At 34.6% G+C, this 57,671-nt stretch carries 55 protein-coding genes and 2 pseudogenes (2 of these 57 cut by a window edge); 33 read left to right on the forward strand and 24 right to left on the reverse strand.

The window, feature by feature from the left end:
• Positions 1 to 50: the final stretch of a class III lanthipeptide gene (locus tag LC087_RS18300; RefSeq protein WP_226543179.1), read on the forward strand. It extends 64 nt beyond the left edge of the window; only the last 50 of its 114 coding nucleotides appear in the window; the start codon falls outside the window, past its left edge; the stop codon is at positions 48 to 50.
• 354 nt (positions 51 to 404) lie between these two features.
• Here the strand turns inward: LC087_RS18300 and tnpC are convergent.
• Positions 405 to 1,022: pseudogene (gene tnpC / locus LC087_RS18305) on the reverse strand (IS66 family transposase); the annotation flags it as partial.
• Between the two features lie 356 nt (positions 1,023 to 1,378).
• Between tnpC and LC087_RS18310 the strand changes: the two are divergent.
• A complete protein-coding gene (locus tag LC087_RS18310; protein ID WP_226543177.1) occupies positions 1,379 to 2,953 on the forward strand; it encodes a YncE family protein in 1,575 nt (524 codons plus the stop codon).
• A gap of 451 nt (positions 2,954 to 3,404) precedes the next feature.
• On the opposite strand, the pseudogene LC087_RS18315 reads toward LC087_RS18310, so the two are convergent.
• Positions 3,405 to 5,522, reverse strand: a pseudogene (locus tag LC087_RS18315) (HelD family protein).
• 351 nt (positions 5,523 to 5,873) lie between these two features.
• Between LC087_RS18315 and LC087_RS18320 the strand changes: the two are divergent.
• Together LC087_RS18320 and LC087_RS18325 are read left to right on the forward strand one after the other, a co-directional pair.
• Complete coding sequence (locus tag LC087_RS18320) at positions 5,874 to 6,194, forward strand: hypothetical protein (RefSeq protein WP_226543175.1); 321 nt, start codon at positions 5,874 to 5,876, stop codon at positions 6,192 to 6,194.
• An 87-nt stretch (positions 6,195 to 6,281) separates the two neighbouring features.
• Positions 6,282 to 6,500, forward strand: coding sequence for a hypothetical protein (locus tag LC087_RS18325; protein WP_226543173.1), 219 nt, complete (start codon positions 6,282 to 6,284; stop codon positions 6,498 to 6,500).
• A 171-nt stretch (positions 6,501 to 6,671) separates the two neighbouring features.
• On the opposite strand, the gene LC087_RS18330 is transcribed toward LC087_RS18325, so the two are convergent.
• The 4 genes from LC087_RS18330 to LC087_RS18345 form a co-directional block, all read right to left on the reverse strand.
• Positions 6,672 to 6,797, reverse strand: coding sequence for a hypothetical protein (locus LC087_RS18330; RefSeq protein ID WP_264190030.1), 126 nt, complete (start codon positions 6,795 to 6,797; stop codon positions 6,672 to 6,674).
• The gene (locus tag LC087_RS18335) at positions 6,794 to 7,963 is read right to left on the reverse strand and encodes an AimR family lysis-lysogeny pheromone receptor (protein ID WP_226543171.1); all 1,170 of its coding nucleotides are present in this window, start codon (positions 7,961 to 7,963) and stop codon (positions 6,794 to 6,796) included. The genes LC087_RS18330 and LC087_RS18335 overlap by 4 nt, the downstream gene beginning before the upstream one ends.
• A gap of 152 nt (positions 7,964 to 8,115) precedes the next feature.
• Entirely contained in the window at positions 8,116 to 8,568 is a 453-nt protein-coding gene (locus tag LC087_RS18340) for a transposase (RefSeq protein ID WP_306019708.1), read from the reverse strand.
• Entirely contained in the window at positions 8,565 to 9,299 is a 735-nt protein-coding gene (locus tag LC087_RS18345) for a transposase (protein ID WP_306019776.1), read from the reverse strand. Before LC087_RS18345 ends, LC087_RS18340 begins: the two co-directional genes overlap by 4 nt.
• Positions 9,300 to 9,443: 144 nt before the next feature.
• Here LC087_RS18345 and LC087_RS18350 point away from each other — a divergent pair, with 144 nt between their 5' ends.
• The 5 genes from LC087_RS18350 (at position 9,444) to LC087_RS18370 (ending at position 19,154) form a co-directional block, all read left to right on the forward strand.
• Positions 9,444 to 9,638: a hypothetical protein gene (locus LC087_RS18350; protein WP_226542320.1), complete on the forward strand. Its 195-nt coding sequence runs from the start codon at positions 9,444 to 9,446 to the stop codon at positions 9,636 to 9,638.
• Between the two features lie 1,439 nt (positions 9,639 to 11,077).
• On the forward strand, positions 11,078 to 12,844 hold the full coding sequence (gene dptF, locus LC087_RS18355; protein ID WP_226542322.1) for a DNA phosphorothioation-dependent restriction protein DptF: 1,767 nt from the start codon (positions 11,078 to 11,080) through the stop codon (positions 12,842 to 12,844).
• A gap of 2 nt (positions 12,845 to 12,846) precedes the next feature.
• Positions 12,847 to 14,250, forward strand: coding sequence for a DNA phosphorothioation-dependent restriction protein DptG (gene dptG, locus LC087_RS18360; protein WP_226542324.1), 1,404 nt, complete (start codon positions 12,847 to 12,849; stop codon positions 14,248 to 14,250).
• Positions 14,231 to 18,778: a DNA phosphorothioation-dependent restriction protein DptH gene (gene dptH / locus LC087_RS18365; RefSeq protein WP_306019777.1), complete on the forward strand. Its 4,548-nt coding sequence runs from the start codon at positions 14,231 to 14,233 to the stop codon at positions 18,776 to 18,778. Before dptG ends, dptH begins: the two co-directional genes overlap by 20 nt.
• Entirely contained in the window at positions 18,741 to 19,154 is a 414-nt protein-coding gene (locus tag LC087_RS18370; protein ID WP_306019778.1) for a hypothetical protein, read from the forward strand. Before dptH ends, LC087_RS18370 begins: the two co-directional genes overlap by 38 nt.
• Positions 19,155 to 19,482: 328 nt before the next feature.
• Here the strand turns inward: LC087_RS18370 and LC087_RS18375 are convergent, their stop codons facing one another.
• The 5 genes from LC087_RS18375 to dndB are packed head-to-tail and all read right to left on the reverse strand — an operon-like array spanning position 19,483 to position 25,680.
• Positions 19,483 to 20,604: a cysteine desulfurase family protein gene (locus tag LC087_RS18375; protein WP_306019779.1), complete on the reverse strand. Its 1,122-nt coding sequence runs from the start codon at positions 20,602 to 20,604 to the stop codon at positions 19,483 to 19,485.
• Between the two features lie 13 nt (positions 20,605 to 20,617).
• Complete coding sequence (dndE, locus tag LC087_RS18380) at positions 20,618 to 20,989, reverse strand: DNA sulfur modification protein DndE (RefSeq protein WP_226542330.1); 372 nt, start codon at positions 20,987 to 20,989, stop codon at positions 20,618 to 20,620.
• The gene (gene dndD, locus LC087_RS18385) at positions 20,986 to 22,992 is read right to left on the reverse strand and encodes a DNA sulfur modification protein DndD (RefSeq protein ID WP_226542332.1); all 2,007 of its coding nucleotides are present in this window, start codon (positions 22,990 to 22,992) and stop codon (positions 20,986 to 20,988) included. Before dndD ends, dndE begins: the two co-directional genes overlap by 4 nt.
• Before the next feature lie 17 nt (positions 22,993 to 23,009).
• Complete coding sequence (gene dndC, locus LC087_RS18390; RefSeq protein ID WP_226542334.1) at positions 23,010 to 24,584, reverse strand: DNA phosphorothioation system sulfurtransferase DndC; 1,575 nt, start codon at positions 24,582 to 24,584, stop codon at positions 23,010 to 23,012.
• A 1-nt stretch (position 24,585) separates the two neighbouring features.
• Positions 24,586 to 25,680, reverse strand: coding sequence for a DNA sulfur modification protein DndB (gene dndB, locus LC087_RS18395; protein ID WP_226542336.1), 1,095 nt, complete (start codon positions 25,678 to 25,680; stop codon positions 24,586 to 24,588).
• Positions 25,681 to 25,841: 161 nt separating this feature from the next.
• Here dndB and LC087_RS18400 point away from each other — a divergent pair, with 161 nt between their 5' ends.
• Positions 25,842 to 26,003: a hypothetical protein gene (locus LC087_RS18400; RefSeq protein WP_226542338.1), complete on the forward strand. Its 162-nt coding sequence runs from the start codon at positions 25,842 to 25,844 to the stop codon at positions 26,001 to 26,003.
• A gap of 442 nt (positions 26,004 to 26,445) precedes the next feature.
• Here the strand turns inward: LC087_RS18400 and LC087_RS18405 are convergent, their stop codons facing one another.
• The 9 genes from LC087_RS18405 to LC087_RS18445 form a co-directional block, all read right to left on the reverse strand.
• A complete protein-coding gene (locus LC087_RS18405) occupies positions 26,446 to 26,640 on the reverse strand; it encodes a hypothetical protein (protein ID WP_226542339.1) in 195 nt (64 codons plus the stop codon).
• A gap of 287 nt (positions 26,641 to 26,927) precedes the next feature.
• Positions 26,928 to 27,392: an immunity protein YezG family protein gene (locus tag LC087_RS18410; protein WP_226542340.1), complete on the reverse strand. Its 465-nt coding sequence runs from the start codon at positions 27,390 to 27,392 to the stop codon at positions 26,928 to 26,930.
• Positions 27,393 to 27,414: 22 nt separating this feature from the next.
• Positions 27,415 to 28,023 (reverse strand): DNA/RNA non-specific endonuclease, encoded by a 609-nt coding sequence (locus LC087_RS18415; RefSeq protein WP_226542341.1) that lies wholly within the window; start codon positions 28,021 to 28,023, stop codon positions 27,415 to 27,417.
• A 622-nt stretch (positions 28,024 to 28,645) separates the two neighbouring features.
• Entirely contained in the window at positions 28,646 to 29,074 is a 429-nt protein-coding gene (locus LC087_RS18420) for a YrhA family protein (RefSeq protein WP_226542342.1), read from the reverse strand.
• A 13-nt stretch (positions 29,075 to 29,087) separates the two neighbouring features.
• Entirely contained in the window at positions 29,088 to 29,909 is an 822-nt protein-coding gene (locus tag LC087_RS18425; protein ID WP_226542343.1) for an HNH endonuclease signature motif containing protein, read from the reverse strand.
• Between the two features lie 148 nt (positions 29,910 to 30,057).
• On the reverse strand, positions 30,058 to 30,525 hold the full coding sequence (locus LC087_RS18430) for a DUF600 domain-containing protein (protein ID WP_226542344.1): 468 nt from the start codon (positions 30,523 to 30,525) through the stop codon (positions 30,058 to 30,060).
• Positions 30,526 to 30,537: 12 nt separating this feature from the next.
• Complete coding sequence (locus LC087_RS18435; protein ID WP_226542346.1) at positions 30,538 to 32,472, reverse strand: T7SS effector LXG polymorphic toxin; 1,935 nt, start codon at positions 32,470 to 32,472, stop codon at positions 30,538 to 30,540.
• A 32-nt stretch (positions 32,473 to 32,504) separates the two neighbouring features.
• Positions 32,505 to 32,768 (reverse strand): DUF5344 family protein, encoded by a 264-nt coding sequence (locus LC087_RS18440; protein ID WP_226542349.1) that lies wholly within the window; start codon positions 32,766 to 32,768, stop codon positions 32,505 to 32,507.
• Entirely contained in the window at positions 32,768 to 33,196 is a 429-nt protein-coding gene (locus LC087_RS18445; protein WP_226542351.1) for a YwqH-like family protein, read from the reverse strand. Before LC087_RS18445 ends, LC087_RS18440 begins: the two co-directional genes overlap by 1 nt.
• 305 nt (positions 33,197 to 33,501) lie before the next feature.
• Here LC087_RS18445 and LC087_RS18450 point away from each other — a divergent pair, with 305 nt between their 5' ends.
• Positions 33,502 to 34,539, forward strand: coding sequence for an SWIM zinc finger family protein (locus LC087_RS18450; RefSeq protein WP_306019780.1), 1,038 nt, complete (start codon positions 33,502 to 33,504; stop codon positions 34,537 to 34,539).
• 200 nt (positions 34,540 to 34,739) lie between these two features.
• Positions 34,740 to 35,186: a hypothetical protein gene (locus tag LC087_RS18455; RefSeq protein ID WP_306019781.1), complete on the forward strand. Its 447-nt coding sequence runs from the start codon at positions 34,740 to 34,742 to the stop codon at positions 35,184 to 35,186.
• A 14-nt stretch (positions 35,187 to 35,200) separates the two neighbouring features.
• Here the strand turns inward: LC087_RS18455 and LC087_RS18460 are convergent, their stop codons facing one another.
• On the reverse strand, positions 35,201 to 35,614 hold the full coding sequence (locus LC087_RS18460) for a hypothetical protein (protein ID WP_226542355.1): 414 nt from the start codon (positions 35,612 to 35,614) through the stop codon (positions 35,201 to 35,203).
• A 387-nt stretch (positions 35,615 to 36,001) separates the two neighbouring features.
• On the opposite strand from LC087_RS18460, the gene LC087_RS18465 reads away from it, so the two are divergent.
• From LC087_RS18465 to LC087_RS18505, 11 genes are all read left to right on the forward strand, one after another.
• Positions 36,002 to 36,523, forward strand: coding sequence for a tropomyosin (locus LC087_RS18465; protein ID WP_371932626.1), 522 nt, complete (start codon positions 36,002 to 36,004; stop codon positions 36,521 to 36,523).
• Positions 36,524 to 36,806: 283 nt separating this feature from the next.
• The gene (locus LC087_RS18470) at positions 36,807 to 37,334 is read left to right on the forward strand and encodes a DUF2397 family protein (RefSeq protein ID WP_306019782.1); all 528 of its coding nucleotides are present in this window, start codon (positions 36,807 to 36,809) and stop codon (positions 37,332 to 37,334) included.
• A complete protein-coding gene (locus LC087_RS18475; protein ID WP_306019783.1) occupies positions 37,276 to 38,310 on the forward strand; it encodes a TIGR02677 family protein in 1,035 nt (344 codons plus the stop codon). Before LC087_RS18470 ends, LC087_RS18475 begins: the two co-directional genes overlap by 59 nt.
• A gap of 2 nt (positions 38,311 to 38,312) precedes the next feature.
• The gene (locus LC087_RS18480) at positions 38,313 to 39,470 is read left to right on the forward strand and encodes a TIGR02678 family protein (RefSeq protein ID WP_226542393.1); all 1,158 of its coding nucleotides are present in this window, start codon (positions 38,313 to 38,315) and stop codon (positions 39,468 to 39,470) included.
• On the forward strand, positions 39,467 to 42,442 hold the full coding sequence (locus LC087_RS18485; protein WP_371932627.1) for a TIGR02680 family protein: 2,976 nt from the start codon (positions 39,467 to 39,469) through the stop codon (positions 42,440 to 42,442). Before LC087_RS18480 ends, LC087_RS18485 begins: the two co-directional genes overlap by 4 nt.
• The gene (locus LC087_RS19865; RefSeq protein ID WP_371932628.1) at positions 42,414 to 42,644 is read left to right on the forward strand and encodes a hypothetical protein; all 231 of its coding nucleotides are present in this window, start codon (positions 42,414 to 42,416) and stop codon (positions 42,642 to 42,644) included. Before LC087_RS18485 ends, LC087_RS19865 begins: the two co-directional genes overlap by 29 nt.
• 61 nt (positions 42,645 to 42,705) lie before the next feature.
• A complete protein-coding gene (locus LC087_RS19870) occupies positions 42,706 to 43,584 on the forward strand; it encodes an SbcC/MukB-like Walker B domain-containing protein (RefSeq protein ID WP_371932629.1) in 879 nt (292 codons plus the stop codon).
• Positions 43,574 to 44,857 carry a TIGR02679 family protein gene (locus tag LC087_RS18490; protein ID WP_226542364.1) on the forward strand — a complete coding sequence of 428 codons (1,284 nt, stop codon included), beginning with the start codon at positions 43,574 to 43,576 and terminating at the stop codon, positions 44,855 to 44,857. Before LC087_RS19870 ends, LC087_RS18490 begins: the two co-directional genes overlap by 11 nt.
• A 7-nt stretch (positions 44,858 to 44,864) precedes the next feature.
• Positions 44,865 to 45,563, forward strand: coding sequence for a hypothetical protein (locus tag LC087_RS18495; protein ID WP_226542366.1), 699 nt, complete (start codon positions 44,865 to 44,867; stop codon positions 45,561 to 45,563).
• A complete protein-coding gene (locus LC087_RS18500; RefSeq protein WP_226542368.1) occupies positions 45,553 to 46,311 on the forward strand; it encodes a hypothetical protein in 759 nt (252 codons plus the stop codon). Before LC087_RS18495 ends, LC087_RS18500 begins: the two co-directional genes overlap by 11 nt.
• Positions 46,312 to 46,484: 173 nt before the next feature.
• Positions 46,485 to 46,829 (forward strand): rhodanese-like domain-containing protein, encoded by a 345-nt coding sequence (locus LC087_RS18505; protein ID WP_306019784.1) that lies wholly within the window; start codon positions 46,485 to 46,487, stop codon positions 46,827 to 46,829.
• 76 nt (positions 46,830 to 46,905) lie between these two features.
• On the opposite strand, the gene LC087_RS18510 is transcribed toward LC087_RS18505, so the two are convergent.
• From LC087_RS18510 to LC087_RS18520, 3 genes are read right to left on the reverse strand one after another with little or no spacing between them, the layout of a single operon-like run.
• The gene (locus tag LC087_RS18510) at positions 46,906 to 47,679 is read right to left on the reverse strand and encodes an NADH dehydrogenase subunit (RefSeq protein ID WP_226542372.1); all 774 of its coding nucleotides are present in this window, start codon (positions 47,677 to 47,679) and stop codon (positions 46,906 to 46,908) included.
• A gap of 42 nt (positions 47,680 to 47,721) precedes the next feature.
• On the reverse strand, positions 47,722 to 48,492 hold the full coding sequence (locus tag LC087_RS18515; protein ID WP_226542374.1) for an NADH dehydrogenase subunit: 771 nt from the start codon (positions 48,490 to 48,492) through the stop codon (positions 47,722 to 47,724).
• Position 48,493: 1 nt separating this feature from the next.
• The gene (locus tag LC087_RS18520) at positions 48,494 to 48,823 is read right to left on the reverse strand and encodes a PadR family transcriptional regulator (protein WP_226542376.1); all 330 of its coding nucleotides are present in this window, start codon (positions 48,821 to 48,823) and stop codon (positions 48,494 to 48,496) included.
• A gap of 194 nt (positions 48,824 to 49,017) precedes the next feature.
• Between LC087_RS18520 and LC087_RS18525 the strand changes: the two genes are divergently transcribed.
• The 10 genes from LC087_RS18525 to LC087_RS18570 all read left to right on the forward strand — a co-directional run.
• On the forward strand, positions 49,018 to 49,353 hold the full coding sequence (locus tag LC087_RS18525; protein WP_226542378.1) for a rhodanese-like domain-containing protein: 336 nt from the start codon (positions 49,018 to 49,020) through the stop codon (positions 49,351 to 49,353).
• A 64-nt stretch (positions 49,354 to 49,417) separates the two neighbouring features.
• A complete protein-coding gene (locus LC087_RS18530) occupies positions 49,418 to 49,645 on the forward strand; it encodes a sulfurtransferase TusA family protein (RefSeq protein ID WP_226542380.1) in 228 nt (75 codons plus the stop codon).
• Between the two features lie 52 nt (positions 49,646 to 49,697).
• Entirely contained in the window at positions 49,698 to 50,177 is a 480-nt protein-coding gene (locus LC087_RS18535) for a DsrE/DsrF/DrsH-like family protein (protein WP_226542382.1), read from the forward strand.
• A 17-nt stretch (positions 50,178 to 50,194) separates the two neighbouring features.
• Complete coding sequence (locus LC087_RS18540) at positions 50,195 to 50,767, forward strand: sulfurtransferase TusA family protein (RefSeq protein ID WP_226542385.1); 573 nt, start codon at positions 50,195 to 50,197, stop codon at positions 50,765 to 50,767.
• Between the two features lie 52 nt (positions 50,768 to 50,819).
• Positions 50,820 to 51,932, forward strand: a complete 1,113-nt coding sequence (locus tag LC087_RS18545) for an MBL fold metallo-hydrolase (protein ID WP_264189999.1) — start codon at positions 50,820 to 50,822, stop codon at positions 51,930 to 51,932.
• Positions 51,933 to 52,001: 69 nt separating this feature from the next.
• A complete protein-coding gene (locus LC087_RS18550; RefSeq protein ID WP_306019785.1) occupies positions 52,002 to 52,784 on the forward strand; it encodes a sulfite exporter TauE/SafE family protein in 783 nt (260 codons plus the stop codon).
• 118 nt (positions 52,785 to 52,902) lie between these two features.
• Complete coding sequence (locus LC087_RS18555) at positions 52,903 to 54,279, forward strand: cell wall-binding repeat-containing protein (protein WP_226542391.1); 1,377 nt, start codon at positions 52,903 to 52,905, stop codon at positions 54,277 to 54,279.
• A 417-nt stretch (positions 54,280 to 54,696) separates the two neighbouring features.
• Entirely contained in the window at positions 54,697 to 55,809 is a 1,113-nt protein-coding gene (locus LC087_RS18560; protein WP_306019786.1) for an RNA-guided endonuclease TnpB family protein, read from the forward strand.
• A 243-nt stretch (positions 55,810 to 56,052) separates the two neighbouring features.
• Entirely contained in the window at positions 56,053 to 56,463 is a 411-nt protein-coding gene (locus tag LC087_RS18565; RefSeq protein ID WP_226542318.1) for a hypothetical protein, read from the forward strand.
• Positions 56,456 to 57,671 carry the 5' portion of a hypothetical protein gene (locus LC087_RS18570; protein ID WP_226542316.1) on the forward strand. 44 nt of this gene lie beyond the right edge of the window, so 1,216 of the gene's 1,260 nt are visible here — the first part of the coding sequence; its start codon is at positions 56,456 to 56,458; its stop codon lies off the right edge, out of view. The genes LC087_RS18565 and LC087_RS18570 overlap by 8 nt, the downstream gene beginning before the upstream one ends.

Consider the following 57,671-nt stretch of genomic DNA (forward strand, 5'->3'; position numbering starts at 1 on the left):
ATATACTCAAAACAATATTAACGAGATTAATAACGAAGGATTCTGAATGACATTCATTCGGTACTCTTAACTGAACCATTGTCGTAACGATGTGGATTACGGAATATAAAAAGAGATAAAATTAATTGATTTTTCTGAAGTATACACATCCAATACTTACTCGTTCTAGGATATCTAGTTTGAGAAAACGATAGTTGGAATTGGCGAAATAGTAACTGAAAGTCAGTTGCAGCCAGCAATTTAACACAGGGGAAACTCCTTGTGTTTTTTTTTTTATTTAGTATTCAACTAAACATAAGCCTTTTTGATGTGAGAGGAATCATGCAATTTGTCAAAGATGTTAAGTGCGGGGGAAACGTAAAAAGACCCCCCACCTTTTAAGAAGATGAGAGTTGCATTATGATTTAAGTAAGCTTTTTAAAGACACGGCAATGGATTGGGAGTGAAGATGACCAAGGCATGACCTTGTCCATTTCATTCGGATCTTGTGTGTTGATATTTGGTAGTGTTTCAAAGAGATACGTGAGGGAAGCGAAAGGATTTAATTGATTCTCTTTAGCGGTCTCAACTATACTATAAATAATGGCACTCGCCTCAGCTCATCTTGGGATGTTAGAGAATAACCAGTTCTTTCTTCCGATCACAAACGGTTTGATGGAACGCTCCGCTCGGTTATTATCGATTTCTAATCAACCATCTTTTAAAAAGCACGTGAGCTCATCCCATTGGTTTAAACAATAGAAAAGGGCTTGTCCAAGTTTACTTTTTGGCAAGACTTGTTTTTCTTTTTTTTTGAGCCATGCTGAAAAAGCCTCTATAATGGGCTGACTTTTTTCTAGGCGCTTTTTGTATCGTTCTTTCGGACTTACCTCCTTCAGCTTACCTTCAATCACATAAAGTTGCTGAATAAGCTGAAGTCCTTCTTTGGTCGCGACCATTTTTGAAGAAGCGGATGACGGTAAGGCTTTAAGTGCCTCGTCGAATTTTCGGCGCGAATGAGCCCAGCACCCTATAAGCGTCACTTCTTTCTTATTTAAACGACCACCTACTAAAGTCGTTTCTTACGACTGGAGTCATATGAAAGTCCATTGCTTACGCAAACTGAACTTAGAGTGAACTCATTCTTCAATCCTAAATATTTCATCCTTTCCTTCATTTACTTTTTAAACATGCACTTAAACAATTTTATTCTCCTATCACACCCACTAATTCATTTTCATTACACTTATTATTTTAAGGGATTCAATCTATTCAAAAAAATCTCCTTCTTATTGAACAATTTTTATATTATTCTGTGACAACCGTACAATCAACCTTCAGATTCTTACATAATATAAAAAGAATCTTTAAAATCAATTATTTAAAAAGGAGTATGAAAATGACAATTTCGTTTTCTAGTGGCCCCATTAATAATGCCAGCTCTTTATTCAATTCTGTTGAAGTAAGAATCAGAAACACTGATGCGATAAGTCAAGCAAATGTAACGGTTAGATTTTTTAATGAAAGTACTTCCCCTGAGACGTTGATTAGTTCGAATTCAATTCTTATTAATGCTTTAAGTACTGAAAGTGTCTCATTTAATCCAGTGGGATTTTCTTCATTTTTAATCGAGATTGAAGTAAGCCTTGTCAATCGTAGTGATGTAATAACTGCTACAGCTGTTCAACCAACGGCAAGCCTATTTATAGGGTCTACTTTTGTTGAATATGAACGATTCCTCGTTGTTAATCCGAAGCAACTACAAACTATCGAGTATCCTGAATCACCCCAATTGAATTTATTTGTTCCTGATACAATCAATTGTAAAGGAGTCGTGACTGGAGATGTAACATTAGATGGTGTACCCCAATGTGGGATTAGTGTATCTCTTTCATCAAATACAACCGATGTTTCTTTTTCGCCGAATCCTGCGATTACTGATTTAAGTGGGAGTTTTACTACTAACATCATTATAGATTCTTCTAGGCCTACAGCGACAGCATTAATTCAAGCTTCAGCACAAGTAGGGAATCAACCCATTCAAACAGTGGCTGTGACGAACCTTTTTTGTGGGTTTATTATATACACAGCAAATTCTCAGATTCCATTTGGTAATAATATTTCTGTTGTTGATGGATTAACCAATACTGTCATAGAGACGGTTACAGCAGGGTTAATTCCAAATGGAATAGCAACCGATCCATTTACAAAAAGAGTTTATGTTTCCAACTCAAACTCTTTAGATATTTCTGTACTGGACGGAAACACAAATACAATTATTGATACCATTAGTATAGGTGAATCTCCTGGTTATCTAACTCTGTCAACAAACACCACCCCGACAAAACTATATGCACCCCTGTTTGGTTCAGAAGAAGTATCAATTATTGATACAAATACAAATGAAATTGTTACCACACTATCAATTGGATCTGGACCAAGGATCCCTTCAACAAATCAACAAACGAATCGCGTCTATATTCCTAATATTAATGATAATAATATAACCATTATTGATGGGGATACGAATACGTTAGTTGGTACGATAACGGTAGGGAACTCTCCGTTTGGGGTAACTGTATTAGAGACGACCAGCCCACCTAAACTGTATGTTACAAACAGTAGTGATAACAATGTCTCCGTTGTGGATTTGAATACGAATATGATTATTACTACTATAGAGGTTGGTATGAATCCTCAATCTGTTCGAGCTAATCAAACAACAGAATTTGTTTATGTAGGCAATTTTGATGATGATACACTGTCTATCATTGATGCAAATTCCGATACGGTTATTTCAACATCAACCCTTGGCTTTAATCCCGTTTTTATAGACATAAATGAACAAACCAATGAGTTGTTTATATCTTTTATTCCAAATTTACTCGGGGTATTTGACGCAGACATTAACCAATTAAAGGACTTGATTATAGTAGGTCAAGGAGTCAATTCCGTAGCAATATTAATGTGTTAAAAAAACTTCAACAAAGGAACCGCTGTTTATTCACACAAAAAACCATTTAATGTAAACTAGAAACCATTACCCGTTATTGTGGATCTTAATATCTATTCTTGTCAGTCAAAAGTTTTCATTATTAAAAAGCTTTCAGATCTTCGTCAAAAAAGATTCTATTTGTGCGTGTTCAAAAAGTAAAGAAAAGGACGCTGCATAGAAAAGCTGAAACCCTTTGTAAGTCTCTCATCTAAGTACAGTGACAATAATAAGCCACTATTGCTTCCGATTAAACTGGATCGCTTTTTTTGAAATCTAACAGGACTCTCTTAGAAAGTTATAGAGATAATGAAAATGAATTACTAGAAGAACTACACATAGCAGAAAGGTTATAAGAAAAAATCACAAATAATGAAAGCTGAAAACGAAATCACTTCTCTTAAAAGTGATTTCGTCTTACTGTATTAGTCCTTTACAACAATGGCGATTTCGTTCCTGAATAAAGCAAACAAAGGTTGTGCAGTGCCCGTGTGCAGCCTATATAGAGAAGTTTTGCATCTTCTTCTGTTAAGGTGTAGTGATCATGATCTACGTCGGTTATTAAGACAGCATCAAATTCCAACCCTTTCGTTAAATAGATGGGGATGATGGAAATGCCACCTTCATAATTGGATTGATCGGCTGTAATTATTGTTGCATCAACACCTGCTTCATGAAGACCTTGATGCAAAAGTTCGCATTCTTCTTCTGTTCTTCCCACAATCGCGATCGTGTTAGCTTTGTCCTTCTGAAAATCTTCAATTATATTAAGCACCGTTTGTATACGATTAGTTGTAGTTGTTTTAAGTACGTTAACTTCGTCTCCGCTACGGAATACGGGTACAGCTAAATGTATAGGATTTATTTTAGAAATAATGCTATTGGCAAATTCGATAATTTCCATCGTGGATCGATAACTTTTGTTTAGTTCAAAATATCCTTGTTTACTTTCTTCGCCAAAAAGTTCAAGGATTTCGGACCAGTCTTGAATTCCTTGATAACTGTGAATCCCTTGTGATAAATCGCCTAAAATCGTAAAGGAATTTTTTCTCGTCATTTCTTGTAAAACGGCTACTTGAAAAGGCGAAAAATCTTGCGCTTCATCAAGGACCACATGGTGGAATCGGTTCTTTTTTTCAATTCCATTTAAATAATTGTGAATATAGACGAGAGGTGCAAGGTCTTCAACGTCTATCAGTTTCTTTTTCAACAGTGAATTCGTCTTTTTTCGAATCGTTTCTGGTATTCTTTTATACACTTCTGCTGGAATAAAATCTTGTCGTTTTGACAGAAAAAGTTGTTGATAAAAGGATAAAGATGAATGAATGCTCCAAGTCTTTATATAGCTTCTTAAAGATTGATTGGCTTTTCATTTCACTTTTGTTTTGACCTTTGGATCAGCGATATGGTTGATTTCTGCCTCGATCCATCGTTTTATTCGAGTGATGACTCTTTCTGTCCGTTTAGTTAAAGGATAGGATTTATATTCTTCGTAAAACCAATGATGAATGGTTTCCTTTTTTAGCGTTTCGTGCTCGAGTCCAGTGAAATCTTGATTCGGAACCATGTGCTTTTCATAAAATTTGAGGCAGCTTTGAATGTCTCTTAAAAATTGGTTTGTTCCTTTGTATCTACCGGGTGTTTGCTCATCAATAGTCGGTCTGGAAGAATGAAGAGAAAACCATTCTTAAAGCTTTTCTTTATGGTCTGTAAACTTTACCTCATGATTAAGTGTGTTTAGAGCCCAGCTTGTAAAAGTTGTTTGCTGAATATCGCCAACGCCAAGTTCAGGAAGAACGTTTGAAATGTAATCAAGAAACATGCTGTTAGGAGCAAAAATAATCATTTTTTCTGCTCTTATCTTTTCACGATATTGATAAAGTAAAAAGGCTAAACGATGAAGGGCAACGGTGGTTTTTCCACTTCCAGCCACTCCTTGAATCACAAGAGGGACACTGAGAGGGGATCGAATGATATCGTTTTGTTCAGACTGGATAGTGGCAACGATATCTTTCAAACGATTATCTTTATGCTCCTCTAACTTGTAAACGAGAAATTCATCACTACCCGAAAAATTATTTTCTCCTTTTACATACGTATCTACGACACGATGAAGCTCTTTTTCCCTAATGACAATATTTCGTTTTAATAAGATTATCCCTTCAATGATTCCTTCGGGTGAGGAGTAGGATGCAATTTCGTCTCCTCCAGAGAAGGAGTAAAACAAACTTGCCACCGGGGCTCTCCAATCAACAATGAGTACATTCCCTGACTCTTCATCAGAAACCCCATTCTTTCCTATATAGAGGTTTTCAGCTACAGCCTGCATGTCTTCGAGAAAATCAAGCCTACCAAAATAAGGTTCAGAGAGAGAGATGCGTAATTTTTGCCGGGTGGTTTCCCGAGCGTATTCCAATGCTTGTTCTGTGATGTCACTTCCATGATAATGAGGGATAGAGTTGAGTGTATGAAGCTGGCGGTCAATCTCTGCAGCGATTTTCTTGAGTTGCTGCTTCTCCTCATGGAAGGCACTTTGATTCTTTTTAGTCAAGATCAGTTACCTCCTTTTGAGAATATTCGCCAATAATTTTGTTGCAGGTAAAATACGTTATCATAGATAGAAAGGTTTGGCAAGGGTGGGGAGATAGTATCGTTATATATACAAATGGTGGTGATCATGTGGGGAACATCCATGATCATTCGGTCGGTTATTCAGTTTTCTATACTGGGTAAAGGGAGATTTTCGGGAAGAAGACTCAATATAAGAAGAAGTGAATAAAAACCCTCAGATTGATTAAATCCCAAATGAAAGGATCTAAAAAGGGAAACTAATAGAATATGTCGAATTTAGTAGCAACACTGAGTATAGAAACCAAATTTGAAAGATTGTGAGGGATGGAAAATGGGTGAAAAATTAAAAGACATTTTAAAAGAGTTGAAAGAAATAAAACAGGATGTAAAGGTGGTAAAGACTGCTACTGAAAGATTTAACAAAGAAGAAACAGAAGAAATCAACTTGAATGATGGTAATAAACAATCAGAATCCGTGAATATTGAAAAATTAGTGACTGATTTTCTAGAACAAAACAATAAAATGCTGATTGATTATATCGATAGTAAAACAGATGCCCTTAATAAACGTGTATTTCGTTTAGAACGTGAGATTGAGAGGCTGAAACGATTACAATCAGAGTCAAAGGCAGATCATGGTGATGAAAATTAATAGGAAGTCCCAACTAATAGGGGGGATAGTTGGACTAGCTTGTATTAGAACTATTAGAAACGTATATTGGAAAAAGGAGATGGAACGATGGCACGGTGTACAAATTGTAACTATAAGTGGAAGGTAAAAGAAATATGGTCATTAGGTTTTTCAAAGGACGGCAAAGAATGTCCAAGTTGTCATCATAAACAGTATATATCCCAAAAAACGCAACAGATTTTCACTTTAGGTTATTTCAGTTTGATTTTTGTTCTAATTCTCCCGTTTTTTATTAAGCTGAGTGATAAGGATGAGCCGATGGTGTAAGTAGACTTATTTTATTCGTGAAAGTCAAAGTAGAGATTGAAACAGCTGATATGCACTACAAAAATACTTATATCTCCTTTTATATAATATCTTTTTATAAAATTTATTAAAATATTTTTGATAAAAAAGGGACATCCTATGGATAGATATCCAATAGGATGTCCCGAATAATCATGACTCAGGATCATAGGTACCTTGCTTTTCAATATTCTTTGCTTCCACATCATAATCAGAAAAAAGTACAATACCTGTAGTGAAAATAGACAACGCAAAAATGGCAACGATAATTTTTTTCATTTTACCAACTCCTTCATTTTTAATTGTAACTTCTCTTTAAGTTTTACAGGTAATTCAGCTAAATGTAAATCACCTTTACTTAAATAATTTTTTACGGCAATATCTAAATACCCTTCTTTTTTGGTTTCTCCAAATTCTATCAATCCTCTAATTGTAATTATAGTATTATCATTATATTTTGAGGTGTCTATTTCATTTACGATCTTTTCAGCTAATTTAAAATCTAGTTCTAAACTTTTTAACATGGCTAGATGTGCTTTACTTTCATTTGAAATTTGTTTTTCATCTAGTTTTCCATTTAACAAACCAAGTAAATCAGTCGTTCTTTTAGTTGCCAATAATTCCTCTTCTAGTCCTAAATGTTTATAAATTTCATAAGATTTCATCAAATAATCTTTGCAAGTTTCATAATCACTATATAAATATGATTGTCCTATATAGAAATATGCCATAGCCTTAAATCTTGGAGTTATGCGATGATCCGCTATTAAAGGTAGACCATTTTCTCTAGCTTCAGTGTATTTCTTTTGTTTAACTAATGCACGTATATAGTAAACATTAACTCTATCTATAAAACGAGGACTTGGTAAGTCATTAATATCTAAATTTTTCAAGTCATTAAGAAGTTTTTTAGCTTTTTCTTCAACTTTATCAATTTGAAAAGTATTGAATCTATAAACAATCTCAATATACTCTTTCAATATTTCTACATGCGGATGGCCCCAGTTGATCGCTTTTGATTCTGCGTAAGTGTCCGTGAAACTGAGTTCTCTTGTTCTTGTCATCATCAGTAACTCATAAAGTCTTGTTACCTTTGACATTTCATGCGGTTTTTCTTTGCCGATTTCGATTGCTTTTCTCATAGCTTCAAAATAATCTTTTTCGTAACAGTAGTCAAGGACGTCTTTAATATGGGAAGATTTTAGTCCTTCTTTTGTTACGTAGTCTTCAATGGTAGTCCACTCTGGATCATCTTTTTTTGCGTATAGTTTGTGGTATCCTAAGATGGCGTTTAATGACGTTTGTGGTTGCCCTTCTTGAATGAATTTAATTGTGTTAGCTACAGTGTTTTTTGTCACACCTATTTCGTCAGCAATGTCTTGATAGCTTCGCTTTCTTAGCTGCGAGTCTTCTTGTATTTGCTCTACGATCTCCGTCAGCTTCAAATTGTCCCATTCCCCTCTTGTTTAAATTTTCTGATAAACAAATTGTACCATAAACATACATAGATTTGAACATAAACATTTCTTTGTATGATAACTCTAATTGAGCAAAAATCAATACAAAAATTACCAACAAAAATGAAATGACAAGTACCCTAGGCAACTAAAAGCTCTTTTTTAATCTTTTCAAGTTCTTCTCCTTGAGTTGCTTGATCATATACAAACCTAATGATGCTACCAAACTTTTGATTCCTGATTTCATGGAGAGCTTCGCAAAATTTTGTGCCTTTTAAAAGGCTTGCGAAAATATAGGTGAAGTTTAAAATTGTCCAATATCTCAAGATCGCTTTTTCACTGCGAATCTGATATCCATCAAAACCTAACGATCCTTTTATTTGTTTAAAATACGTTTCAATTGACCATCGTTTGGAGTAGTAGTCTAAGATTTTCTTTGTGGATAGCTGTATATCTGTACATAGGAAGCTGCGTACGTTTTTAGGCTCCATTGGTTCGCCTTCTTTGAAGCAAAGCAATACAACACCAAGCTCTAAATCATTCAGTTTTCCTTCGTAACGATAGACTCGATAGGTTTCATCACCAACGGTCACAAGGTCGGTTTCTTCCATTGAAATATCGGGAACAAACTGTTTGATTTGTTTTCGCTCGCCTTTTGGAAAAAGATGCGATTGCTTCTAAGAGCTCCTATCGTATGAATTCCTTTCCCTAGTCCAGCTTCAATGATACGTTTAGAGGTATACCAACTATCACAAAGGATATTGGTTGATACAGTTCGCTTTACATAAGAGTCAATCATATCAACGGCCATTTGAATTTTACTCTTTTCTTTCGATTGGTTATATAGGGCGAAATCATAGGGATACGCTAAATCCCCGCTTTGCATCATCATTCCAACGACTTGATGTCCGTAAACAGGTTTTCCTTCTTTGTGACAAAAATGGTACTGACAAGATTCAATAGGAGACTGAGCCTGTGACGAAGGTTTGGTCTTTTGTCCGATGGTGTCATCAAAGAGAAGGAATACAGGTTCCTTTTGTTTTCTTGCGTTTTTGTGAATGGTTTGGGCGGTTTTTTGTTTTGTAATTTGATTTAAATAGGTTTCGTCCCAAGCACCTTTATTTAAAAAATAGCTTAATGTTGTACGATGTTTTTTACAAAAGCTTAGCGCATGAATTTGCGATATCTTTCCTGTGAAACCGAAACTCAGCATCCCATCAATCATAGAAACAAGATGGTTCATAGACGGCTTGGAAAAATAAAGTGGTAAACGCCATTCCTCTAAAATATTGTGGATTTTTTCTTGATGTGATAATCTAGTCATTGGACATGAACACTCCTTGGTTAGGGTTATGGTGTTGGAGCTTTAATTTTAATCCAAGTTAGTGGTCATGTCTTTTTCTATTTAATTTAATGGGATTTTTTTGATCTGAATTTGCTCATTTAAAGATATATAGATGAAACAAACATGTTAAAACAAAGTTTAATCGAGGGAAATATTTCTTTAAGACATAATGGGATTTTAATTGATTCAGATTTAGAGGTATTGCAATTATATCTTCCTATGAGCCTCAAAACAAAAATCAAGAAGAAAGCTGAGCAGGATAACATAACGATGGATGAGTTGATGTTAGAACTTGTACAGAAAGAATTTGGCCAGTAATTTAGGTTTATAAGTTAATGCATTTTTCTAATTAGGTTAGAGACGTAAATACAGATTGGTTCTAGATCAAAATATTAAAGATACTACTAATCTTCTTCTATAAGTTAGTACTTACATACCGAGATAAATAAATAGGCTCAAATCGATAAAATTGATAATTCAATTGTTGATGCAACTATAGATAATACTGGTGAAATGGTTAAAACTTTTTTTGAAAAATAAAGAGAGAAATTATATAATGTTATTATATTACTTATAAAGTATGCCGCAGTTATAGGTTCGAATCCTATACTCCTCGCCAAGAAAATAAACATTGCTTTTAGTAGCGAATGGTGGATTTTTGGTATTTTTCTCGCTAATCTAATATCAATTGCTATGACTAATTTATGGGATCTTTTCATTATGAAAAAGGAGATGACTGCAATGTTAATTCTTAGCCTATTTACGTCACTAATAACCTTAGCGGCTTCCGGGGAGTTAGTTTAATTGGTAAAACGGTTGATATAGGAAACCAAGGTTATTAGTTCAACATGGGTCTGCCGAAAGAAGAATCCCCAAAAAGGAAGTTTGGAAAAGTAGATCGTTTTTCCTCACTTCCTTTTTTGTATTTATGGCGTTCTTCTTAAAAGTACTTTCCTTAAATAAGAAGTATCAATTTATTCTCTTGAACCTTCAATTAAAAAGAGAGCATCTTCCTTAAGAGGTATCTTCGCTTATTTCTCCTTAGATTAAACGATTAAAGTTATATGATGAAAAAGTTCATTTGCATCGGACAAAGAACATAGTAGGATATAGAAAATATTAATTTTGGTATATGGTATATAAACTTTTTGAAAAATGGTTAATGTAATACTAATTACTAGAACTAGCAGTTAGGAAGATTTCCAGACAAATTTTCCTGAAATAACTCCTTTAAATGTTATAATTTACATGGTGTTTTATCCTAGAACCTACACAGTAGGAGTGGATTACAGCTGACAAAAAGGCATAAGTAAGCCTAAGTTGGATAGAAATCATTCGTGTGGATAAGGAAAGGATTATTTTACCGTTTTTCATATTCAGTTTTTCAGAAAGTCAATTTTGTGTGTTAATAGCACACGAAAAGTGAACCACATGACAACAAAAAAATTAGCCACTCAAAGTTTGTGAATTCTTTTTATGAAGATACAAAGGACGGCTTTATTTGGAGAGGCGGGCATGATACCTTTGTTAGGGTGCGAATCTCTTCCTACTCGCACGTAGTCGCAGGAATTCATGCCCGTAGAGGCTCCATGTCAAGCCTAAAAATGGAGCAAAATATTTCTCTCTAAAGTTTGTGAAATAGGCTCACTAAAGTGGCTCAAATTTTTTTTGCGAAGTGGCTCAATTTTTAATTGCGAAATACATGTGTGAGCATGGAGCAGATTTAAAATATTACTAAATTATAAAGAGGTGATAAAATGGAAGATTGTTTATTAAGTGAGCTTAAGAAACTAAAGGAATCCTCAAAGGAAGCTGTGGAAAATACAGATTCATTTAATAGCTTTAAACAATATATGCATATTACTAGGAAAGTAGAAAAAGAATTAAGTACATTGATTAACAAGGTTAAGGAGTCAGATGAAAATCATTTGATCCTAGTTTGTGGAAGCGTGGGGGATGGTAAATCTCATTTGCTCTCTTATCTTAAATCTAAAATTGATTATTTATCTGACTACTTCTATATACATAATGATGCTACAGAAAGCAACGCACCTAATAAAACATCAATGGATACATTATCTGAGGTTCTTAGTGATTATACAGACGAAGAGTTACGTAGGAAAAATCCTAATAAAAGTATCTTATTAGCAATTAACTTAGGAACACTCAATAACTTTTTAAAATCAAAATATGCTGATAAGTATAGTTGTTTACATAATTATGTAAGTGATAAAAATATACTTAAACCTAAAATAGAAGGGAATTCATTTGAGCGTGATAGTTATTTTCAATTTGTGAATTTAAGTGATTATCAATTGTTTTCTTTAACGAGTAATGGCCCAATATCTCACTTTATGGAAGGATCTTTGGATAAGTTGACAAATGAATCTATTCAAAACCCTTTTTACCAGAGTTATATTAACAATTGTAAAAGTGGATGTACTGCTGCAAAGACTTGTCCAATTAAATACAATTATGAATTACTAATGCAAGATAAAGTAAAACAAACAATCATTAAGTATATTGCTGAACTTATTTTAAAGTACAAAACAATCATTTCTTCTAGAGCTTTTTTCAACTTTTTATATAACATAATAGTTGATAGTGATATTGATCAGATTGCAGATAAGGATAATCTCGAAAAATATCTAGAGAAAATTAGTTCTGGTCAATACCTGTCTGCTTTATTACCCAATCTGTTTTTTAGTTTCGGAAAACACTCGGATAGATTTAAGAATATTTCCCTAATTGATCCAGTAACTAAGAGATCGGAAACATTAGATACCTTAACAATTACTTTCTTTAATACAACAGATATTTATAAAATCTTTAGTCAGTACATAGAGAAGCGAGTAATAAATAATGAACCTTTTGTATTAGCAATAAATAATATTTCCAAAGAAGAACGGGAGATAGCATTAAATACTCTTATTCGGTTTTATACTTTCACTCCAAAAGAAAGTACAAACTCTCTAGAAATAAATGATCTTATATACAACAAATACCTTTCAAACTTATTTTATTGGAATAATGGTAATATAAAGAATCTAAAACAGCTTTATACAGAGGTAATTGACAGTATTTATGAATGGAATGGCAAAAGTGAAACCGGCACTAGAATGATTAATATTAATCCTGGAAGAAATCAGTTAAAATATACAATAAGTCAATCAGTAAACATAAAGCAGTTCGTTAAAAACCTAGATAAATCTAATCAAGAAATTTTAGATAAATTTTTGCCATACATGATACTTAAATTCATAATTTCTGGTAATGAAAATGCCGTACTTTCAATTAGAATAGACTTTCCGTTATATCAATTATTAATGAGAATTAATGAAGGATATAGGCCAAACAAACAAGATAAAAATAATTACGTCAATTTTGTATACTTAATCAATAATATTTTAGAATATAGTAATCAAAAAGAGGTATTAACCATTACAGAGAAAAGCGGAAATAATTCAAAAAGTTTCACTATTTTATTTGACGAAGACTTTGGGTACGAGTTTAAGGAGAAGTAATTATGGAATATAATATTATTAATTACAATCAAATAGAAAAAATCTTTAGATTCAAAGAAAATGAGCATAAGACAAATTTACGTCTAATACATCATACTGGTACTAAATTTAAATTATTACCTTATACAACACAAAATAATAAGGTCGAAAGCTTTTGGGGAATAACAGGTGCTTTTTCAAGAGAAATTACAGCTAAAAAGACTGGTACTTTTGATAAACAGTCAATTTTTAATAAGGTACTTTCGATTGTTTCTAATTCGAGTAAGAATAGGGGTTTATTATTAAGTGTAATTGGAGAGATATTTTTTGATGAAAAGGATGAATTAATAATAGCTCATCCTCAATTTTTCAACTATATATCTTCTGATAAAAAACAATCGGAAATTGGAAGGTTTTTAGCAAGTATCTTTTCGACTCAAGAAATAAGAAATAATTTCTTAAACGTGTATAAAAATCCGCCCAAAAATGTACTGCTGAAATTACTCCATGATTCACTACCTAAACTTGAAGAGGAATCTAGTGAAAAAAATAAATATGTTAATTACCTATGGGATATACGTTTCAGATTTGAAAATGATCTGATATTACTACTCAAAGATGAGAAATTATTTATTGAACATTTCCAACAACTTTTGCAATATTACTATTTTCATTATATTACCCAATTAGTATTACACTTGGATAACTTTTTTGATGAAACTCTTGATATATTTCCATTATTTTATAGTTTCGACTGGGAAAAGCGTATGCAATCTCGAAGAAGCTATACAGAAGGGTGGAAAGTTGTAGAACCAAAACTTCATAAATTATATGCACATGTTAATTGCCTAGAAATAATGAATTGTATTAAGCATAAAGATGAATTTATGAGCTATAAGCAATTTAAAAATTATGTTTTGACACTTGATAAAAATAGTAGAGAGCTACTCAATAATGAATTGAATGAGATAATTAATGAGTATAAAGCAAGAGTTTTGGACGTTCCTTGGGACAAATTTAAAGAACCATCGGATATGAACAAGTACAATGAACCATGTTTAAATAGTATAAGGAATTTATTTTATCATATTGATTTTCAGTTTAAAAACTCCGTAACACGAAAAAAAATGTATACGAACTACTATAATGGTTTTTATGAATTTTCTAAAACATCATTTTTAAAAAAATCCGGTTCATTAGGTTATACACTCAATTTAAAGCAAGAATACATTATTTTTTTAACTAAAATCTGTATCGGTAATCAAGATAAACTAGCACTCAATGAGTTATTTAATGAATTTGAATATAGAGGAATCTATTTTGATAGGGATTCTAGAAAAGAGTTAGTAGAGCTTTATGAAAAGTTAAATTTAATAGAGAAAAAGAGTGATAGTGGTGATGCGCAGTATGTTAAGTACATTTCATGAGTATTTAGCTGAGCAAATAATAAGTTATTTTTCTCAGAACAATTTAAAAAGTGGTGACAAATATAATATCCAATTTGAAGATGATAATCATGTAGAAAATTTAATAAGATCTATAAATTTACTTGCTAAACGAGGGGGTATATTGGAAGACTTCCTCTGGAAAGAGGTTTCTTTCAAAGCTCAGGCATTATGTTTTAATGGGATTAGGCTTATTATCTGTTCAAATTTAAATCAAGTGACAACAGATTTTCTTACAACTTTACGTAATAAGGTGGGAACAGAAGATCCTTTGTTTAATGAGACGGCTATATTATTTATTCATAACTCTACTTTAGATAGCATACTCGGTGGGACGGAAAGTTTACAAAAAAAGGGTATGCCCCTCTCTCAATCAGCCTTAAAAAAAGATATAACTGATAAAGTTAATAATAGTGAGTTAGATGTCGTTAGTAAAAGTTTGTTAAAGTTTGCTGTTTCAGAAATTGAAGAGGATATTACAAATATCAGCACTTATGTATTCGAATATAAACCAGTAATTAAGGTATTATTTGACGGAATTGATAACTCGACGTATGAAGATTTTGGTTTATTCAAAGATAATGATCCAGATTTACCAAGTATGACTGAAAAAGAGAGAGAGAAACGTTTAATAGAAAACAATGCTAAGTTCTCACTTATTGAAAATATTCATAAATATGGTGATCCTGAACAAGAATTAGAGTTGCATTTTGACTCTGAGGGGGCTGGGATATTAAGTAAAGATAATTGGAAATGTAACGAATATAACTACATTATTCAATCAGAAAATAAAAAAAAGGAAAAAAAAGAAATAGAATATCTTGGAGTGGAGTTTGAGGAGAAGGACTTGTATTGGGAAAGATCAGATGGTAATACCAAGGCAAAGGAACGCAGAAGAAATATTATAATATTTAACCCTGAACATCAGTCAGAAATAAAAGCTTCATTTTCATTTGATCAATTCCTAAAAAAAGACAACTTAAAAAACCATGTAAATAATGTAGCAGCTACTTCAGGAAAAAAGATTAATGTAACCATAATTACAAATAAAGAAGAAACAACATTTGCTAAATTTCAATATAAAGAAGATGGAGTCATATTTATTTTTAAAATAGCTGTAGTTGAGTTTGATAGAAATTTCTTTATGGAAGTAGAATCAAACTACATTTTGCAAATATCCAAAAAAGAACAATATATTGAAGTTCCAAACTTCAGAAACAAATTAGTATTAAATAACCAAGGAATTAGCAGCGAAACCATTATAGTAGAGGATAATAAAACAATTTCTATGGACTCTGTTAAAAATCAATTGATACTTGAAAAGATTGAAGAGTTCTCTTCTGATAATGAGATTTTAACAATAGTGTTTCTTGATTTACCCCCAACTAAGGTACCAATAGGATTAAGTGAAGATGTACAAAAACCGACTCCTATTACAGGTCTAAACGTAAAGAGGTTGAAACATAAAAATAAAAAGAGTTTTTACTTTACTGAAGATAAAAAGCTAAAGCAAGGTAATCAAGAGCATTATATTAAAGAATCACAGCTTAGAAACAGTTTGGAAATTGAGCAAAAATTTATAAGCGAAAGTGTTTTATTCCTAAAAGAAATTAATCGAGAAGTTAAACCAGAAAAATTAGAGATTCCAAATGATATTGAGGATAGTTTCAATGAGTTTGTTGGTTATTTCAAAAATCGCAATCTTCTTCCAAGTTTAACGTACTGGGATGAGGAGTTGACCCAATTAGCAAGAAATTATGTTAATTCTGTATTGGATTATATCAATTCGATAGAAGAAGGAAAAATCTTAAACTCATATGAAAAAAACATTATGAGAATTGGAACGGTGGAGACATTGACTGGGTTTAAGGAGTTGAAATTCTCTCCACTACATCCATTAGTTGTTTCATATCAAATCGAACTAAATAATAATATTGAGAAAGATTTAACGGATGAGATTTATAAGAGACTAACTCCAAATCAACTACTACCTTATATTAATCATGACCAAAAAGGAATATATAAGCCAGTAGAACAGCATCATTCACCTGATTGGATTTACTTTTATAGCTATAAAAACTCTCGGTATAATTCATCGAGTAATTTTGTATCTAAATTAGTTAAAGAAAAAATAGAAGAGTTCACTACTCACTTTGATTTTTTATTCAACAAAATTGTATTAGCACCATTAAAAATTAATGCAATAAATTTAGGGGACTGTAGAGAAGTACTTCAAGGAATATTCGAATACTACTCAAGTAAGTTAAGGGACAAAGCGAATATCTCTAACTTAATTCCTATAGATATATTTATTTATGGGGACGAAGATTCTTATAATGCTTTTGAGGAAATCTCTTTTTATGATGATGTCAATGAGACAAAAAGTCATTTTGATATTAAATTGGATGCAGGGGACTATAGTGAGGAAGATTTATTAACTGCCTTTAGAGAGAAAGTACACTTTTATAAAAGAGATGAGGTATTGGAGCAATACGAATATGCTCATATTTCATTTTATGAATTAAATCAAAACATTGATGAAACCCATGACAATATGAATAATATTGATACAGGGATATCTGTTAACGGTTTAATTTCATCAGTGACTTCAGTATTTCTTGGTGATTCTTATCGTACTGGCTTCGGAACAAAATTTTTGAGAAAAGAAAAGAATAATTTGTTACAATTATCCATAGCTTTAAATTCGTTGGCAAGAGCATCAAGTAGTCAAAATCCTTTTTCTCATAAAGACATTATAGTAACTGCATTCTCCGAACATGACTTAAAACAACTTAATAAACTATACGCTGCTTCTCACTGGGTTACTTTTATTGAACCGAAGTTTGACCTAAACTTTTTTAAGAATAATGAAGCGAGTGATAAAAATTTACTAATACTTCATTATAGTGATCAATATAGCTCATCAACAAGTTATGATGCAATTACAGTTACTCAAAAATCTACACAATATCAATTATTAATTAGGGAATTTCTCTCAGAAAAACTTGAACATGATAATTTTGAAACTGGAAAAATAATAAATATTTTCAACAGTATTAACGGAGATTGGTTATTACGATTAATTGGAAATAAAACTCATTTTCCGCGTGAAAAAATTAGTATTTTATCTGCCGTAAAGTTTAGTTTAGCTTATTTTTATCATCCGGATATAATATGGATTCCATTATCGTTAGAGGAGATCCTACGAGTATCTGGTGCTGTGGGTTTAAAACAAAGTAGTGGTTTGTTCTCAGCTAAAAATTTAGGTGTATCAGGGGCAAGAAGTGATGATCTATTACTTATTGGTATTGAAGATCATGAACAGGGCTTAAAACTTCATTATTATCCTGTTGAGGTTAAAATTGGTAGTGCTGATATTAATAAGGCTGTTGATCAAGTGAAGGCAACTAGAGAAGCTTTAGATACGTTTTTGAAAAAAGAATCATTTAAGAATGCAATTTATAGAGATTTCTTGATACAGTTATTACTTGTTAGTGTAAAGAAAATGAAACTTTACAATGTTTGGGATCAGCAAGATTGGGATAAAGTTTTAAATGGTAAAATCCATGAAATGTTAATTAATGATGATTACGAAATAGTAGATACTTTTAAAGAATATATTCAAAATGGTGCCATAGTTTCATTTTTAAAAGGGGTGCATTTTAAAACAGAAAAGGTTTTAGAAAATGTACTCCAAATAGAATTACCTGAGTCAAGAGGATACCAATATTTAATAGAGGATATAGAAATACTTAAAAAAATGATTCATGGTGGAAATACCGATTTTGATAAGTCTTTACTCCTTAAAAATAAATATCATAGTCTGACAAACAAAAGTGAAGGAGATTACCCGATAAACTTAGAAAATGAGCAGGATGAGAACAAACAAAGTTTGACCAAGGTGGATTCAAAAGGTGATGAAAACAGTAAAAAGACTCAAGTGAAAATGGCTAATTTTACTGATCAACCATTATCGGTTTTATTTGGCCATAAACTAGAAAATAAAAGTATTCCATTGTATTGGTTTCCGACTGATACTAGTAGGATAATGCATACTAATACAGGAATTATTGGCACTATGGGTACAGGTAAAACTCAATTTACAAAATCGTTAATAACACAACTTTATAAAAATTCTCATTTAAATGTTAATGGCACAAAAATTGATATTCTTATTTTTGATTATAAGGGAGATTACATCAAAGAAGATTTCATAAATGCTACTGATGCCAAAGTCTATGATTTGTTTCATTTACCTTATAATCCATTAGCCCTTTTTAAGGGCCAGCGCCATAAGCCAATGCTACCACTTCACATTGCAAACAGTATTAAAGAAACTATAGGTACAGCATATGGGTTAGGGCCCGTTCAAAGAGGATTACTAAGAGAATTAATTATGGAAGCTTATACTAGAAAAGGTATTAATAAAGCTAAAGTAGATACTTGGGATTTACCAGCTCCAACAATTACTGATGTTTATAAAGTTTTTTTTAGAACGGGAAGATATTAAAGAGGACAGTTTAACAGCTGCGTTAAGAGATCTTGCAGATTTTGAAATCTTTATGCCAGACTCTAAAAATACAAAACCGCTTTATCAATTAAATGAAGGTGTAACTGTAATCAATCTATCTAGTTATGACGAAGGAATGCAGAATTTAGTTGTTGGTATTACTTTAGATACATTCTACTCTCAAATGCAATCAAAAGGGCACAGTCAGATTATAGGAGAATATCGTGAGCTAACTAAAATGATACTTGTTGATGAAGCTGATAACTTTTTAAGCAGAGGTTTCGACTCGTTAAAGAAAATTTTAAAAAGAAGGCAGAGAATATGGTGTAGGTACCATACTCTCAACTCAATTTTTGAGTCATTTTGTAACAACTGATAATGATTATTCGCAGTATTTATTAACTTGGATAGTTCACCAAGTAAGCGATTTAAAGAGAAAAGAAGTACAAGCTATATTTAATACTGAGAGTAGAGATGAAGAAGATAGGGTCATGAATAAAATTAGGCAGCTAGAGAAACACCAGAGTATTGTTACATCAGTATCAAACAATAAGTTAGAGATTATGGAAGATAAGCCGTTCTGGCAATTATGTTTTGAATAAAAAGTGTTTTTAATGTGAATGGAGGCCAAATATCCCTTCATTCACACATTTATTTCTAAACATACTTATTAATCCCTCTAAGTAACCCATTGTTTTTTATCATTAAAGTTCATTAAAAATGTTTAATTCCTCTGCATTAGTTAAATGCGATAAAGAGAAACGAATAGTTGAACGAATAGCATTAATTGAAAGTCCAACCGCTTCAAGAACGTGACTAGGTTTAGAAGAACTACAAGCTGATCCTGTAGATAAGGCAACAATAGGAGCTAATTTGTTTATCAAAAGTTCATTATTAATCCCTTTAAACTGGACACTAAGGATACCAGGTATTTTATCTTTTTGATCATGGTTAAACTGAATAACTTCACCAAATTTATCAATTAAGATTTTTTGAAGATACTTTTCTAATCGTTGCAAATGATCAGTATTTTTTTCTAAACGAGAGTAAGCAAGTTTTGTTGCTTCGCCCATACCTACAATGTTATGGACGGCAAGAGTACCACTTCTATAATTGTTTTCTTGACCACCACCGTGTATTAGTGGTGTTATTTTTGTTTTTAATCCACTATTATCCTTTTTTATCAGGGATACACCAATTCCTTTTGGGCCATGAAACTTGTGTGCTGAACATGAAAGAAATCGTAAGCCAGGTATATCATTAACATTAAGATTAATTTTTCCAACTACCTGCGTTGCATCCGTATGGAAAAAAACATTATGAGAATTACAAAGCTCTGCGATTTCTTCAATTGGTTGAAGAGAGCCAAGCTCATTATTTCCCCACATAATTGTTACTAATAATGGAGGTGATTCTAATAATAACTTGGTTAAATCGTTTAAATTTATACGACCATATCTGTCTACGTTTAAGTATGTTATTGTAAAGCCTTTACTTTCAAGATAACGACATGTTTCAAGTGTAGCTGGATGTTCAACCTTGGATGTAATAATATGCTTATTCTCTTCACCGTAATAGTCTGCAATCCCTTTAATAATCATATTATTACTTTCAGTTGCGCCACTAGTAAAAATGACCTCATCAACATCACAACCAAGTAAAGTAGCAATGTTTTCACGAGCCTTTTTTATTGCTTCATTAGCGTTAATAGCTAAAGGATAATATTTGCTAGAAGGATTGCCGTATTCCTCTAATAAGTACGGTAACATTGCTTCTTTTACTTCTGTTAACATTTGAGTCGTTGCACTGTTATCTAAATAAAGCATAAATAATCACCTACTAAGATTGCTGTAAAAGATTCATAATAAATTTATCATAATTTCCTGCATGTTGATATTCACCAGAGAGTAGACGAACGCCCCGTTCTAAGTGAGCATTAAAAAGTCCGGGGAAAAACTCATCGTCTGACACTTCTCTGTTAGCATGTTGAGTAATAAGTGCACGATATAAATAATCGTGTTCCCCAGTTAGGGTATTTCGATTAAAATCTCGACCATTCGACTCTGACCGTGGAATATCAGGAATACCTTCTTGCCTTAAGGAAAGCGCAATTGCAAGTCGAGCTAAAATATTTGGTGTTAAATTTGTAGATGCATGTAATTGGTTTAATCTTTCCGCTACATAGTTTGATGTTTTTAATTGAAAGTTCATTGTTTTACCACCTCTTGTTGATCAAAATCAAAGTACTTATTATGAATTTCTACTCTTTCTTCAGAGGTGATAAAATCTAAAGTATACTCGTTTGCCACATGAGGTTTAATGATTTCATAATGAACCTGATCAATCTCTGAATCGGTGCTCAAGATTATCACTTGTTCACCACATGCTGGAATAAATGTTGAAAGGACTGTTTGCTTATGAGTCTTATCCAAGCGTCCTAGTAGTGTGTCAAAAATAAAAGGCAACCTGATGCGTGAACATTTGAACATTGCCCATACAATTGATAAGAGAAGAATTTCTTTTTCTCCAGAGGAAATGCGCTCTTTTATGATTTCCTCTTTAGATTGATTATATAAAGTTACTTCAAACGTATTAGAATCAATTACAAGAGAAGAAACGTAATCCTTTTTTCTCATAAGTCCATTTAACATTCTAGTAGCTTCAATTTGTACGTCTTGTAATTTTTTCTTTTGTTGCTGTATACGAAACTTAGTACTTAATTCTTTGATTTTATTAGCAATAATATAGGAGCCTTTAGATTTTTCTTCTTCTTGAAGTCGTGAAATCATCAGTTTTCTTATTTTCTTAGTTTCTTCGAGTTTTAAATGAGAAGCTTCTTTTTTTTCAGTAAGCTCTATAAGCTTTATATTAAGAACAGAAATTTCCTTCGTGATTTCTTCTATCTCACTGAAAATATCCCTAAACGCATGTGTTTGTTCATTTAATTTAATTTTATGGCGGAAATCTTTTGCCTGTTCTAATAATTGTTGATTTGATTCAATTATACCTATATAGTCATTAATTTCTAATCTATTTATTATATTAACCATTGATTGTACTTTACTTTTCTGAGCAAAAGATGCTCGGTGAATAGGTTTTAGATCAGGTACAGGAAACAATCCTAATAGATCTTTACGTAATTGTATTACAGCATTATCTTGCGCTATTGGTATACTGGATAATTCAGACTTAAGAGTATTAATAATCTCATTTAATTTTTTTTCTGTTAATGATGATTCAAGTTTGTCTCTTAATTCCCAAGAACTTTCTAACTCCATTTGCTGTTCAATACTAAACATTAAATCTTTCGTTAAGTAAAAAGGTAATAGGGTAGAGACAAACTCTTTTAATTTATCTGAGTTCCCTTTTCTTTCTGTTTCAATTTCGGTTACTTTTGCTTGTAGTAAATCTCTTTCCTCTTTTACAAGTCCACCGTTGATCTCAAATTGTCTTTTAAGACTGGAAAGGAGCTCTTTCAATTTATTTATGGTTTCATTAATAGATATTTCCTCTTCAGTTAACTCCATTATGTTAGTCTCAATATCGGAAATCTGTTTATCAAGGAGGAAAAGTTCTTCTTCTTCTTGAAATAATTGGCTCTCGTCTTTCGAATACTTAACATATTGTAAGAGATCACTTTCAAGAGTCTCAAAGAGGTATAAATTGAATAATACTTTTCCAGCTGATTCAAGGTATTCAGATAGTCGATTATCATTTACAATTCTAGAAAGTTCCTCACCATCAAATAAACACATATTAAAAAGTTCAACAGGGATCGTCTCTTTTAAATGAGAATGATAGTTCTCTTTTTCATCTTCCTTCAAGTATTCACCATTTTTCATTATTGAAAATTGTTCCTTTGGTTTCTTATTAAAAAGTTTCCATCTGCGAACAAATCGATAATTATTTCGTTGGTACTTCTCAGTTTCACTAAATTCAAGAATTATTTGGAATAAATTAGCCCCTTCATTCACCGCTGCTTTATTGAGTAGGGAAAAGATGTGCTGATAATATTTTTCATTTTCGGTTGCAAAGCGAAAAGCAAAAGCACCAAAAAGAGCAATTCGTATTGAGGTTAAAAATGTTGTTTTACCAGAACCATTTTCTCCTCCAAATAAGATGACATTCTTTTCAGGTGGATGTACAGTTAAATTAATTTCATGTGTGCCTTTATAAACTCCAATGTTATGGAAAATTACCTTCTGTAACTGCATAGTTGTTTAATGCCCCTTTATAGGTGTAAATAGTCCTGTTTTAAAGTCTTCTCTATATCTTGTGAAACACCACGACGTATTTTATAGCCGTTATATTCTTTTTCAATAGAAATAAGTCTCTTTAATACTTTCATATCAACTTTCATTTCATCACATAGGAGTTCGAGATCGGATAATTGCTCTTTATCAAAGAGAGGACGGTCATCATACTCCCAATCCAGATCATAGCCCATTACTTCTCTAAAAATTTGAGGAACACGGTCCTCAAAATCATCATTTTCAAGCCAATACCGTCTTATTACCTTTATTTCTTCATCTTTTATTAGTTCATAATGTTCTCCAGATGGATGCTTTAAATCACGTTGAACCTCAAGTAGTTTTCGAAGAATTGTTTCTCTTGCTTTCATTGTAAATGGTCCAAGTCCTAACTGTTGATAAGTCTCACCGTCTTTAATCAACAAACTATTATCTTCATCCCTTGAGAGGTCGATATTGTTCTTCTTGAGGAAACTTTTTAATGCGCTTTTTTCTACAATGGTGAAAGATTCAAGTTTAGTAATTTCCTCTTTACGACTAGCTTTTTTAGGGATAATGACATAGTCTTCCTCATCAATGTTTTCTACACGAACATTTCTAAAATAGATTTTTCCATGTTTACGGTATTTTTGGCGATAGTTACGATTATCACGTATCTCAGCCAACCAATTTCGGAATTCAAGTAGAGGCCGCATCCAATCTTCGCCATTTTCAATAAAACCATTCAGGGCTTTATCTTTTGTAACAACGGTGCATGTCCAACAACCAAATCGACTATTTCCGCATGAACCAGCACTTTCCTTTACAGATTTATCAACAACGAGAGGACATTCCCTAGATGATGAAGAATCCTGATATAGTTTGTTTAATTCATGATTGTCATCACCCCAGGGGGAAGGTGAATTTTCATCTAATAGATAGTCCCAAATATCTTCAAGAGTAAAGTTTCGTATAGGTGCAAAAACATAGGCATTCGACAAAGTTGAATGTCTCATTAACACCTTTCCTTCGACTGTATGTGACTTCATGGTATTTCCTCTAGTTACACTTTCATCATCACGTACACCTAAGACCATTATGACTTCTCCAAAAGTTGAAACTTTTTCTTTTATAAATTGGTTAGCAGGATCAATTTTCAATCGATCTGTACACCAACGAAACTTCTGGTTGGGTGATGGATACCCCTTACCAATAATATTAGCCCAAAACGTTTGGTCAAAATCAGGTTTAACTTTATGAGTCTCAATTGGTAAGCCCATGAGCAGTGCACGATCTTGAACTCGACGTAAAGTATTATTAATTGAAGAAATAATAAGTGGTGTTTCAACTAAGGTATCAGATGAAATAACATATACTTTTTTATGCAGTTTTTCTTTAGGTAAATCAGCTAGTGCTTCAAAAACTAGTTGGACAACAACCGTAGAGTCTTTACCACCACTGTATCCGACAACCCAAGGTCTATGGTCTTCTAAGTAAATTTCTTTGATTAGTTGTTTTGCGTCTTCAACTTTTGGATTTTCTGCATTTATCAGGTTTGAAATTATATTGTTTAGCATATTAGACACCTTGCTTCAAAGTATTTTCCATCTCTTCTTCTTGTTCAGTTAATGGAAGGGCTAGTTTTATTTTGATCATATTTGCTGTAAGTTGGATAGTTTGGTTATTCTTATTTATCCTTCCGGTTGGGCCAAATGCTCTTCCTAACCAATCTTTGCTGTTTGATCTATTCCAATCAATGTTAGATAATTTTTTAATGTGCTCTTTCCAATCTGTTGGATGATTATAATATAGGAAGTTTCCTACTATCCCAAGTGCTTCAAGAAAAATACCGTGGGCTACAACATAATGAGCACGAAGTTCTCGTGGGTTTAGTTCTTTATTTAATACTTGTTTCCATTCCACAATAGAATCACAAAGGACTTCCCAAAATTCTTTTATAAAAGTTTTCTCATCCTCTGTGATGAATTCTCCCTTTTTTTTACCTAGAAGCTTTTGATTTGTCTTAAATATATGATTTAATGCAAATAGTTTTGGAGAATTCTTTGATAAAGATACTTTTTCCTTATCTGTATATCGTTCTAACAAAGGTGTTTCTGCTATGATATCTTTTGTGAGAAGTGCAAGTTGGTCACGATGATCGTACAAAATACCAAGTGAAGATGTTGTATTAACCGCGTGTCTATTTAAATCAGCAAAAATTTGTTGTGATTTTTTTAAACCTTTATCGTGATAAAATACAACTGAGATATTTTCTTCTCCCAGGTCTGGAGAAATTTTCAGAGCTTCTTCTATGGCTGCTCTCCGATGCTGACCGTCGTTTATTAAAAACTTTGAATCTAAGGATACGACCAAATTGCCTAGGTCTTCAAAATCGTGTGCATCACTAAACGGTTGAAAATGCACTTGACCATCAATAGATGCAGTTAATGATGAAAAAACATATTCCTTCGAGTTTTCGAGGATATAATTAGTAATATCAGGAATTCTAGATTTGTTTATAATTCGTTGTGCTCGGTGTTCTGGTGGTATTTCTTCTTCATCAAAAAGAAAGATTCTAGGTATTAATCTTAAAGGTACCATTGCAACAAAGAATTCATTCCCACCTTGGACTCCTCTTAAGGATGGAAAGTTATAACTGAAAGCAGCATTCATTTACAAACACCCCTATTACGTACGTAATTAGTATTTTATATTTAGAATATTACTAGAAATAGAGAACAAACGTCAAGAAGTTCGGGTGTTATACTTGGGGAAATATAGATGAAATCTCAATGAGCATAAACGAAACATATTTAAGTTGGAGGTAAGTAATTATGAATAGAGAAGAGTTAAAAATAAACTTGGAGGCGATATTTCTTGATTACTATGATGGCCTTTACAATGAACTTCAACTCAAACATATGCTGAAGAAACTATATATTAAAGAAAATTTTGATAATAGCGAATGGTCTGAGATGGTACTTGGTGCTCAATAGAATCATGCAACTGAAGAGGATTATGAAAATAAGAGAAGAGAACTGGAACAAGAAGAGGAAAAGGAAAATTGAGTTTTATTTAAATTTGTCACACAGAAAAATAATTAAATTACAGACTTAGATAAGAGGTTCAAAGTACACTAACGAGGAAAATATCAAGGGAATTAGAAAATAGAGGTTATACTATGAAAAACAATAAAACTTTTTTAAGTAACAAACTATTTATTTGTACTTATCTAATGGAAACTATCTTTATACTACTCTTTTGTTAACAAGCTGTCAATTATCGAATGAAGATAATAGTAATACAGGTTAAAATAACCAAAATAAAGAAGTAGTTGAATATGAAGAATCAGAGAATAACCCACAGGTAGGGAAGAACTTGAAGACCATATCAGCTACTGTAGTAAAAGTTGTAGACGGTGATACGATAGAAGTAAGATTAAAGAATGGTAGTTAAGAGACCACCTGAAGCCTGCCTATTCAATGAATGAACGGCTGTACCAATGGTTAAGCCTAGTAAGGCACCATGTAAACTATCTTGTCTTTGGGCATTTGTTAAAGGGTTGCCGAACATATCTTGACCCGTTAAATATTCTCCGAAGCCATTGGCGGTCACTAACCCGTAAATGCCCATTTCGGTTTTATAAAGGACCTTGAGTGATTTGTGTATTAAATATCTTACATTTAAATTTGAAATTCAAGCAAACAATTGACAAGTAGACTATAAAAGCAAAAACACTTGACGTCTAAAAAGACAATCAAGTGTCAATTTGTTTATCTGTCTTTTCTCTTTTCATGTTTAAGAATATTTTGGCTCTTCGTGATTCACAGTGATTGTTTAGATAAATTAATACCGGACAATTACACAATAAGAAGAGTAAGCTATTCTGTTTGTATCTTAGAATTTTATTCATTAGTTTCTTAGGTTACATTAAAGGTTATTTTTTTTACCTCTTCAAACCATTCATTAGCAATGTGATCTGCTGTTTTAATGTCATCATTTGTATAGACTAAATCATATTTATATTCAGCTTTAAAATTCCCATTTTTTACATCATATATTAATTTCATCTCCGTTGGAATATCTCTTTCATATTCTTTACATAATAATTTTATTTTTTGAATATCTTCACATATTATTCTCAACACCATAGATTGACGTTTGGGAGATACATCATATCTTTCATTATCAACATTCAAGGAATCATTTATCTTATGAGGTTCAACATATGTATTATTAATTAAATAAAAATAACTACTCGAAATAATTCCTTCTTCACATGAAGCATAGACATAAACTTTATCAGCTCTATCCTCAACATATTCCAAACATATAGAAATCATATCCCCTTGCAATTCACTAAAACTATCTTCAAATTCTTTCATAAAATTTTTTCCCTTCTTTTAATTAGTTTTCGATAATTTTAAAACCAGATTTACCGTCAATAGAGTAATTGATTATGAATTCTTTCGGTCGAAAGTCGTTTCCTGTGTAAACTATTTCAACATCTACTGTTACTGTTTTAGGAGGTTTTTCTTTCAAAGCAACAGCCCATTCTTGTTCAATTTTCTTATATTGTTTTAAATTAACATCAGATAATTGTGAGACTAAATTGTCAATTTTAGGTGAACCTCCAAATCTATCAGCTACCAAATGTCCTGCATGATCTTGACCTTTTACTTTACCTGGAGTGTTTCTGCTGTGTGACAATCTGTCTTTTCTCTCAGTTAGTTGTAAATTCTCTGTTTCAAACTTTGTGATTCTGCCTAGACTATCAGTTTCATAAAAATAATCATACTTTCCAGTTTTATACCTAATATCTGGTTTCAACTTATTTTTTCTACCATTAGAAAACTGTTTTCCGTTCTCCACATACCTTTTAACTCCAACTCCCTCAGCCTCCATCATAACCTGTTGCTTAACGTCACTCAGCGTCTTCGTATTAAGGTTAAAGTTCGTGACTCTACCTGCATTTGTGGCGAGTTGCTGGGCTTCAACGCCAACCGGAACTCTCAACTGACCAATATTTGATCTTAACTTCGATAACGCTTGTTGGGATTGGGTGACTTTTTGTCCTACATAGGCCTTGCTGTATGGGAATAATGCTTCACTTGAAGCTTATCGATTCACTGAATGAGCAGCTGTACCAATGGTTAAGCCTAGTAAGGCACACCTAGTAAGGCACCATTTAAACTATCTTGTCTTTGGGCATCTGTTGAACATATCTTGACCCGTTAAATATTCTCCGGAGCCATTGGCGGTCACTAACCCGTAAATGCCCATTTCGGTTTTATAAATGAAGTCGAATGGTTTGTGTATTAAATATCTTACTTTTTAAATTTGAAATTCAAGCAAACAATTGACAAGTAAACTATAAAAGTAAAAACACTTGACGTCCAAAAAGACAATCAAGTGTCAAAATGTCTATCTGTCTTTTCTCTTTTCATGTTTAAGAATACTTAGGCTCTTCGTCATTCACAGTGAATGTTTAGATAAATTATTACCGTACAAGGGAATGAGTTGCTCAGTAATCACCACCTGTTTCAAGTAGTAAAACGTGGATTGAACATCAACATAGCCATTCACTTTATTGAATTTGTTCACTTGAATTACACTTTAAATAGCGAAGAAACAATATTTATAAAACACTATTAAGAGCAGCATTTACCATTCCTTCAAAGCTGTTATACTCTTCAACTATCTCACCACTTGGCTTATCTAATTCATAAAATACTAAATCATCAACATCAACACAGTACCAGGAAATACTTGAATCTCCAAAGAATAAGTAATTTTTATCCCATTCATTTTCCAGCCAAATTTCATTTGCACCAATCAGAGAATTACTATCTTCTGATGATTCAGCACCATAAATTACCAATCCGTTAAAATCTAATCCATTTACTAATCTTAAAAAGTTTTCATATTCATATAGCCAAATATTCTTTTTATAACGCTCAAAAATCCACTTTTTAGTAGTTAGTATACTTTCCTCACTTGCTGATAAAAATATAGATTTTTCATCAGTATTTTTTATGTTCTCAATCTTCTTTAATAACCCTATCATCTTAGCATCCCTCTCAATTTTTAGTTTCTGGATAAACAAAACCTTTTGGTATTGGCCACTTAATAATTATTGAATCACCAACTTTGATCCCTCTAGTTAGAGTTCTTTGAGAATTAGTTAATACTTTGTGATAAGGATCATTTTTTATTAATATTAAGTTACTGAAGTCATTTGTTCCTCCATCATCCAAAGGTAATTTATGATGCACTTGATACCCTTCTGGAACAAAACCATTTTTCATATCATTAATATCTGTTTTGCTTAATCCAGCGTTAAGTAGTATTTTAATTTTTTTATCACTTTTAGTTAAGTCTAATAAGAAGTTCTTTCTGACAGAGCTATTGAATTTATTCCTAAGTTGTTTGAATTCCTCCCTAGGGCGTTTAGTGTAGGTTATATCTTTCTCTCTGATACCTTTTAGTAGTATATTCTCTCCTTTTAATTTTCCAATATGTTCTGGACCAGTTTCCGATTTCCAGATCCAGTCATGCTTCACATCACTCAGCGTCTTCGTATTAAGGTTAAAGTTCGTGACTCTACCTGCATTTGTGGCGAGTTGCTGGGCTTCAACGCCAACTGGAACTCTCAACTGACCAATATTTGATCTTAACTTCGATAAAGCTTGTTGGGATTGAGTGACTTTTTGTCCTACATAGGCCTTGCTGTATGGGAATAATGTTTGACCTGAAGCCTGCCTATTCAATGAATGAGCGGCTGTACCAATGGTTAAGCCTAGTAAGGCACCATGTAAACTATCTTGTCTTTGGGCATCTGTTAAAGGGTTGCCGAACATATCTTGACGGGTTAAATATTCTCCGAAGCCATTCGCGGTCACTAACCCGTAAATGCCCATTTCAGTTTTATAAAGGACATCAAACCAATATATAAGTAATTTTGTTTTAAATATAGAAAACCCCCTGACATTAGGCAATCAAGGGGTTAAAAGAAAAAAATATTACTATATCATTTTTAGATTAATACTTTTAAAGGTTATTTTTCTTTACTTCTTGGAACCAACAATCAAAAATATCATCCGGTAATAGTTCGTCATCATTTGTATAAATTAAGTCATATCTATAGTTTGCTTTTAAACTATTTTTCTTCACATCATAATGTAATTTTATCTCTGTAGGCATTTCTCTTCCAAATTCTTCACATTTATTGTGAATTTCTTTTAGGTTCTTCAATCCAATGTCTAATACTGCTTCTTGTCTATCTTCAGATGTATCATAAAAAAACAAATCTCTACTTTTGTCTTTAATAGCATCATTTAATTTATTCTTCAATACCACTATGCCATTTATTTTATAAAACACATCAAAAGAATACATTTTAGGTTCATATGAACAATAAATATATATATCTTCAGCTTTTTCCTCAACATACTCTAAACAAATAGCAACCATATCAGTTTGAATTTCAGATAAATAATCTTCAAATATTTTTTTCATCCTATTTCACCTCTAATTCTCAAGTAATTGTTTTTTTATGACACCGTCAATTATATATTTTATTTCAAAGCTAATTGGTCTCAAACCATCGTCATCATAATGAATTTTAACATTAACTGAAACATGTTTTCCTTCTTCTATTGCTTTAGCCCATTTATTTTCTAACTTTTTGTATTTACTTAAATTAACACTGCTTGATTGAGAAACGAGGTTATCATAATCTGGAGATCCACCAAATCTATCTGCAGCTAAATGTCCAGCATGATCACCAGGTTCTTTTCCAGGTGTATTTGACTTATGAGGCAACCTATTATTTCGTTTTGTTAATTTTAAGTCATTAGCATTGAACTCATTAATTCTTCCATTATCATCAGTCCTATATTGATAATCATATTCACCTGCTTGATATTTCACATTTGGTTTTAATTCTCCTATTTTATTAATATGACTACCATCTTTAATAACACCATTTTCGGACTTACTAAAACTTTTCTTACCTCCCTCAGCCTTCATCATAACCTGCTGCTTCACGTCACTCAGCGTCTTCGTATTAAGATTAAGGTTTGTGACTCTTCCTGCACTTGTGGCGAGTTGCTGGGCTTCAACGCCAACCGGAACTCTCAACTGACCAATATTTGATCTTAACTTCGATAAGGCTTGTTGAGACTGGGAGACTTTTTGTCCAACATAGGCCTTGCTGTATGGGAATAATGTTTGACCTGAAGCCTGCCTATTCAATGAATGAGCGGCTGTACCAATGGTTAAGCCTAGTAAGGCACCATGTAAACTATCTTTTCTTTGGGCATCTGTTAAAGGGTTGCCGAACATATCTTGACCCGTTAAGTATTCTCCGAAGCCATTGGCGGTCACTAACCCGTAAATGCCCATTTCGGTTTTATAAAGGACATCAAACGACTTGGCTCCTTTATACGCATCTAAGGCATGTGTGGCGGCACTGACGCCTTTAAACGTTTTTAAAGCACCTAATCCACCTTTACCGAGACGACCTCCCCAACCTGCGATCGGAATAAAACCAGCTAGAGCCAATCCGCCTGCCTTTACTCGTTCTGCCGTTGATAACTCTCGCCCTGTGATGGGATCGACGCCTTCTGTTGCTCTCTTATAATCATAATAGCCCGTCAGTTCCCCTGTAAAGTTCTTAAATCCATCTATCATTTTTAAATACAAAGGTTTATTTTTCTCTGCTTCGACCGCTGCTTGTAGTTGTCTGTATTCCGCTTGTTGATCTTTTAACGTTACGTATTCGTCTGTCGCTTTTTGTACGTCGTCTCTTAATTGATATACATCGCTTTCCTTAAATGCCTTTAGGTTAAAGTGGATGGGGGAGACGTTGCCCCCTTTTGTCGTAGCATCAATGAGTGCGCTATAGAGCTGGACGACGAAGCCTTGGTTTATTTCTGATTGTTGATATTCATTCAACAAGTTTTGATTGAGTTGTTCAACAGCCTCAATGGTCTCTTTTCGCTCTTTGTCGGCGTTTTCCATGGCTTCTTCAAATCGGTCAGTCGAATACACATCAATGTCCACCAAATCGGAAACACTTGATAGGATAGCGCTGATATCATCTTGTTGCTGGTGAACCATCTCTTTTGATTGTTTAATTGATTTGGATAATTCATCTTCAAGAAAAGGAACGTAGACAGTCGTTTCACCGCCTAAACCTGCCTCTTCTGTATCGCCATCAATTCCTTTTAAAAAGGCGATTTGCCTATCAATTAAACCAAGCCAAGCGTTAATCACTTCGCTTTGTGCTTGGTAAAATCCTTTAATGGCGCTGGCTCCTTTTCCTTGAAACGCATCCATTTCTACTAGACCTAACATGGCCTTTTTTACTTCCATAAACTGTTCTTTTAAATTTTCATATTCATGCATCCTTGCCTGTGAAGCAGAAACAAGAGAATCTCGTTCATAGATTAGGTTTTCCATTATTCATTCCCTTTCTTTTTTGAACAAAAATGCTAATTTTTTAGGACGGCTTCGTCTTGATCTTTGATTAATTGAACATTGGCTTTTGTGTCATCGATACTTTTTAAAACTTCTTCTTTATACTGGCGAACAAGTTTGTTTATCGAGTCTTCTCGTTCGTCCCACTGTTCGATAAATGGAAGTTGATTGACTCCAACGGAATAACAAGAAAGAGAACCTTCTAGCCTCTGAACCATCCCCTCGATCTCCTCTAACTGTTTGATGACCGTTCCATAGTCTAATTTAATGTTTGTCATTAAAATAACACCTTTCGAATTTGAGCAAATTTATCTTCAATAGCATCAAAGGCGTCTTCACCTACCTCTAATAAGTCGCCAATTTGATCGGTCAAGGTACTCGCAAAGCCAAGTGCACCCTTTTGGAGGGTTAATTGATTAATTTTTGAATCGATTTTCCAGCCATAATCATCAATTTTGTGATTGACAATTCGTTTCATTTCTTCATAAGCGGCTGTTCTTTCATCGTCAAAGGTCATAGAATGGTCGCCCGTCCATTGAGAGCCAAGCTCAGGACGCTCAATTTGTTTGATTTCATTGAAAGCTAAACTTTGTTCCTCTTGAAGTTTTTTCTTCGCCTTCTCCAATCTTGAAATATCTTCCTCAATACTCTTTGACTGTCCATTAATTTGGTTCGAAAAAGAGTGGAGCAAATCTGAATATCCCATGAGCCTTTCCTCCTTTTAAAGGGTGAATAGTAGGTGATACACATATTTTCCCATATTCATTAGTATAAAATAGCAACCTCTAAATCTACATAGTCAGAAATGACCTATTATTTTTGGGGGAATCAGGATAAAAGAACGAATATGATGAGATTTTTAGTGATTTTATACTGAATGAAAATTAAATGTATTGAACTAAACAATAGCTTTAATGCGATGTTAGACTATTGAAAAGTACTGATACTATTTATCATCCGATTAGTCCATAATGGGAATAGAATCGAAAATGTAATGAACGGAGTGAAAAAATGAAATTAGATCAATTTGAGGAATTTATTGATGATACCATCCTCAAGAGGGGGAGAGATTATTATGAAGGAGATGCTGTTGAAGGTTTAGTAGAAGCAGAACCGAATCAATTTGCAGCAATTGTTTACGGGTCAAATGTCTACGATGTAGATGTGAAACTTGGCTATAATGAAGAAGTTCTTTCCTCCTTTTGCGATTGTCCGTATGACTGGGGAGGACATTGTAAGCATGAAGTGGCGGTATTTTTTGCAATTCGAGAGTATAAAAAAACGGTGAATACAAACCCATCCCCAATTAAAAAAGAGGAAACGAAAAAGAGCCCACCTACAATCGAAGAAGTTGTCAAAGGCTTAAGTCAATCTCAACTTGTTCATTGTGTTTTAACAATGGCCCAAGATCATCCTGAACTTGAACAACAGATTTTATTTATGTATGCAAATAAAGAGGATGAAATAAAAGAGGCTAAAAAGCTCATTAGACAGTCTATTAATCAAGAAAAAGATCGGCACGGGTTTGTCGATTGGTTACGTGTTTCTGATGCCCTTCATGGTGCATATATCACGTCTAGTAAAGCAAGTGAGAAAATCAAAGAAAGAAAGTTTGGAGAAGGGGTTAGCTTGTATTTAACCATACTCCCACCTGTAATAGACATGTTACAGTATTGTGATGATTCAGGTGGAAGTGCTGGAATGATGATTGAGGAATGTCTTCAAAAAATTCATGACGCTTTATTCGAGCACGGCTCAACATTTACACCAGAGGAACGAGAAGCTATTTATGAAAAGGTGACGAAGGAAGCTTTGCATCATCGATATGATGATTGGTCAGAATGGAGGATGCGATTACTCGAAGCACTTGTCCCACTAACGACTAGATACTCGATCCGAACGCATTTTGAAACGTTATTAGAAGAACAAATTGACCAGATAAAAGAAGATTCTTTGTTGGCAAAATATGATCTTGTCAAGATAAAGATGGTTCAATTGAAATTATTGGAGTTACATGCCTCTAAAGAAAAACAAGAAGCGTTTGTATGAAAATATTCACTTTCATGAGTTTCGAGAGCATGCTGTCCAGAACTTGAGGGAAAAGAAAGACTATAATAGGGTACTACATCTTTGTGAACAAGCGTTAGAAGAGGATCAAGATTCGTGGGGGGTTAGCTGATAAGTGGAAAAGGCATCAACTATTTGCCTATGAACAGCTAGGAAATGTTAACGAACAAAAACGTTTGTTAATGGAATTTGTACAAAGAGGGGATTTTAACTATTATGAAAAGCTCAAAGCTTGTTATGCAGAATCAGAATGGCCAGATGTTTTGGAAGGTCTTTTATTCGTCTTAGAAAAGAATCATCAAGAGTATACGTATACAAGCATCTTGATGGAAGAGGAAAGGCATCGAGAGCTTCTTGAATATTGTAGAGGAAATGTGGATAAGGTTGCTCAATTTGCTTCTTTTTTAGTCAATGACTTTAAAGAAGAAGTACAAGAATTATACGAACAGTCTATTTTAAAGGAAGCAGAACGTTCAAAAAACAGAAGTAATTATCGCCAAGTGTGTAGGTCCATCCGGGATTATAAATCTATTTTTGGGAAAAAATCAGTACAAGTACTCGTTGAAAGGTTGAAAAAGAAATACACGCGGCGACCAGCCTTTATTGATGAATTAGGGAAGGTTAGCTAAAAACGCAGTGGTGATTATTCTACTGCGTTTTTCGTTCGTAAATAATAAAGATAAATCACTGGAGCTAAACCACAAATGAGGACGACTCCACCAAGTATAAACCCGTTCATTATACCGTTAGTTATGAATGCATATAGTCCAATGACAGTAGACACAAAGAGTATAAAAAGAATTGAAAGAGTCAAATGCTTTTTTGAATCTACTTTTTTCTTTTCTTGATCCACAGTGATACTCATTGATAAATAGGCAGAAATGATACTTGTTATGATAAATAAAACCCATAGGGGATTATCAGTCATTCCTTCTACACCTTTTGTCATAAAGTCATAGCCTAAAATTCCGATGATGCCAGCTGTTTGAATGCCGAATAACAATCGAATATTTTTCAAATTTTTTAAAACTAATCGTTCATCTTTTATTTTTTGCAAATGTACTCTCACTCCTTGTCGATTCAAAATATTTAATCAACCGCATTGAAATTAGCTAAACATATTTATAACGTGGGGTTGTACTATCCTTTTTCGATTAAGCTAATCTTTTGTCTAGTTTTTTCAGCCAAGTGTTGTTGAGTTAAATCCACATGCATCTGAGCGATTTTGAACATTTTTCCAATATATAAAAACTAGCCTTTTATAATATAGTAACACATAAATTAAATTGTTAAATTTATACATTACATACATAACATTTTTGCGAGAATAAAATAAGTATAAAATATCTATTTAACACATGTTACTATATACCTATATTGATGTGGTATAATCACGAAAGGAAGGGAGAGAATCTTTCTCTTTTTCAAAACTTAAAATGAAAGGATGAATGAAATGGATCAAGAATTAAAATCGATTTTAACATCTCTAGTTGAAGGTCAAAAAGAAACGTTGACAAGACTTACGAGTGTAGAGAGTAAAGTAGAAAGAGTAGAAAAAAGACTTGATGGTTTAGAGAATAAAGTAGAGAAGATGGATCAACGCCTTAGTGGTTTAGAGACAAAAGTAGAGAAGATGGATCAACGCATTAGTGGATTAGAGACAAAAGTAGAGAAAATGGACCAACGCCTTAGTGGTTTAGAGACAAAAGTAGAGAAAATGGACCAACGCCTTAGTGGTTTAGAGACAAAAGTAGAGAAAATGGACCAACGTCTTAGTGGGTTAGAATTTAAAGTCGATCGTTTAGATGCTCGAGTAGGGAACCTCGAGAAAGGGCAAAAGGAAATTAAAGAAGCTGTTCATCGCATGGAAACGAGTCTTGATTTGTTTGCTCAAAAGGTCTGGAATAATGAAAAAGATATTACTTATATTAAAGCCCAATATGAAATGATTATTAAAGAAAAGTGAATAATTATTTATTGTTCGTGATCAAAAAGAAGGAACGGTTTTTGAATTCCTACGACAATACACCTTTTTCCTTCCCTATTCTTAAAAATTCTTCATTAACACCGACTCTCGCTCTTCAACATACCTTCACAATGCAATAATTACGCAATGACCAACTAATAATTTAATGATAAGTAGTAGTCTTGACTAACTTACATATCACCTCCCTCTTATTTTCCATTTCCCCCCAAGTCTCATTATTGTATACAATAGAAGTAATAGAAAAGATACAAGGATGATGACATTGGACGTAACCATGAAAAAAGTAGTTGAGGCTAGTTATTTAACAGCGGACTCAGCAGGACATTATCGGACGATTTTACGGTATTTTTATCATCAGCATGAAAGAATGAGAGATTTTATTGCTCCGGAAGAAATCTTCGAGTATATGCGAAGAATTCCGGCTTTTTCTGATTATCAAGAGGAACAGCTTCATCAGCAGCTCGCCCAGCTTGTTAAATGGAACAACCTTATTGCTCGTCAAGATATGACGAATGCCAAAACGGTTGAAGAATATAAAAAGAAGCGGTTCCGTTACCAACCCACTCCTTATACGATTGAGATTGAGAGAATGCTTGTCGTACTAGAGAAAAAAGTGGGTGATACGTTCCAAGGGTCGCTGGAACGTTCGCAGTTTGAACGTTTGTTACAAGCACTTATTCATCTACAATCGGAACTTGATTCTAATTTAACGAAAAAAACCGGAAGAATACATGCGTATTTGGGAAGATGTTTTTCGTTATTTCCAAACGATTCGGACAAGTACGGCTGATTATATTGCCTATATTAATAGTGAGCAAACGGATCAACGGATGCAGACCGAAGCCTTTTTAGTCTATAAAAATCAGTTCACGACTTACTTACGTGATTTTATCGTTTCTCTTCAAAAGACCTCTTTGCAAATTAGAGAAAGGTTACATGAATTAGGTTCTCTTAAACTGAATGGATTCTTTCAAAAATTAATAGAACATCAATTGTCCATCCCTAGATTGGAAGACGCGTCTATATCAGAAGAAGAGATGCAAAAAGAATACGAAGAGTATTGGGATTCACTTAGAAAGTGGTTTTTAGGAGGCAGTTCGCAAGAAAGTGAGCTTGAGAGGCTGCAATGGCAAACGAATGAAATGATTCGACGCATGACCCGCTATGTTCAGCGCATTGGCGAAAGGCAGCAAAACTTTCGGAGCCGGAAAAATGACTATCTTCATTTAGCCAAATGGTTTTCAGACAGTTCGTCTCTAGATGATGCCCATAAACTGTCTTCGGTAGTTTTTGGTTCCATGACGATTCAGCATCTTCGCATGCAAGAAGGAACGACCGACCATATTCATTCTGATACATGGGATGAAGCGCCAACTATGCTTACCATTAAACCGAGGACGAATCAATATCGGGAAAAGACGAAGCCTGGTTCCATGAAGTCAAATACCGAACAAAAAAAGAAGCAACGAGAGCAATATTTACATGAAAGAAAACAAGAAATGAAGTTAATTGAGCGCTATATGACGGAAGGGGTTATTGAGTTGTCAACGATAACAAAGGTAGAGCCTTTTATCCGAAAAGTGCTTCTTAGTTGGATTGGCAAAGCGATGGCAACCAAAAATGGTGTTGTGAAAACTGATTATGGATTTATTGTTAAAGTGACGGTTGATCGTGATAATATGATTAATTTGAAATCAGACGATGGAACGCTACGAATGCCGAATGCGACGTTTGAATTAGTGAAGCAAGGTGGTGAAGCAAAATGAAAATGCAACAAGTCGTTGAGTTTGATGAAAAAGCGGTTCAAGGTTTGGATTTGTTGTTTCATTATTATTGGATTTTACGGGCGGATCATCCAGAATGGTATCAGCTCATCCGCGAGAGGGAAAAAGTGTTACGCCGCTATATTAGTGAAAAGTTTGGCTTACGACTGATCGTTCACCAGCATTTTATTAAGCTAGAGAAAATTCCGGTTGAACCTGAGCGCTGGATGGGGATTGATCATTTTCAAGAGCCGATGGACTATGCGATTTTTTGCTGTGCTTTAGCGTTTTTAGAAGGAAAGGCGGTTGATGAACAGTTTCTTTTATCTGATTTATGCCAAGAAATTCAAGCGGACTATCCTGGTGAATTTGATTTGGACTGGACGTTGTATACACATCGTAAATCCTTAATTCGTGCGGTCAAAATATTAATGGATTTTCATTTAATTCGAACGATTGATGGGGATATCGGAAAATTTGACTATAATGAAGAACAAGAAGTGTTGTATGAAGCGACCGTATATAGTCGATATTTTATGAGAACGTATCCAGAGGACTTTGTGAACTATACAGATTGGCATGAGCTATTAGAGGATGATTGGAAGCTCAATCAAGAGGACGAAAGGCGAAAGAGAGTGTATCGGAAACTATTTTTTTCACCTGGTCTTCATCGACTCGATCAGCAAGACCCTGATTTTATGTATATTCGCATGTACCGAAATCGTTTGTCAGATGATATTGAAAAGCATAGTGATTATCAGTTACATGTCTTTAAAAATACGGCGTTTTTATCGGTAGCTGAGCCGCGTCAATATCATAAGCTTTATCCGACTACGAAGGCGTCTTCAGATATTATTTTACAGCTTTCAGCTTATTTCCATGAGAATTTGGATAAGCATCCTCCTAAAGAAAACGGTGAAATCGTTTTAACGGAAGGAGAAATGGATCAAGTGGTGGAGACGATTCGAGAGAAATATGAAAAGGGATGGTCGAAATATTTTAAGGAAAAAAGTACAAAGGCGGTTCGATGTGATCTCATTGAGGCGATGAAAGACTGGATGATGGTTGAAATTGACGACAGTTCATTGATTAAGATTAAACCGCTACTCGGTGTACTTTCAGGTGAATACCCTGCAGACTATAAGGAGGAGAAAGAAAAATGACGAATTCTAGGTGGGTGATGAATCGGGCTGGTTTGTTAAACTTTTGGTATTACGACGAGGAAACGTTTTATTTCCGTGATGGGAAATTGCTACTTCGCGGGTCGAATGGTTCAGGTAAATCAGTGACAATGCAAAGTTTTTTACCAGTTTTACTAGATGGAAAAAAATCACCTGACAGGCTCGATCCGTTTGGCTCTAAAGCGCGGAAGATGGAAGATTACTTACTTGGTGAAAAAGAGGTTGTCGATCGGGACGAGCGGACAGGCTATTTGTTTATGGAATATAAGAAGCAAGACTATGAGCAATATATCACAACAGGAATCGGCATGCAGGCGAGACGAAATAAAGGCATTAAAACGTGGTACTTCCTTATTACAGATAATCGAAGAATTGGACAAGAGTTTTATTTAGCGCAAAAGCATAAAGGCGAAAAAGTTCCTTTATCAGCGAAGGAGTTGGAAAATCGCATCGCTCAAGGTGGACATGTTGTTCATACGCAGCGGGAGTATATGGAGCTTGTCAATAAAAATGTGTTTGGTTTTCAGTCTACAGAGGCGTATGAAGATTTAATCAAGCTGTTAATTCAATTAAGAAGCCCGAAGCTTTCAAAAGATTTCAAGCCAACGGTTATTTATGAAATTTTAGATTCGGCTTTACCTCCATTGACAGATGATGAACTCAGGCATTTATCAGATACGATCGAAAACATGGACCAAGCGAGTCAGCAGCTTGAACAGCTTGAAAGAGAATCCACTTCGATTCAAAAGCTTGAGTCTATGTATGATACGTATAACCAATATATTTTAGCTGAACGAGCCGAGCAATGGAAAAGAGCGGAACAAAAAAAGAAGAAAGCTGAAAAAGAGCAAAAGCATTTAGAAAAGCAGCATCAACAAGTAGATAAGGAAATTAGTCAATTACAAGCGGACAGACGAACGTATGAGGATCAAGCGAAGCTAGCAGAGCATGAGAAAAATTCCTTGCAAAAACATGAAGTGTGGTCGCTTGAAGAAAATAAAACGCAAAAAAAGCAAGAGGCAGAATCGATCTTAAAAGAGATCGATCGACTGCAACTAAAATGGGATGAGCATAGCGGGAAATTACGAGAGGCATTTAAAGCAAAGGAAAACACGGAAATCGAGCTTTCACAGCATGAACAAAAGGCGAAAGAAATTTTAGAAGAGCTGGCCCTTGATGCAGAAGCGGGTGCTTTTCATCAACACGACATCAATCTGGGTGACTATAATCGTGCAGAAAAGGAAGAGTTTGATTTTACTGTTTGGCTTGAGGAAGCAAAAGATCACCGCTCCAAACTAGCAGTATTAGAAAAACGTGCGGAAGAGGCGGAACGGTTAGGAGATGAGCATCTTCGTCTGCAACGCGAATCTTCTGAAAAGAAGCAAAAACTTGATGAAAAGCAAAAAGAGTTAGACCATCTGAAAGAGTGGTTTGACGAGCAGCATCAACAACTAGAAAGTAACGTTTTTAAATGGATCGAGGAGCATCCTAAGCTGATGTATTCAACGGAATTAAGGCAAAGCATTTCACGCTCCCTGCAAGGATTATATGAACAAAACCGCTATGATCAAGTGCGTGATCAGCTTTATATGGCCCTTCATCAATATGAAGCAACGTTGAAGTCAGAAATGAAGTTTCTTGAGAAACAAAAGGATGAAAAGCTAAAGGAAATTGATCAAACAGACGAAGAGCTTCATCGCATAAAAACACAAAAAATGATTGAGCCTGACCGCGCGGAAGGAACGAAGCAGCATCGGCAAAAATTACAAGAGGAGAACAAGGCTTTTGTTCCTTTTTATGCTGCTGTTGAGTTTCAAGATCATGTGACAGAAGAGCAGCGGGAGCGAATCGAATCAGCTTTAAAAAAGACAGGTGTTTTAGATAGCGTCATTACGGATCAGTCTTTAACCCCTAAAGAAGATGTGCTCGTTGTCCCTAACCCAAGAGTTTTAGGTTATACATTAGCGGACTACTTAATGCCGGATGTAGAGGATGATTGTGGTATTACGAATGAACTTGTGGATGAAGTGTTGCGAAGTATTTCTTTGGAAAAAGAAGATGGCGGATTTCACCTCGATGTGGACGGTACGTATTCATTAGGGTGTCTGATTGGTCATGCTCCAAACGAAGGAACATCGAAATTTATTGGTCGAACGGCTCGAAAACGTCATCAGCAGGAACAAATTCGATTGTGGACAGAAAAGCTTCATCAGCTTCATGAGCAATTAGATGAGATCATTAACCAAATCGAAGGGCTAACAGAAGAACTTCAAAGGGTTGAAACTTGGAAGGAAGAGCTTCCTACGGATCAAGAGTTACTTGAACTTCATGAACAACTAGTAGCGAAAAAACAAGAGGTTGAAAAGGAGCAAGATTTACTTCAACGAATTGATGAACAATGGAAGCGCGTGTACGAACAACTAAATTTAGTGAAGAAAGAACTGCGCGAAAAGGGAGCCCATTTAAATCTCGATTTAACAAAAGAGGAGATTACGAAGGCGTTAGAGGCGGCTGCCAGTTATGTTGATTTTCTTCATCAGTTTGTCCAAGTGTCGCTTCAAGTTTCACATGCAGCCAGTAAATTAACGCAAATTTCCATTCGTATGGAGGAACTTGAGGAAGAGCTAGACCATGTCAAAGGGGAACAAAATAGTAAACAGTCTCAACATTCAAGGTTGGAGGCTGAAATTCAGTCGATTGAACAGCAGCTTCAGCTAAAGGGAATCGATGAAGTTAGAAATCGCATTCAAGAAGTTCAATATTTGCTAAAGGAAGCGGAGGAAAAGCTGAAAGAAAATTATGAAGCTCTTCCTAAAAAAGAGGTCGAATTAACGACGTGTCTTGATAACCAAAAGGCCAATGAAAGAGACTTGCTTTTTTTGGACAAATATGAGCTTAGAGTGGCAGCAAAGTGTTCAAAAAGAAGTGGACCGAGATTTCTTAACGGTGGATGAAGTGGATGCGTCCTCCATTTTAAAGCAATTTGAAGCGGTACTTTCAAAATATGACCGTTCAAGAGTACAAGAGCAAGTCACAAGGGCGTATCTCAACGAACAATTAAATTTAACAGAGTATCGAATGATCGATTTTATAGAAGAGATGGAAACGCCTGACTGGTTTGGAGAAGATTTTGGGGGAGCAGTACGAACCGTTTAAAAACGAATTTGCAAATACTAAATCAAGGCGAATAATACAGTTAGAATATCGAGGTCAGCGTGTGAGCCCATATTATGTTTCTTCTGCATTGGAGAAAGAGTTAGCCGATCAAAAGGGCTGGCTTGATGAGCAAGATCGTCAGCTTTATGAAGACATCATTGTTAACCATGTGGGCGTTATTCTTCGTAATCGTATTCAACGAGCACAAAAATGGGTGAAGCAGATGGATCAAATTATGGCGGAACGAGATAATTCATCAGGGCTGATTTTCTCGATTTCTTGGAAGCCACATACGGCTGACTCAGAGCAAGAATTAGATACGAAAGATTTAGTGCAGCTTTTGCAGCGAAATAGCAAGTTTTTAAGTGAAGAAGATTTAGATCGAATTACAAAGCACTTCCAATCCAAAATTGAAACGGCGAAAGAACTGATTCAGTTACGAAATGAAGGTTCAACGCTTCACCAAGTATTAAAAGAGGTGCTTGATTATCGGAAGTGGTTTAGCTTTGAACTGTCCTTTAGGAGGGTCAATGAGCCAAAACGAGAGCTCTCTAATAATCGATTCTTTCAATTTAGTGGGGGAGAGAAGGCGATGGCGATGTATATTCCGCTGTTTACGGCTGCTTACTCTCGTTATAAAGAAGCCAATGAAATGGCTCCCCACATTATTTCGCTGGACGAGGCTTTTGCAGGTGTAGATGAAAATAATATTCGCGACATGTTTGAAGTCGTTGAACAGCTTGGCTTTAACTATATTATGAACTCACAAGCGTTATGGGGTGACTACGATACAATTTCTAGTCTATCTATTTCTGAACTCGTTCGTCCGAAAAATGCTGATTATGTAACGGTCATTCGTTATGAATGGGATGGAAAACAAAAATCGCTTGTTTTTGAAGAGGATCAAGAGCAGAAGGAGTTTGCGATAAATGAAGGTTGATCTTTTTAAAAAGGAGCCTGGATTTAAGAAGTTATTTCTTCTTTTTAAAGATAAGTACCGCTCATTAGGAAGAGTGGGTGGTACCGTTAGCTTGGAGTCTTTTGATGAGGTGGAGGTAGAATCGATTGCCGGATTTTTAGGTCAATCTCCTGATGTATTAAGGAAAAAAGGAAAGCTTGCTTTAGCTGATTTTGAAAAAGAACTAATGAATACAGGTTTTGTAGATTGGACACTTGTTTCGTTGTTAGAACAAGTACTAGGAGAAACCATATATACGAAGAAACAGCAATTAGAAATGGAGCAAAGACGGGAAGAAAAATTTTTTAAGGCTCTTTTAGATAAAATCCCTTCAGCTGAAGGTTGGATCGATCAAATGAAGGCAAAAACGCCAGATACAAGGTGGATTTGGACTTTATATAAACAAGATCAGGAAGCATTAATGGAAAAAATGATTGCGGTGTATCAAGCGTTTCTTTCTCTTCCGGAAGAAGGAACGTTTGAACACCTTCCGTTTTTTTCTCAACGAACGACAGGAAATCCTCATTACTTTGATAGACAAGAAGTTGCGGGTAGATTACTTTGTCACTGTTTATACGTTGATCAACTTCTGCAAGGAAACTTAGATAGGGTGATGCCTAAAAGCGGGGAAGAGATTAATGATCTTCTTGCTGAATATGGAATTTTACGCGATGATTTATGGAACTTTGTGACGTGCCAAGGTTTAGTTGCAGCAATAGGAGACCATCCTCATCCTGTTTGGCAAGCTGCTTGTGATACGAGTACGGTGCTGAATGTTCCAATGAAGGAGCTTGTCAAAATAGATCGCGTTTGGCCCACAAGAGGAGACAAGGTATGGATAGTGGAAAACTCGAGTGTAGCCTCTACCATCATGAATGAACTTCCTGATGCACCAATTATTTGTACGCACGGCCAGTTTCGTGCAGCAAGCTGGCGACTACTCCATCTTCTCGTACAATCGAATTGTACGCTCTATTATTCAGGAGATTTAGATCCTGAAGGCGTGTTGATTGCCGAACGGTTAAAGCGAAGATTTCATGACCATGTCGTGCTATGGAGGATGGACCATCAATCTTACCGAAAGAGTCTCTCGAATGAAGATATTTCCGACCGATTGTCGAAGCTAGACTCGCTAACCTCGGATAGGTGGCAAGAGTTGATTTCAGCAATGCAAGAAGCAAAGAAAGCTGGTTATCAAGAAGCGCTTGTATCGGAGTTGATTGAGGATATAAGAAACGCAATGATAGGAAAGTAGGAGGAAAATGCCCATCTTAGATTTAGTCACCTTTATCATTCCTTGGAGTATTATCGCAATAATAGCTTACTATTTTTACAAAAAACAAGAGATGAAACCTAATATTATTTTAGTAATTATTGTTATTTATGTTGGTGTTTTTACGTTTTCGATAAAACTTGATATCTTTGATCATATTGGTTTGCCAATACTCCCCTTAGGAGTTTGGTTTCTTTACCTTGTGCTAAATAGAAAAGAGGGAAGGTGGGAAAGATATCGTAAATTTGCTTGGCTAGGGTTTGCGGGAAGCTATTTAATTTTTGCAACGATGTTAGCAGCTAATCCATTCTATCCTTCATCAGATCCAGAAGTGGATCCTTTAGACTATTTATTTCATGTGAAAGATGCAACGGTTATTCAAACCCATCCATCAGCAGAAAAGTGTATTTTCAATAAAGAAGTTTTTTTAAAGGAAGTTACAAGGTTGACCGAAGGAAACTATGACCCACTCATCTGGCTTAATGAATCCGTTGAGAGAGAAGAATCTAATCAAAAAAATGAACGCTTTCCGTACATTCTCATGCCAAATGCATTAGAAGAGGACGCAAGTGTAATTATTCATATTGAGGAAGACGGAAAAGGACTGTTAGTAACTACAACACAACAAACGCATTATTTTCAAATAGAAAAGTCTATTCTAAAGGAGGGGATAGAGGATGAAAAATAAAAAATGGATCATTTCAATTGGACTGTTATTAATAATTTCTATTATTTTATTTGTATTCATTTATCGTTTTTATTTTGCAAAACCATCTACATTCCCCTCAGATGAACAGTTATTGAAAGTTTTAGAAATGGACAATCATTTTTCAAAGGCAAATGCTAGTAACATTCTTGATGTTATTGATATAGATCAGAGTCACAAGTTTGTTCCTTTTACAACAAAACAAAATGAATATGGAACAAGTTATTGGGAGTATGAAAAAAATCAGTGGCAGATAAAACATATTGAATTTGGTCAGCCTCATGTTTGGACTATAAATATGGAGGACCCATCAACATTTTATATAAGTTGGAATATTCATCCTGATGATCAAGTGAAGGATTTCCAATTGTATTTTATGAGAGATCGAGATTATGATAGTTCAGACGGTATGAGTACCTATTATCCGAAAGTACAGATGGAAAAGACAATAACGTTAGATAAATCGTATGGGATAATGAAATTACCTAATGAGTGGATTTCAATTATGAAGAAATCTAAGAAGGTTGATACTAATTTTTCCATGAGTGGTTTTTTCTCATTTTCAGGATTTACAATCAAAAGTATTTTTCTAGACAAAAATAATCAACAAGTAGAAATACTATCAGGTTCATATAATAATGTCACCTATACGACCGAAGGCTTTGAAAGTTTGCACTGGGTTTATAATATGGCGAATGGATTAGAGCATGAAGGGATAGAGTTACAATAAGTCGTTTAGGATCCGTTTAAATAATAATGGAAAGCTTAAGAGTCATAAAATAAAGGGCTCTTAAGCTTTTTATGTAAAAATGGGTCCCCTTTACGTGGCTATGACCCACACTTAAAAAATGAACCTTCATAAAATACAAACATATGAATCTTTAGACAAGGGGCTTTTTTTGAGTGTATCACTTTATCCAAATAACGTGGCAGTCCACCGTCATTTTAGCTGGTCTTGTTATGATCATTTTTATTGGACATTCCCTATACATGAGGTATTTCCCAATTTGGGGGCTGCATCAGATAAAGAGGGATGGTTGGGAAAAACATAGGTGCACAGTTGTTGATTTGCGAGATTACCATGTTTCGAATCAAAGTCTAGTAGAAGGAGCAATCAACATACCCATTTCTTATTTTCAAAGGCAAAGTGAGTTTATACCGAAAGGCAAAGTGTTTATCGTCGTATCCACCGTTCTTGAAAAAAATCTAGGTGTTCGCCAGTTGCGAAAAAAAGGGATTCACCGTTGAAGGGTACTTAATGATTAGTGAGGAACGCAAAGAATTAGGTTAAAGCAGGGCTATGTCCCTTCCTATTCAATGCCTTTTAGATCATAGAATCGGTATCCCTTTTCGCTTTTTTATATAAATAGACGATCCCAATCATAGTGATAATCACACAAATGATCGCTACTATTGTAATATACTGGGGATCTTCATTTATATGTGGAGGAATCATCATTTCTAAAAGCACATCGATATTTAAAATAAAGACAAGAAAGATGGTGGTCTTTGATTTTACATAAATTGACCAAAGGATAAGAATAAGGATACATATAGCTGCAATCATATAGTTTTGAGTAGTCGTTGCCACAAAATAATTCGTATTTATTTGTTGCTTTATCCATAAAAAGAATCCAACCCATAGTCCCGTCGTAAATAGGAAAAGAGTAAATGAAAGTAATAGTGTCTTTTTTGTAGATGGATATGTTTTGGGTGCCCCTTTGAAAAATGTGACGGTCCAAAGACCTATGGTAAGAAATAGAGGCAATGAACCGAATATTAACATGTTTTGCGAGATTTTGAATTCTCCTTTAAGGGCGGGACCCAAGCTTATAAAAGCGATAATAGCTGAGATAAATGCAGGTATTAAAACTAATAGCCCTTCTTTATCAGTAGAAAGCTCCTGTTCAATACTCTTTATATATTGCTTTCGGCTTTTTCCAATGATATCATCAACGCTTTCTCCTCTTTTTTCAGCTTCTGTTAAATGAACCTCAAGTTCTTCGACGATTTCATTGATATCTTCGTCTTTTTTACCTTTTTGGATTAAGTACATTCTAAGCTCCATTAAAAACTGTTCAGACTTGGTTGATAACATATTATTTTTCCCCTTCATTGATCACATTTTCAACAGACAGTTTTAAATTATTTTGTTTTCCTTTTTCGCTTTTTTATAAAAAAAGACGATTAAAATAATGGCTATCAAATTAATACCGAGTACTGATAATGTTATAAAGATCGGATCTTCATGAATATTCGGAGGAACAACCATGTCTAATATTGGTAAGGCACCTATGTAAAGCGCGACAAAAATGGTCAACCATGATTTAGTTTGCACAGAAAAAAGAGTAAAAATAATGATACATACTCCAGCGATAAGATAGTTTTGCAGACTTGATGCCACAAAATAATCCGTATCTACTCGCTGTTGCATCCAAAGAAAAAATAGACCCCATATGCCCATTGCAATTGTAGAATTTAGCATGCTAATAAGCATCAACTTTTTTCTTGAAGGAAAAACTTTTGGCATTCCTTTGAAAAATATCACTGAAGAAAGACCTAGGACTAAAAAGAGTGGAAGAGAACCAAACAATAGAATGTTTTGAGAAATTTTGAATTCTCCACTAAGCGCTGGGCCGAAAGACATATAGGCTAGAATGACTAAAATGGTGGAAGGGAGTAATAAGGCAAGCCCTTCTTTATCAGTAGAAAGCTCTTTTTCAATACTCTTCATATAGTGCTTTCGGCTTTTTCCAATGATATCATCAACGCTTTCTCCTCTTTTTTCAGCTTCTGTTAAATGAACCTCAAGTTCTTCGACGATTTCATTGATATCTTCGTCTTTTTTACCTTTTTGGATTAAATACATTCTAAGCTCCATTAAAAACTGTTCAGACTTGGTTGATAACATATTATTTTTCCCCTTTATTGATCACATTTTCAACAGACAGTTTTAACTCGTTCCACCGTTCTTTAAATTTTTCCACCTCTTCTTCTCCTAATTCTGTTAATAAATAGTACTTTCGTTTTGGACCAGCGGTGGATTCTCTTAATACACTGGTAATCAGTCCTTCTTTTTGCATACGTAATAACAATGGATAAATGGTTCCTTCTTTAAAGGAATGAAACCCATAGCCTCGTAATTTTTCGGTTAATTCGTAGCCATAGACCTCGCCTTCTTTAATAATCGCTAAAATACATCCATCCAAAATTCCTTTTAACATTTGTGTTGAGTCTGCCACTTGGACCTCCTTTTTCAATAACTTGTTATACAAGTGTTATTAAAATTAAACTAACATAATATGACTTGCATTACAAGGTATAGAAGAATATTTTTGAAATGACTGTAAGTTGAGTGGTATTATATATTTGACTTAATACCGCATGGGGTATATGATGGGAGTGTAAATAATCCATGATAGGTGGGGAGGTATTTATGACCCTCGTTGGTTTAAGTATAAGCCTTGTTATGGGCTATTCCATTATGATTCGGTATGTTCCAATTCGTGGTTTACGCAAAATAGAAGAGCAAGATTTGAAGGGAAATAGATTAACCGTTGTTGACTTGCGAGATTATCAAAATTCTAGTCACGATGCTGTAGATGGTGCAATTAATATTCCTCTTTCTTACCTTGAAAGGCAAAAAATGTTGATACCCAAAGAAAATATTATGGTGATTGTATCAACTAGTATTGAAAAAAATTTAGGTGTTAGACAGTTACGAAAGAAGGGATATAATGTTGTAGGGTACTTGAATAATAAAAAAGATTGACATATATTTTTTTATCTTTTAATATACCTATAGGGGTAGAGGTAAAAGGAAAGGGGCGATTTAAATGAATGTAGATAAAATTCTAGATGCAAAAGGTCTTGCTTGTCCAATGCCACTAGTGAAAACAAAAAAAGCCATAGATGAAATGGCTTCAGGTCAAATAGTTGAAATTCATACAACTGATGCAGGAGCAAAGAATGATCTCACGGCATGGGCGAAATCAGGTGGTCATGAGCTTATTAAAGATGAGCGAGACAACGAAGTCTATATGTTTTGGATTAAGAAAGGATAAAAAATTTTAATCATTTTTATACCCATTAGGGTAAATATATGGAGGAGATTGGATGACAGAGAAGAAAAGAACGACCATCGTTTTGTTTAGTGGTGATTATGATAAAACGATGGCAGCCTATATTATTGCGAATGGAGCAGTAGCTTACGATCATGAGGTGACGATTTTTCACACTTTTTGGGGATTAAACGCCTTGAGAAAGGAGGATAAGGTTCAAGTGAAGAAAGGTGTTATTGAAAAAATGTTTGGAAAGATGATGCCTAGAGGAGCCAATCGCATGGGTCTTTCAAAAATGAATTTCGCAGGTATGGGCCCTAAAATGATCAAAGGTGTCATTAAAAAACATCAAGCGCTCCCTTTACCCAATTTAATTGAAATGGGAAGAGATCAAGGAATTAAACTTGTTGCCTGTACCATGACAATGGATTTATTAGGGCTTCAAAAAGAAGAGTTATCAGAAGACATTGAGTATGCAGGAGTAGCCGCTTATTTAGGAGATGCCGAAGAAGGGAATGTAAATTTATTCATTTAATTGAGGAGGAAGAACAAATGAATTCAATCAAATCAGATCAATTATTAGATGCGAAAGGTCTCGCTTGTCCGATGCCACTGGTAAAAACAAAAAAAGCCATTGATCAATTACAACCAGGCCAAGTACTAGAAATTCAAACGACTGATGTCGGATCAAAGGCTGACTTTCAAGCATGGGCGAAAAGTGCTGGGCATCAATATTTAGGAATAAGGGAGGGTGGGAATGTGCTCACTCATTTTTTAAGAAAAAAGCCAAATGAACAAACGAATGATTCTAGACATCCCCATGTGATTAGGAATGAGGAGTTTGAAAAGAAAGTCGAAATGAATCCAGATATTTTCGTTTTAGATGTAAGAGAACCGGGTGAATATGAAAGGGGTCATATTCCGCAAGCCTTGTCCATTCCGCTAGGTGAGTTAGAAAACAGGTTCAATGAATTAAACAATCAAGATCAACTGTATGTTGTGTGTCAATCAGGGAATAGAAGCAACCATGCTTGTAAAATATTAACGAATAAAGGATTTGAACATGTAGTGAATGTAGTACCTGGCATGAGCGGTTGGAATGGAAAAGTAGTGTTTTCAAAATAATTTTTTTACTCAATTTTATACCTAAGGGGGTAATTTTGTGTCGTTAAATAAGATGACTTCTAAAGAAGTTGTTCAAAAAGTGATCAATAAGGAAGAACTTTTTATTCTTGATGTACGGAATAAAGAGGCTTTTGATGGTTGGAAGATTGAGGGGGCATCATTTCAATATTTGAATAAACCCTATTTTGATCTCATAGATGGGGTTGAATCAATTATAGATGAAATCCCTTCTGGCAAGGAGATTTTAGTGGTTTGTGCAAAGGAAGGCTCTTCGGTGATGGTAGCCGAAATGATGGCTGAACATGGAATGACCGTTTCCTATTTAGAAGGAGGAATGAAAGCTTGGAGTGAGCATTTAGAGCCTATTAAAATTGGAGATTTAGCTGAAAATGGAGAGCTTTATCAATTTGTTCGAATGGGAAAAGGTTGCTTATCCTATATGATCATCTCTAATGGTGAAGCTGCGATTGTGGATGCAACACGCACGATAGATGTTTACCTTGATTTTGCCAAAAAGAAACAGGTTCAAGTGACACATGTATTTGATACGCATTTACATGCGGACCACATTTCCGGAGGGCGAAAGATTGCCCAGGAAACAGGGGCTGTTTACTTGCTACCCCCAAAAGATGCAACCGAGGTAACGTTTAATTATCAACCTTTAGAAGATGGAAATCAAGTGAAGATTGGTCAGACTATGATTAATATTCATGCTCTATACACACCAGGACATACCATTGGCTCCACTTCATTTATCGTTGATGATTCGTTCTTATTGACAGGGGATATTTTATTCATTGACTCTATTGGTCGTCCTGATTTAGCCGGAATGGCCCAAGATTGGGTAGGAGATTTAAGAGAGAGTCTATACAGTCGCTACAAAGAGCTTTCATTTGATTTAATCGTTCTTCCTGCACACTTTATGATTTTGGATGAATTGAATTCAGATGGAAGTGTTTCTGAGAAATTAGGGACTCTTTATGCCCGTAATCATGGGTTAAACATTAAGGATGAAAGGGAATTTAGAACGCTGGTGACAGAAAATTTACCACCACAACCCAATGCCTATCAATACATCCGAAAAACCAATATGGGAAAAATAACGCCTGATGAAGAAAAGCAAAGAGAAATGGAGATCGGACCTAATCGCTGTGCCGTTCGATAAATTAAAAACGAAGGAGAAGGGAGCCATTATAGGGTTCCCTTTCCTATGCTCGAAAAAGGAGTGACTTTGATGGATATTGGATGGATAGTTATCATTTTTATGATTGGTTTTATAGGGTCATATCTTTCTGGAATGCTCGGTATTGGTGGATCAATTATTAAATATCCGATGCTTTTATACATTCCTCCGTTATTTGGTTTTGTTGCATTTAGTGCCCATGAGGTGTCTGGGATTAGTGCCTTACAAGTGTTTTTTGCGACGATTGGTGGTGTTTGGGCTTATCGGAAAGGAGAATATTTAAATAAATCATTGATCGGTTATATGGGTATAAGTATTTTAATGGGCAGTTTTGTTGGAAGTTATGGTTCCAACTTGATGTCTGAAAAAGGGATTAATTTCGTCTATGGTGTTTTAGCGTTACTCGCTGCTATTATGATGTTTATCCCCAAAAAAAGCATTGACAATATTCCACTTGAGGACGTAACGTTTTCAAAAGGATTAGCAACAAGCTTAGCGTTTATTGTGGGAATCGGAGCAGGGATTGTAGGAGCTGCAGGAGCCTTTTTATTAGTACCGATTATGCTGGTCGTGTTGAAAATTCCAACACGGATGACCATTGCCTCTTCTTTAGCGATTACGTTTATTTCTTCTATAGGGGCTACAGTTGGAAAAATAACGACTGGACAAGTGGATTACCTTCCTGCGTTAATCATGGTCGTTGCGAGTTTAATGGCTTCACCACTAGGTGTTATGACTGGAAAGAAAGTAAACACGAAATGGTTACAAGGGATTTTAGCGATGTTGATTTTGTCCACGGCGATTAAAATTTGGCTTGATGTATTAGGGGTGTAAAGGGATAAGTTTAAATATTACACTTTATTTCCTTCTGTGGAATTAAGCTGTCCTTTCTGGACTATTGCTAGTATAGTAGAATCGTAAAGGATGATTACTAAGAAGGAGGAAAAAAACAATGCTCAAAAAAACAATAGGGATTGCCTCTTCGTTGATTTTAACTGCAAGTATTGTGGGAGGCACGTCAGTATTAGCTTTTCAAAACCAAGAAGTAGAACCGAATAACAATTTTATTGATGCGACGCAGATAAAAATTCTTCAAGATACGACTGTGGATACCGTTGGCGGTTCACTTCAGAAAGGAGATCAAGACTATTTTCAATTTGAATTAAAGTCACGAATACTAGATTTTACAATTAGTGAAAATAGTATACACTATGAAGATCGTAGTCTCGGTCTTGATTCTTCTCCGGAAATAAACGTCGAGTTATACGATAAAAGTCACCAACTTGTAAAACCTGATCGTATGGATGATGGAATTATTTTCGATTCTCTTGACAAAGGAACTTATTATATTTCTGTAACTGATGCGCTGAAACAAGAAGAAGAGATCCCTTATTCTATTTACTTTCACTCTAGTTCTTCAGGTGTTTATCGTTTTTCAGGACAAGATCGTTATGAAACCGCTGTAGACACTGCTCAAAATCTAAATTATGGCTACCATGCTTTTCTAGCAAGTGGTGAAAAATTCCCCGATGCTTTAGCAGGAAGCCCTCTTCAGTCACTTACAGATAGTCCAGATCCATTATTGCTTGTTAAAAAAGATTCAATCCCTCAAAGTGTCGAAAATTCTTTTAACCATTTTAACACAGAATCTGTTACGATCTTAGGAGGACCTAGTGCTATATCAGAAGAAGTAGAGACTTACTTAGAGAATGAATTAAATCTTGAGGTTAATCGGATTTTTGGACAAAATCGTTATGAAACCGCTGCCGCGATTGCAGAGGAATTAAGAGAGAATTTCCCTTACGGATTGTATGCTCACGCTCCTAGTGATAAAGCGTTTGTCGTGAGTGGAGAGGACTTTCCAGATGCACTATCTGCTGGATCAGTTTCGTTTGATAGTCCGATTTTGCTTACAAAAAAGAATGAACTTCCTGAAGCAACGCGAGAGCAGTTAAAACACTACAATGAAGTTTACGTCGTAGGTGGTCCTGCTGTTATAAGTGACGAAGTCGTAAATAGTATCCCAAATGCTGTTCGCATATACGGACAAGATCGCTACGAAACATCTCTTGAAGTAGTAAAGGAATTTAGAGATAGGACTGCTACTGAAATTGGTGTAAATATTGCTACTGGAGAAAATTTTGCTGATGCTTTAGTAGGAGGAAGCACAATCTATCCAGTCATCTTAACGAAACCTGATCAAATTCCAGTTGATACTCAAACGTATTTAAAAGACATTAATCGCTTTAATATTCTTGGTGGTCCAAATGCTATCAGTGAAAAAATTGAAGAAGAATTATGGACGATAGTCGAATCTCATATTGAGTAAGCTGTAGAGATTTTATAACAGGCTACAGGCTAATTTAAGACCGACCCTATAAGTGTAGAAAGTACTTATAGGGTCTCTTTATGTGCAGTAGATCAATAGAAGAAAGAGATTGAAATCCTTAGAATATTTCTTCTTAACCTAGTGAAAATGTAAGGTAAGGATAAAAGGCATTCCCTAGAATACGCTTTTTACTATAGAAAGAGAATTTGATATAATGTTCATTAATTGAATAATTTTCTATATTTGTTTTTGGGGTAAATGGGAGAGGATAATGTTGAAATTAATAATAGAAATCGTTTTTTTGTGTTTAACGTAATTGCCGAGAAGTCGCCCACTTCTAAATGAAGAGGAAGTGGGTGATGAATCGGTTCTTTTTTTGTATAATATTGTTATAGAATGTCAAGGTAGGTGAAAATCGTGACAAAGCTAAACAAGGCGTATAAATTCCGTATCTATCCTACACGTGAACAAGCTTCTCTTATTCGCAGAACCTTTGGTTGTGTGCGTTTTGTGTACAACAAAATGTTAGATGACCGTAAGAAAACCTATGAGAAATATAAGGATGATAAGGAAACCTTGAAAATGCAAAAGTTCCCGACACCTGCCCAGTACAAAAAAGAATTCGAATGGTTGAAGGAAGTTGATTCACTCGCTTTAGCGAATGCACAAATCAATCTTCAAAAAGCGTATCAAAACTTCTTTGCTAAAAAGGCTGACTATCCTACCTTAAAAAGTCGTAAATCGAGACAATCCTATACAACAAATGTGGTCAATGGGAATATTAAACTTATAGATGGATTGATCAAACTACCAAAACTGACATGGATAAAAATCAAACAGCATCGCCCAATACCTGATGGACATAAGATAAAAGCGTGTACGATCTCCATGACTAAAACAGGGAAGTTTTTTGTGTCCATCTTGACTGAATATGAAAAGAAAATTGTAGAACAACCAGCTCATTTATTGATTGGTCTAGACTTTGTGATGAATGGCTTATTTGTCGATAGTGAAACAGGTAAGAAAGCCAATTACCCTCGTTTTTATCGTCAAATGGTAGAGAAGCTAGCCAAAGAAAGCCGCATATTAGCTAGACGAACAAAAGGCTCTTCTCGTTGGCATCAACAGCGCTTAAAAGTAGCGAAAATTCATGAGAAAATCGCCAACCAAAGAAAAGACTTTCTTCATAAACAGTCTTATAGACTTGCAAACCAATACGATTGCGTCATTATTGAAGACCTCGATATGAAAGGGATGTCTCAAGCATTGAAGTTTGGTAAAAGTGTAGCTGATAATGCCTGGGGGAGGTTCACATCCTATTTAGAGTACAAGTTAAAAGAACAAGGAAAGAAACTAATCAAGATTGATAAATGGTTTCCTTCTTCAAAAACGTGCTCAAATTGCGGTCAAATCAAGGAAGAATTGACGCTTTCTGACCGAGTTTTCGATTGTCATTGTGGATTCTCATCCGATCGTGATTGGAATGCGTCAATCAATATCAAAAACGAAGGTATTCGAAAGCTTACATAAAGGAAACAAGAACTCTTGGTTCACGAGGGATCGCCTAGTCCATTAGAGACCATTAGGTTTCTGTACCTAGGAAGCATCCACCTCTAAGCGCTAGCGTAGGTGGTATGTAGTTCACTAGCTTACTATGCGTTTCTTTTTATTCAAGTTTTGATCAAAATGAAAGAGAAGACGATCGTACCTATAGGGTACGAAGAAGCACGCTTGATAAGAGTATTTCCACAAAAAACAATCGAGTTACCCTTAGTGTCTAAACAGAAAAAAGGGATGATGTTCTATACAGGATTCCTGCTATTTTTAATTTCATTCATTATATGGGAGGATACACTCGAATCTATTTTGCCTGTTTATTTCATATTCTTACCTACTTTGTTTATGTCTCGTCAACTGCTCAACTTATTTGCGATCAAAAAGACTGGTGTTTTATATGGGAATCGTTTTATTCCTTGGCGAAAATTTAGCTCTTTTGAATTTAGAATGATCGACAAAAATCATAAATTTTATGGTTATTCTAAAGAGGTGAATGAAGGCTATGAATTGCTCTTACATAAAAGAGGCATGTCTGTACGATGTTTTGTTACTTCTGAAGAAATGAAAGAAAAGCTAACGAAAGTATTAAACCAACAGATAGAAGTGGAGGAATATAGTCATGGATGAGCGTATGAAAAGGTTGATCGATAAAACAAAATTAAAATTAGGGTTAGATCATTATACCCTTTTTTCATATGATTTAACACGAAATGTTAATGTCTCAGATACTAGTTATTCGTTAAGTATGGAGTGGTTTCCGAATCCGATTCGAGAAAGAACGGAAGATGACTGTAATCCCCCTGGAACCGCGTGTGTGGATATTGATTTTCATACGGGGAAGTTTCATAGTGTCATTTTTGTAGAGGGTCAATCGGTTGCCAATGGCGTGGTGCTTTCTACAAAAGAAGACATGATTACATGGGTGGAAAATGAAACAGGACTTTTATATGGTAAGCAGTTTAAGCTTATTAAAGAAGAGGATCAAAGACTCCTTTTTCATGAATGTGTGAATGGGATTCCCTTTGCTCACTCTGGTTCTATAGAAATTAGATGTGATGATCAAGGAAATCTTACTTTTTTCTCAGAATCTTTAGTCGCAGTTCGTAAAAATATTAAAAAAGAGAAGTTTTCCCTATCTGTTGATCAAGTTGAGCATTTATTTAAAGAGCAGCTGATCCTTACTGAGTTCCCTGATTTGGAGAACGAGAAATTCAAGATTGCTTATGGAATAGAAGAAGTCTATGTTACAAATGACCAACTAGCTACCATCCCCTCTCGGTTGGATGAACGAATGCACTATAAAATCAATGAGTTAATGGAATGGGATACCCCAATTGAAGAATCTTTTCACCGTGAAGAAATCGATATTTTAGCAGAAAGAGAGGTAACTGTACAGCAAGCATTGAATCGAGAACCCCACCCAGACTTATCCCCAATCACAGAGCAAGAATTAGATCAATGCAAGCTCAAAACGAAGGATTTTTTACGTCAAGTCTATCCAAATGAATCAGGAGAATGGAAGTTGATTTATATAGTAAGAGAAGGAAAGTATTTTATAGCAACCGTAAAACCAAAAAAAGAAACGATCGCCTTGTTTGAAAGGAAAATAAACATATTCGTTGATGTAAATAAATGTAAAGTTATCAATTATATTGATAATGAAGATTTAGTATCGGAAATATGTAAGGATTTTCAGCCTGCTGAAACAGCAGTCATTACGAAGGAGCAAGCATATGATGAACTTAAAGATTTGTTTAAATTATCCCCTTATTATGTTTATGACTTTGAAAGAAAACAATATATGTTATGTGGAAAACTTGATTGTCAGTATGTAG

Origin of the sequence: Bacillus carboniphilus, from assembly GCF_020524035.2 — a bacterium.
In the GTDB taxonomy this organism is placed as follows: Bacteria; Bacillota; Bacilli; order Bacillales; family JAIVKR01; genus Bacillus_CC.

What these genes read in the sequence shown, in the direction of transcription:
- LC087_RS18310 (WP_226543177.1), top strand. Translation starts at nt 1,379, where the DNA reads ATGACAATTTCGTTTTCTAGTGGCCCCATTAATAATGCCAGCTCTTTA.
- LC087_RS18320 (WP_226543175.1), top strand. Translation starts at nt 5,874, where the DNA reads ATGGGTGAAAAATTAAAAGACATTTTAAAAGAGTTGAAAGAAATAAAA.
- LC087_RS18325 (WP_226543173.1), top strand. Translation starts at nt 6,282, where the DNA reads ATGGCACGGTGTACAAATTGTAACTATAAGTGGAAGGTAAAAGAAATA.
- LC087_RS18330 (WP_264190030.1), bottom strand. Translation starts at nt 6,797, where the DNA reads ATGAAAAAAATTATCGTTGCCATTTTTGCGTTGTCTATTTTCACTACA.
- LC087_RS18345 (WP_306019776.1), bottom strand. Translation starts at nt 9,299, where the DNA reads ATGACTAGATTATCACATCAAGAAAAAATCCACAATATTTTAGAGGAA.
- LC087_RS18350 (WP_226542320.1), top strand. Translation starts at nt 9,444, where the DNA reads ATGTTAAAACAAAGTTTAATCGAGGGAAATATTTCTTTAAGACATAAT.
- dptF (WP_226542322.1), top strand. Translation starts at nt 11,078, where the DNA reads ATGGAAGATTGTTTATTAAGTGAGCTTAAGAAACTAAAGGAATCCTCA.
- dptG (WP_226542324.1), top strand. Translation starts at nt 12,847, where the DNA reads ATGGAATATAATATTATTAATTACAATCAAATAGAAAAAATCTTTAGA.
- dptH (WP_306019777.1), top strand. Translation starts at nt 14,231, where the DNA reads ATGTTAAGTACATTTCATGAGTATTTAGCTGAGCAAATAATAAGTTAT.
- LC087_RS18370 (WP_306019778.1), top strand. Translation starts at nt 18,741, where the DNA reads ATGTTTATAAAGTTTTTTTTAGAACGGGAAGATATTAAAGAGGACAGT.
- LC087_RS18375 (WP_306019779.1), bottom strand. Translation starts at nt 20,604, where the DNA reads ATGCTTTATTTAGATAACAGTGCAACGACTCAAATGTTAACAGAAGTA.
- dndE (WP_226542330.1), bottom strand. Translation starts at nt 20,989, where the DNA reads ATGAACTTTCAATTAAAAACATCAAACTATGTAGCGGAAAGATTAAAC.
- dndD (WP_226542332.1), bottom strand. Translation starts at nt 22,992, where the DNA reads ATGCAGTTACAGAAGGTAATTTTCCATAACATTGGAGTTTATAAAGGC.
- dndC (WP_226542334.1), bottom strand. Translation starts at nt 24,584, where the DNA reads ATGCTAAACAATATAATTTCAAACCTGATAAATGCAGAAAATCCAAAA.
- dndB (WP_226542336.1), bottom strand. Translation starts at nt 25,680, where the DNA reads ATGAATGCTGCTTTCAGTTATAACTTTCCATCCTTAAGAGGAGTCCAA.
- LC087_RS18400 (WP_226542338.1), top strand. Translation starts at nt 25,842, where the DNA reads ATGAATAGAGAAGAGTTAAAAATAAACTTGGAGGCGATATTTCTTGAT.
- LC087_RS18405 (WP_226542339.1), bottom strand. Translation starts at nt 26,640, where the DNA reads ATGGGCATTTACGGGTTAGTGACCGCCAATGGCTTCGGAGAATATTTA.
- LC087_RS18410 (WP_226542340.1), bottom strand. Translation starts at nt 27,392, where the DNA reads ATGAAAGAATTTGAAGATAGTTTTAGTGAATTGCAAGGGGATATGATT.
- LC087_RS18420 (WP_226542342.1), bottom strand. Translation starts at nt 29,074, where the DNA reads ATGATAGGGTTATTAAAGAAGATTGAGAACATAAAAAATACTGATGAA.
- LC087_RS18430 (WP_226542344.1), bottom strand. Translation starts at nt 30,525, where the DNA reads ATGAAAAAAATATTTGAAGATTATTTATCTGAAATTCAAACTGATATG.
- LC087_RS18435 (WP_226542346.1), bottom strand. Translation starts at nt 32,472, where the DNA reads ATGGAAAACCTAATCTATGAACGAGATTCTCTTGTTTCTGCTTCACAG.
- LC087_RS18440 (WP_226542349.1), bottom strand. Translation starts at nt 32,768, where the DNA reads ATGACAAACATTAAATTAGACTATGGAACGGTCATCAAACAGTTAGAG.
- LC087_RS18445 (WP_226542351.1), bottom strand. Translation starts at nt 33,196, where the DNA reads ATGGGATATTCAGATTTGCTCCACTCTTTTTCGAACCAAATTAATGGA.
- LC087_RS18450 (WP_306019780.1), top strand. Translation starts at nt 33,502, where the DNA reads ATGAAATTAGATCAATTTGAGGAATTTATTGATGATACCATCCTCAAG.
- LC087_RS18455 (WP_306019781.1), top strand. Translation starts at nt 34,740, where the DNA reads ATGGAATTTGTACAAAGAGGGGATTTTAACTATTATGAAAAGCTCAAA.
- LC087_RS18465 (WP_371932626.1), top strand. Translation starts at nt 36,002, where the DNA reads ATGAATGAAATGGATCAAGAATTAAAATCGATTTTAACATCTCTAGTT.
- LC087_RS18475 (WP_306019783.1), top strand. Translation starts at nt 37,276, where the DNA reads ATGCGTATTTGGGAAGATGTTTTTCGTTATTTCCAAACGATTCGGACA.
- LC087_RS18480 (WP_226542393.1), top strand. Translation starts at nt 38,313, where the DNA reads ATGCAACAAGTCGTTGAGTTTGATGAAAAAGCGGTTCAAGGTTTGGAT.
- LC087_RS18485 (WP_371932627.1), top strand. Translation starts at nt 39,467, where the DNA reads ATGACGAATTCTAGGTGGGTGATGAATCGGGCTGGTTTGTTAAACTTT.
- LC087_RS18490 (WP_226542364.1), top strand. Translation starts at nt 43,574, where the DNA reads ATGAAGGTTGATCTTTTTAAAAAGGAGCCTGGATTTAAGAAGTTATTT.
- LC087_RS18495 (WP_226542366.1), top strand. Translation starts at nt 44,865, where the DNA reads ATGCCCATCTTAGATTTAGTCACCTTTATCATTCCTTGGAGTATTATC.
- LC087_RS18500 (WP_226542368.1), top strand. Translation starts at nt 45,553, where the DNA reads ATGAAAAATAAAAAATGGATCATTTCAATTGGACTGTTATTAATAATT.
- LC087_RS18510 (WP_226542372.1), bottom strand. Translation starts at nt 47,679, where the DNA reads ATGTTATCAACCAAGTCTGAACAGTTTTTAATGGAGCTTAGAATGTAC.
- LC087_RS18515 (WP_226542374.1), bottom strand. Translation starts at nt 48,492, where the DNA reads ATGTTATCAACCAAGTCTGAACAGTTTTTAATGGAGCTTAGAATGTAT.
- LC087_RS18525 (WP_226542378.1), top strand. Translation starts at nt 49,018, where the DNA reads ATGACCCTCGTTGGTTTAAGTATAAGCCTTGTTATGGGCTATTCCATT.
- LC087_RS18530 (WP_226542380.1), top strand. Translation starts at nt 49,418, where the DNA reads ATGAATGTAGATAAAATTCTAGATGCAAAAGGTCTTGCTTGTCCAATG.
- LC087_RS18535 (WP_226542382.1), top strand. Translation starts at nt 49,698, where the DNA reads ATGACAGAGAAGAAAAGAACGACCATCGTTTTGTTTAGTGGTGATTAT.
- LC087_RS18540 (WP_226542385.1), top strand. Translation starts at nt 50,195, where the DNA reads ATGAATTCAATCAAATCAGATCAATTATTAGATGCGAAAGGTCTCGCT.
- LC087_RS18545 (WP_264189999.1), top strand. Translation starts at nt 50,820, where the DNA reads ATGACTTCTAAAGAAGTTGTTCAAAAAGTGATCAATAAGGAAGAACTT.
- LC087_RS18550 (WP_306019785.1), top strand. Translation starts at nt 52,002, where the DNA reads ATGGATATTGGATGGATAGTTATCATTTTTATGATTGGTTTTATAGGG.
- LC087_RS18555 (WP_226542391.1), top strand. Translation starts at nt 52,903, where the DNA reads ATGCTCAAAAAAACAATAGGGATTGCCTCTTCGTTGATTTTAACTGCA.